The organism is Actinokineospora terrae (assembly GCF_900111175.1).
GTDB lineage: Bacteria > Actinomycetota > Actinomycetes > Mycobacteriales > Pseudonocardiaceae > Actinokineospora > Actinokineospora terrae.
Genome location: NZ_FOGI01000008.1, coordinates 343,963 through 400,580, shown reverse-complemented (window position 1 = coordinate 400,580; position 56,618 = coordinate 343,963). Strand labels below are relative to the sequence as shown.

62 protein-coding genes and 1 tRNA gene (1 of these 63 running past the window's edge) are annotated in these 56,618 nt (G+C 69.8%); 43 read left to right on the top strand and 20 right to left on the bottom strand.

Translation table 11 applies throughout. The features are described from left to right. Positions 1–506: the 5' portion of an Acg family FMN-binding oxidoreductase gene (locus BMY07_RS20640; RefSeq protein ID WP_092780912.1), read on the bottom strand. Its footprint begins 436 nt before the window's first position; the window shows 506 of its 942 coding nt (coding positions 1–506); its start codon is at positions 504–506; its stop codon lies beyond the left edge, outside the window. A gap of 194 nt (positions 507–700) precedes the next feature. Here BMY07_RS20640 and BMY07_RS20635 point away from each other — a divergent pair, with 194 nt between their 5' ends. Continuing rightward, a complete protein-coding gene (locus BMY07_RS20635; protein WP_092780909.1) occupies positions 701–1,300 on the top strand; it encodes a CBS domain-containing protein in 600 nt (199 codons plus the stop codon). Here BMY07_RS20635 and BMY07_RS35490 read toward each other — a convergent pair. The 3 genes from BMY07_RS35490 to BMY07_RS20620 form a co-directional block, all read right to left on the bottom strand. Then, complete coding sequence (locus BMY07_RS35490) at positions 1,290–1,763, bottom strand: flavin reductase family protein (RefSeq protein WP_281245079.1); 474 nt, start codon at positions 1,761–1,763, stop codon at positions 1,290–1,292. The genes BMY07_RS20635 and BMY07_RS35490 overlap by 11 nt on opposite strands. 295 nt (positions 1,764–2,058) lie before the next feature. Next, a complete protein-coding gene (locus BMY07_RS20625; protein WP_218150703.1) occupies positions 2,059–3,180 on the bottom strand; it encodes an ATP-binding protein in 1,122 nt (373 codons plus the stop codon). A 56-nt stretch (positions 3,181–3,236) separates the two neighbouring features. Further along, the gene (locus BMY07_RS20620; protein WP_092780903.1) at positions 3,237–3,890 is read right to left on the bottom strand and encodes a response regulator transcription factor; all 654 of its coding nucleotides are present in this window, start codon (positions 3,888–3,890) and stop codon (positions 3,237–3,239) included. Positions 3,891–4,045: 155 nt separating this feature from the next. On the opposite strand from BMY07_RS20620, the gene BMY07_RS20615 reads away from it, so the two are divergent. The 7 genes from BMY07_RS20615 to BMY07_RS20590 all read left to right on the top strand — a co-directional run bounded on the left by BMY07_RS20615 (position 4,046) and on the right by BMY07_RS20590 (position 9,598). Continuing rightward, entirely contained in the window at positions 4,046–4,534 is a 489-nt protein-coding gene (locus tag BMY07_RS20615) for a hypothetical protein (protein ID WP_143073566.1), read from the top strand. Between the two features lie 31 nt (positions 4,535–4,565). Further along, positions 4,566–5,624 carry an efflux RND transporter periplasmic adaptor subunit gene (locus BMY07_RS20610; RefSeq protein ID WP_143073565.1) on the top strand — a complete coding sequence of 353 codons (1,059 nt, stop codon included), beginning with the start codon at positions 4,566–4,568 and terminating at the stop codon, positions 5,622–5,624. Beyond that, the gene (locus BMY07_RS20605) at positions 5,621–6,313 is read left to right on the top strand and encodes an ABC transporter ATP-binding protein (RefSeq protein WP_218150702.1); all 693 of its coding nucleotides are present in this window, start codon (positions 5,621–5,623) and stop codon (positions 6,311–6,313) included. Before BMY07_RS20610 ends, BMY07_RS20605 begins: the two co-directional genes overlap by 4 nt. After that, positions 6,310–7,515, top strand: a complete 1,206-nt coding sequence (locus tag BMY07_RS20600) for an ABC transporter permease (RefSeq protein WP_245782517.1) — start codon at positions 6,310–6,312, stop codon at positions 7,513–7,515. The genes BMY07_RS20605 and BMY07_RS20600 overlap by 4 nt, the downstream gene beginning before the upstream one ends. 63 nt (positions 7,516–7,578) lie before the next feature. Continuing rightward, positions 7,579–8,043, top strand: coding sequence for a helix-turn-helix domain-containing protein (locus tag BMY07_RS20595; RefSeq protein WP_177215672.1), 465 nt, complete (start codon positions 7,579–7,581; stop codon positions 8,041–8,043). 191 nt (positions 8,044–8,234) lie between these two features. Beyond that, on the top strand, positions 8,235–8,381 hold the full coding sequence (locus BMY07_RS34445) for a hypothetical protein (protein ID WP_177215671.1): 147 nt from the start codon (positions 8,235–8,237) through the stop codon (positions 8,379–8,381). Further along, the gene (locus tag BMY07_RS20590) at positions 8,381–9,598 is read left to right on the top strand and encodes a cupin domain-containing protein (protein WP_092780887.1); all 1,218 of its coding nucleotides are present in this window, start codon (positions 8,381–8,383) and stop codon (positions 9,596–9,598) included. Before BMY07_RS34445 ends, BMY07_RS20590 begins: the two co-directional genes overlap by 1 nt. Here the strand turns inward: BMY07_RS20590 and BMY07_RS20585 are convergent. After that, entirely contained in the window at positions 9,585–11,324 is a 1,740-nt protein-coding gene (locus BMY07_RS20585) for a S9 family peptidase (RefSeq protein ID WP_218150701.1), read from the bottom strand. The two genes, BMY07_RS20590 and BMY07_RS20585, sit on opposite strands and share 14 nt — an antisense overlap. 197 nt (positions 11,325–11,521) lie before the next feature. On the opposite strand from BMY07_RS20585, the gene BMY07_RS20580 reads away from it, so the two are divergent. Next, on the top strand, positions 11,522–13,486 hold the full coding sequence (locus tag BMY07_RS20580) for an ABC transporter ATP-binding protein (protein WP_092780884.1): 1,965 nt from the start codon (positions 11,522–11,524) through the stop codon (positions 13,484–13,486). On the opposite strand, the gene BMY07_RS20575 is transcribed toward BMY07_RS20580, so the two are convergent. The 4 genes from BMY07_RS20575 to BMY07_RS20560 form a co-directional block, all read right to left on the bottom strand. After that, positions 13,483–14,175, bottom strand: a complete 693-nt coding sequence (locus tag BMY07_RS20575) for an ABC transporter ATP-binding protein (protein ID WP_092780881.1) — start codon at positions 14,173–14,175, stop codon at positions 13,483–13,485. The genes BMY07_RS20580 and BMY07_RS20575 overlap by 4 nt on opposite strands. Before the next feature lie 2 nt (positions 14,176–14,177). Next, positions 14,178–15,509 carry a hypothetical protein gene (locus tag BMY07_RS20570; RefSeq protein WP_092780878.1) on the bottom strand — a complete coding sequence of 444 codons (1,332 nt, stop codon included), beginning with the start codon at positions 15,507–15,509 and terminating at the stop codon, positions 14,178–14,180. Then, on the bottom strand, positions 15,506–16,477 hold the full coding sequence (locus BMY07_RS20565; protein WP_092780875.1) for a hypothetical protein: 972 nt from the start codon (positions 16,475–16,477) through the stop codon (positions 15,506–15,508). Before BMY07_RS20565 ends, BMY07_RS20570 begins: the two co-directional genes overlap by 4 nt. A 193-nt stretch (positions 16,478–16,670) precedes the next feature. Next, on the bottom strand, positions 16,671–17,027 hold the full coding sequence (locus tag BMY07_RS20560; RefSeq protein ID WP_092780872.1) for a lactococcin 972 family bacteriocin: 357 nt from the start codon (positions 17,025–17,027) through the stop codon (positions 16,671–16,673). A 585-nt stretch (positions 17,028–17,612) separates the two neighbouring features. Between BMY07_RS20560 and BMY07_RS20555 the strand changes: the two genes are divergently transcribed. Then, positions 17,613–18,959 carry an EcsC family protein gene (locus BMY07_RS20555; protein ID WP_177215670.1) on the top strand — a complete coding sequence of 449 codons (1,347 nt, stop codon included), beginning with the start codon at positions 17,613–17,615 and terminating at the stop codon, positions 18,957–18,959. A gap of 10 nt (positions 18,960–18,969) precedes the next feature. On the opposite strand, the gene BMY07_RS20550 is transcribed toward BMY07_RS20555, so the two are convergent. The 4 genes from BMY07_RS20550 to BMY07_RS20535 all read right to left on the bottom strand — a co-directional run bounded on the left by BMY07_RS20550 (position 18,970) and on the right by BMY07_RS20535 (position 21,912). Next, positions 18,970–19,359, bottom strand: coding sequence for a hypothetical protein (locus tag BMY07_RS20550; RefSeq protein WP_143073563.1), 390 nt, complete (start codon positions 19,357–19,359; stop codon positions 18,970–18,972). Between the two features lie 517 nt (positions 19,360–19,876). After that, positions 19,877–20,077 (bottom strand): hypothetical protein, encoded by a 201-nt coding sequence (locus tag BMY07_RS20545; protein ID WP_092780864.1) that lies wholly within the window; start codon positions 20,075–20,077, stop codon positions 19,877–19,879. A gap of 577 nt (positions 20,078–20,654) precedes the next feature. Beyond that, positions 20,655–21,104, bottom strand: a complete 450-nt coding sequence (locus BMY07_RS20540) for a GNAT family N-acetyltransferase (RefSeq protein WP_092781176.1) — start codon at positions 21,102–21,104, stop codon at positions 20,655–20,657. A 58-nt stretch (positions 21,105–21,162) separates the two neighbouring features. Beyond that, entirely contained in the window at positions 21,163–21,912 is a 750-nt protein-coding gene (locus BMY07_RS20535; protein ID WP_218150700.1) for a GntR family transcriptional regulator, read from the bottom strand. A 507-nt stretch (positions 21,913–22,419) separates the two neighbouring features. Here BMY07_RS20535 and BMY07_RS20530 point away from each other — a divergent pair. The 21 genes from BMY07_RS20530 to BMY07_RS20445 all read left to right on the top strand — a co-directional run bounded on the left by BMY07_RS20530 (position 22,420) and on the right by BMY07_RS20445 (position 36,312). Further along, positions 22,420–22,737 carry a hypothetical protein gene (locus BMY07_RS20530; RefSeq protein WP_092780861.1) on the top strand — a complete coding sequence of 106 codons (318 nt, stop codon included), beginning with the start codon at positions 22,420–22,422 and terminating at the stop codon, positions 22,735–22,737. Between the two features lie 28 nt (positions 22,738–22,765). Next, positions 22,766–23,002, top strand: coding sequence for a hypothetical protein (locus BMY07_RS20525; RefSeq protein ID WP_092780858.1), 237 nt, complete (start codon positions 22,766–22,768; stop codon positions 23,000–23,002). After that, positions 23,002–23,754: an NUDIX domain-containing protein gene (locus tag BMY07_RS36070; protein WP_092780855.1), complete on the top strand. Its 753-nt coding sequence runs from the start codon at positions 23,002–23,004 to the stop codon at positions 23,752–23,754. The genes BMY07_RS20525 and BMY07_RS36070 overlap by 1 nt, the downstream gene beginning before the upstream one ends. Continuing rightward, a complete protein-coding gene (locus BMY07_RS20515) occupies positions 23,751–24,203 on the top strand; it encodes a DUF3307 domain-containing protein (RefSeq protein WP_092780852.1) in 453 nt (150 codons plus the stop codon). The genes BMY07_RS36070 and BMY07_RS20515 overlap by 4 nt, the downstream gene beginning before the upstream one ends. Further along, positions 24,203–24,634, top strand: coding sequence for an RRQRL motif-containing zinc-binding protein (locus BMY07_RS20510; protein WP_218150699.1), 432 nt, complete (start codon positions 24,203–24,205; stop codon positions 24,632–24,634). The genes BMY07_RS20515 and BMY07_RS20510 overlap by 1 nt, the downstream gene beginning before the upstream one ends. An 81-nt stretch (positions 24,635–24,715) precedes the next feature. Further along, complete coding sequence (locus BMY07_RS34440) at positions 24,716–24,868, top strand: hypothetical protein (protein WP_177215669.1); 153 nt, start codon at positions 24,716–24,718, stop codon at positions 24,866–24,868. 208 nt (positions 24,869–25,076) lie between these two features. Further along, positions 25,077–25,607: a RapZ C-terminal domain-containing protein gene (locus tag BMY07_RS20505; RefSeq protein ID WP_218150698.1), complete on the top strand. Its 531-nt coding sequence runs from the start codon at positions 25,077–25,079 to the stop codon at positions 25,605–25,607. Then, positions 25,604–25,801 (top strand): hypothetical protein, encoded by a 198-nt coding sequence (locus BMY07_RS20500; protein WP_092780843.1) that lies wholly within the window; start codon positions 25,604–25,606, stop codon positions 25,799–25,801. Before BMY07_RS20505 ends, BMY07_RS20500 begins: the two co-directional genes overlap by 4 nt. Then, a complete protein-coding gene (locus BMY07_RS34435; protein WP_177215668.1) occupies positions 25,788–25,934 on the top strand; it encodes a hypothetical protein in 147 nt (48 codons plus the stop codon). Before BMY07_RS20500 ends, BMY07_RS34435 begins: the two co-directional genes overlap by 14 nt. A gap of 325 nt (positions 25,935–26,259) precedes the next feature. Next, positions 26,260–26,421, top strand: a complete 162-nt coding sequence (locus BMY07_RS34430) for a hypothetical protein (RefSeq protein WP_177215667.1) — start codon at positions 26,260–26,262, stop codon at positions 26,419–26,421. Positions 26,422–26,527: 106 nt separating this feature from the next. Then, on the top strand, positions 26,528–26,782 hold the full coding sequence (locus tag BMY07_RS20495) for a hypothetical protein (protein WP_092780838.1): 255 nt from the start codon (positions 26,528–26,530) through the stop codon (positions 26,780–26,782). Continuing rightward, entirely contained in the window at positions 26,779–27,600 is an 822-nt protein-coding gene (locus tag BMY07_RS20490) for a hypothetical protein (RefSeq protein ID WP_092780834.1), read from the top strand. The genes BMY07_RS20495 and BMY07_RS20490 overlap by 4 nt, the downstream gene beginning before the upstream one ends. Further along, positions 27,597–29,876: an FtsK/SpoIIIE domain-containing protein gene (locus tag BMY07_RS20485; RefSeq protein ID WP_092780831.1), complete on the top strand. Its 2,280-nt coding sequence runs from the start codon at positions 27,597–27,599 to the stop codon at positions 29,874–29,876. Before BMY07_RS20490 ends, BMY07_RS20485 begins: the two co-directional genes overlap by 4 nt. A 346-nt stretch (positions 29,877–30,222) precedes the next feature. Beyond that, on the top strand, positions 30,223–31,380 hold the full coding sequence (locus tag BMY07_RS33780; RefSeq protein ID WP_143073562.1) for a hypothetical protein: 1,158 nt from the start codon (positions 30,223–30,225) through the stop codon (positions 31,378–31,380). A 96-nt stretch (positions 31,381–31,476) separates the two neighbouring features. Continuing rightward, on the top strand, positions 31,477–32,307 hold the full coding sequence (locus tag BMY07_RS20470; protein WP_092780819.1) for a PP2C family serine/threonine-protein phosphatase: 831 nt from the start codon (positions 31,477–31,479) through the stop codon (positions 32,305–32,307). Between the two features lie 88 nt (positions 32,308–32,395). Beyond that, positions 32,396–32,950, top strand: coding sequence for a DUF2742 domain-containing protein (locus BMY07_RS20465; protein WP_143073561.1), 555 nt, complete (start codon positions 32,396–32,398; stop codon positions 32,948–32,950). Next, on the top strand, positions 32,947–33,291 hold the full coding sequence (locus BMY07_RS20460; protein WP_092780813.1) for a hypothetical protein: 345 nt from the start codon (positions 32,947–32,949) through the stop codon (positions 33,289–33,291). Before BMY07_RS20465 ends, BMY07_RS20460 begins: the two co-directional genes overlap by 4 nt. Then, a complete protein-coding gene (locus BMY07_RS33775; protein ID WP_218150697.1) occupies positions 33,288–33,446 on the top strand; it encodes a hypothetical protein in 159 nt (52 codons plus the stop codon). The genes BMY07_RS20460 and BMY07_RS33775 overlap by 4 nt, the downstream gene beginning before the upstream one ends. A 148-nt stretch (positions 33,447–33,594) precedes the next feature. After that, positions 33,595–34,701, top strand: coding sequence for a DUF3631 domain-containing protein (locus BMY07_RS20455; RefSeq protein ID WP_245782516.1), 1,107 nt, complete (start codon positions 33,595–33,597; stop codon positions 34,699–34,701). Position 34,702: 1 nt separating this feature from the next. Next, positions 34,703–34,891 (top strand): helix-turn-helix transcriptional regulator, encoded by a 189-nt coding sequence (locus tag BMY07_RS20450; RefSeq protein WP_092780807.1) that lies wholly within the window; start codon positions 34,703–34,705, stop codon positions 34,889–34,891. Continuing rightward, positions 34,891–36,312 carry a tyrosine-type recombinase/integrase gene (locus tag BMY07_RS20445; RefSeq protein ID WP_092780804.1) on the top strand — a complete coding sequence of 474 codons (1,422 nt, stop codon included), beginning with the start codon at positions 34,891–34,893 and terminating at the stop codon, positions 36,310–36,312. The genes BMY07_RS20450 and BMY07_RS20445 overlap by 1 nt, the downstream gene beginning before the upstream one ends. A 136-nt stretch (positions 36,313–36,448) precedes the next feature. On the opposite strand, the gene BMY07_RS20440 is transcribed toward BMY07_RS20445, so the two are convergent. Continuing rightward, a tRNA-Leu gene (locus tag BMY07_RS20440) sits at positions 36,449–36,522 on the bottom strand. 144 nt (positions 36,523–36,666) lie between these two features. Between BMY07_RS20440 and BMY07_RS20435 the strand changes: the two genes are divergently transcribed. Then, positions 36,667–37,266 (top strand): ANTAR domain-containing response regulator, encoded by a 600-nt coding sequence (locus BMY07_RS20435; protein WP_177215666.1) that lies wholly within the window; start codon positions 36,667–36,669, stop codon positions 37,264–37,266. A 1-nt stretch (position 37,267) separates the two neighbouring features. On the opposite strand, the gene BMY07_RS20430 is transcribed toward BMY07_RS20435, so the two are convergent. Continuing rightward, positions 37,268–39,139, bottom strand: coding sequence for a fibronectin type III domain-containing protein (locus tag BMY07_RS20430; RefSeq protein WP_143073560.1), 1,872 nt, complete (start codon positions 39,137–39,139; stop codon positions 37,268–37,270). 265 nt (positions 39,140–39,404) lie between these two features. Here BMY07_RS20430 and BMY07_RS20425 point away from each other — a divergent pair, with 265 nt between their 5' ends. The 5 genes from BMY07_RS20425 to BMY07_RS20405 all read left to right on the top strand — a co-directional run bounded on the left by BMY07_RS20425 (position 39,405) and on the right by BMY07_RS20405 (position 45,068). Next, complete coding sequence (locus BMY07_RS20425; RefSeq protein ID WP_092780795.1) at positions 39,405–40,637, top strand: branched-chain amino acid ABC transporter substrate-binding protein; 1,233 nt, start codon at positions 39,405–39,407, stop codon at positions 40,635–40,637. Between the two features lie 75 nt (positions 40,638–40,712). Next, positions 40,713–41,642, top strand: coding sequence for a branched-chain amino acid ABC transporter permease (locus BMY07_RS20420; RefSeq protein WP_092780791.1), 930 nt, complete (start codon positions 40,713–40,715; stop codon positions 41,640–41,642). Beyond that, positions 41,639–43,477, top strand: a complete 1,839-nt coding sequence (locus BMY07_RS20415) for a branched-chain amino acid ABC transporter permease (protein WP_092780787.1) — start codon at positions 41,639–41,641, stop codon at positions 43,475–43,477. Before BMY07_RS20420 ends, BMY07_RS20415 begins: the two co-directional genes overlap by 4 nt. Continuing rightward, the gene (locus tag BMY07_RS20410; RefSeq protein ID WP_092780784.1) at positions 43,474–44,358 is read left to right on the top strand and encodes an ABC transporter ATP-binding protein; all 885 of its coding nucleotides are present in this window, start codon (positions 43,474–43,476) and stop codon (positions 44,356–44,358) included. Before BMY07_RS20415 ends, BMY07_RS20410 begins: the two co-directional genes overlap by 4 nt. Then, positions 44,355–45,068, top strand: coding sequence for an ABC transporter ATP-binding protein (locus tag BMY07_RS20405; RefSeq protein ID WP_092780781.1), 714 nt, complete (start codon positions 44,355–44,357; stop codon positions 45,066–45,068). The genes BMY07_RS20410 and BMY07_RS20405 overlap by 4 nt, the downstream gene beginning before the upstream one ends. A 587-nt stretch (positions 45,069–45,655) precedes the next feature. Here BMY07_RS20405 and BMY07_RS20400 read toward each other — a convergent pair. After that, positions 45,656–46,096: a hotdog fold thioesterase gene (locus BMY07_RS20400; protein ID WP_092780778.1), complete on the bottom strand. Its 441-nt coding sequence runs from the start codon at positions 46,094–46,096 to the stop codon at positions 45,656–45,658. Positions 46,097–46,139: 43 nt separating this feature from the next. Here BMY07_RS20400 and polA point away from each other — a divergent pair, with 43 nt between their 5' ends. The 5 genes from polA to BMY07_RS20375 are packed head-to-tail and all read left to right on the top strand — an operon-like array spanning position 46,140 to position 51,302. Next, positions 46,140–48,854 (top strand): DNA polymerase I, encoded by a 2,715-nt coding sequence (gene polA / locus BMY07_RS20395; protein ID WP_177215664.1) that lies wholly within the window; start codon positions 46,140–46,142, stop codon positions 48,852–48,854. 33 nt (positions 48,855–48,887) lie between these two features. Further along, positions 48,888–49,589: a DUF3592 domain-containing protein gene (locus tag BMY07_RS20390; protein WP_092780775.1), complete on the top strand. Its 702-nt coding sequence runs from the start codon at positions 48,888–48,890 to the stop codon at positions 49,587–49,589. 34 nt (positions 49,590–49,623) lie between these two features. Continuing rightward, a complete protein-coding gene (locus tag BMY07_RS20385; protein WP_143073558.1) occupies positions 49,624–50,124 on the top strand; it encodes a hypothetical protein in 501 nt (166 codons plus the stop codon). Between the two features lie 43 nt (positions 50,125–50,167). Continuing rightward, positions 50,168–50,794, top strand: coding sequence for a 5,6-dimethylbenzimidazole synthase (bluB, locus tag BMY07_RS20380; RefSeq protein WP_092780769.1), 627 nt, complete (start codon positions 50,168–50,170; stop codon positions 50,792–50,794). Between the two features lie 16 nt (positions 50,795–50,810). Continuing rightward, complete coding sequence (locus BMY07_RS20375) at positions 50,811–51,302, top strand: hypothetical protein (RefSeq protein ID WP_092780766.1); 492 nt, start codon at positions 50,811–50,813, stop codon at positions 51,300–51,302. Positions 51,303–51,765: 463 nt separating this feature from the next. Here the strand turns inward: BMY07_RS20375 and BMY07_RS20370 are convergent, their stop codons facing one another. The 3 genes from BMY07_RS20370 to BMY07_RS20360 are packed head-to-tail and all read right to left on the bottom strand — an operon-like array spanning position 51,766 to position 54,952. Further along, positions 51,766–52,353, bottom strand: coding sequence for a TetR/AcrR family transcriptional regulator (locus BMY07_RS20370; protein ID WP_245782515.1), 588 nt, complete (start codon positions 52,351–52,353; stop codon positions 51,766–51,768). Beyond that, positions 52,350–54,329, bottom strand: coding sequence for a YhgE/Pip domain-containing protein (locus tag BMY07_RS20365; RefSeq protein WP_092780761.1), 1,980 nt, complete (start codon positions 54,327–54,329; stop codon positions 52,350–52,352). The genes BMY07_RS20370 and BMY07_RS20365 overlap by 4 nt, the downstream gene beginning before the upstream one ends. Further along, entirely contained in the window at positions 54,326–54,952 is a 627-nt protein-coding gene (locus BMY07_RS20360; protein WP_092780758.1) for an ATP-binding cassette domain-containing protein, read from the bottom strand. The genes BMY07_RS20365 and BMY07_RS20360 overlap by 4 nt, the downstream gene beginning before the upstream one ends. 135 nt (positions 54,953–55,087) lie before the next feature. On the opposite strand from BMY07_RS20360, the gene BMY07_RS20355 reads away from it, so the two are divergent. Continuing rightward, entirely contained in the window at positions 55,088–55,378 is a 291-nt protein-coding gene (locus tag BMY07_RS20355; protein ID WP_092780755.1) for a hypothetical protein, read from the top strand. Between the two features lie 270 nt (positions 55,379–55,648). Here BMY07_RS20355 and BMY07_RS20350 read toward each other — a convergent pair whose 3' ends face one another. Beyond that, positions 55,649–56,431 carry a maleylpyruvate isomerase N-terminal domain-containing protein gene (locus BMY07_RS20350; protein ID WP_092780752.1) on the bottom strand — a complete coding sequence of 261 codons (783 nt, stop codon included), beginning with the start codon at positions 56,429–56,431 and terminating at the stop codon, positions 55,649–55,651. Between the last annotated feature and the right edge of the window lie 187 nt (positions 56,432–56,618).

Genomic DNA, 56,618 nt, shown 5'->3' with positions numbered 1-56,618 from the left:
TGGTCGGCGCGCCGCACCAGGTCCGCGACGGCGCCGACCTCGGCGGGCTGGTCCATCAGGTGCAGCTGCGCGCCCTCGACCGTCGCCGCGCGCATGAGAGCTGTCTTGGCCGGGGACGGTACCGGTCGGTCCAGGAAAGGTCTACGGTTGGTGTGCCTACGCCACACGGCTTCCGAGAGTGCGCGTTCGTGCGGCGTCGGCCGGTACTTCCCGTCGAGCACCGCGGTGGCCAGCAGGTCCGGTCTGGCGCGGTCGGGCAGCATGTGGACTTCCGTGCGGTGACCGGACACGGCCAAGGCCAGCCGCAGCGTGTGGAGCGCGGCACCGCAACCGACCCGGGCCTCGTGCGCGTCGGGATCGGTCACGGTCATCACCCGGGACCGGTCGAGCCACAGGTCCACCCGGTCCGGGTGAGCGGCGAACAGCCAGGGCTGGGTGTTGAACGGCGACGGCGCCCGCACGGCGGCGGTGATGGCGGCGTGCACGGTCGAAACGGTGGTGGACATGAGTTCCCTCCCGTGTCACCACCCAGGCTGCCGCGCGCGACCACCGCGCGGTACCGGCGGCAGGCCCTGTGGCCACAGGACCTTGGTCCCCTATGACGGGTCTGATGTGGACGCCTGTCCCGGGACCAACGACGGTGCTGCCGGGCCGCTCCGGACGTCTAGCGTGGAGATCACGCCGAACGAGGAGGTCCGCCATGCGCGCCTGCGACGTCATGACCAGCCCGGTGGTCACGGTGACCCCGTCGACGACCGTGAAGCACGCCGCCGAACTGCTGGATTCCCGCGGTTTCACCACCCTGCCGGTGGTTTCCGACGACGGTAGGCTCCTCGGCGTCGTCACCGAGGCCGACATCGTCCGCGACCGCTTCCCCCGCGACCCCCGCTTCCGCCACCTGCACCCCGCCGAGGCGCCACCCCCGAACACCGTCGCCGGGATCATGACCACCCCCGCTCCCAGCGCCGACGCGGGCACCGACATCGCCGACCTGGTCGCCGCCATGCGCGACAACGCCCTCCGCGCCCTCCCCATCGTCGCGGGCGATCGCCTGGTGGGCATCACAACCCGCTCCGACCTGCTCCACCTGCTGACCCGCGACGACAAAGCCCTCGCCACGGCCCTGCGCCACCGCCTGACCCTCTACGGCGACCCCACCCGCTGGACGGTCGACGTGACCGACGGCACCGCCACGATCACGGACACGCACGACGACCCCACCGACCACCACGTCGCCGAGGTCCTGGCCACCTCGATCCCCGGCATCACCGCGGCCCGGGTCAACCGCGTCACCGGTTGAGGCCGAACCGACTCCGGTGGAACACCAACGGCAGCGGGTGCTCCACGTGCGCCACCGCGTGCAGTCGCAAGAGGACGATCGTGTGGTCCCCGGCCTCGATGTGCCGCTCGATCGTCGTGTCGAACCAGGCCACCCCCTCGGTGAGCGTCACCGCGCCTTCCGGCCCCGAGGTCGTCTCGATCCCCTCGAACCGCTTCTCCGCAGGCCCGGCCAACTGCCGCGCCACCAGGTCGTGGTGATCCGCCAACACCGTCACCCCCACGTGATCGGCCCGCTGCAACTCCGGCCAGGTCCGCGACGCCGTGCTGATCGAGAACGACACCAACGGCGGCTCCAGCGACACGGAGGTGAACGAGCTGGCCACCAACCCCACCACCCGCCTCTCGACCCGAGCCGCCACCGCCACGACCCCACTGGGAAACGCCCCGAACGCCGCCCGCAACCGCCCAGGCTCCAACCCCACCCCCACCCCCAAAGCCCCACGCGGCCCCGGCACCCAAACCCCCGGCGAGTCAGTCACCCACCCACCCTCACCCACCACCCACGGCCACGTCCAACAACGTTTCCCGATCACCACCCATGACAACTCGTGATGGGTCCCGGCAGACCTCACAGCGGCGGTGAGCCGCACGCCGTCGCGACGCCTCCGCTCGCGGTCCGGCCGTGCTCGTCGGCCGCCGGGCACCGGTGTTGGTCGGAGTGATCGATACGGACCACTCGGGCGTACCCGAGGTCGGCGGGTTCGGTGGTCCCGCCGGTCAGGGCGTCGACGCAGGTAGGGAGACCGTCACGTCCAGGCCGCCTCCTGGCCGAGCACTCGCCGCGACCGCGCCGTCGTGTGCCTCCACGATGGACTTGACGATCGCCAGGCCGAGCCCGGCCCCGGTGCGCGAGGCGAGTCGTTCCGCAGTGCCCCGGTTGAACGGTTCGAACAGGCTGTCCACGCTGTCCGCCTCGACCACCCGTCCGCTGTTGGAGACCACGACGGCCCCGTCGCCGACCTCGACGTGGAACCAACCCCCGGCAACGTTGTACAGCATCGCGTTGCGCACCAGGTTGTCCACGAGCTGGGTCAGCAGCACCTCGTCCCCTGGCACGACGAGCGCCGCGGTGGACACCGATCCGCGCACGCCGACCGGCGTGCCAGGCGGTGGAGCCGCCAGGGCCTGTTCCACGACCCGGGAAGCCACCTGGGCGGTGTCCACCGGGTGTCGCTCCGGCAGTCCGTTGTCGCTGCGCGCCAGCAGCAGCAGCCCTTCCAGCAGTCGGTCCAGGCGGCGGTTGGCCGCCAAGAGGTCCGCGCACACCGCCTCGATGTCGGCTGGACCGGCCGAGGACAGCCGGACCTGGATGATCGCCCGTTCGATCGCCAGCGGTGTGCGCAACTCGTGCGAGGCGTTGGCCACGAACCGCCGCTGGCTGGTGAATGCCCGGTCCAGCCGGTCGAGCATGCCGTCGAAGGTGTCGGCCAGGTCGCGCAGTTCGTCCGGTGGGCCGTCGAGGGCGATGCGCTCGTGGATGTTGCGGGCCGACATCCCGCGCGCCTGCGTGGTGATCGTGTGCAGCGGCCGCAGCACACGCCCGGCGGCCCACCAGCCGACCACGGAGGCGAACAGGACCATCACCCCCACGGCCACCGCCGACGCCGCGACCAGCTGGTCGAGCGCGTCGGCCTGGATCTCCTGCGCCAGGCTGGTGATCTGGGCCGGGGTCAGCGGTGCGCCCTGCGCGGTGTCGCGGACGGCCTGCTTCGGCACCACTGTCACGTTCGTGCGCCGCTCACCGGCGATCGCGTCGCGGATGACGACCTCGACGCTGCCCGCGAGGCTGTGCCCGGACAGCACGAACACCACGCCCAGCAGCACCACGCACGACGCCAAGCACAGGCCGCCGTAGAGCAGTGTCAGGCGCAGGCGGACACCACTGCGGGAGCGGGTCAGATCCGGTAGCCGACGCCGGGCACGGTCGCGATGAGCGGCGGGTCGCCCAGTTTCGCCCGCAGCCTGCTGATCGTGATCCGCACCGCGTTGGTGAACGGATCGGCGTTCTCGTCCCACACGCTCTCCAACAGGCTCTCCGCGCTGACCACGCCACCCCGGGCGCCGAGCAGCATCTCCAGGACCGCGAACTCCTTCCTGGACAGCGCGAGGAACCGTCCACTCCGGACCGCTTGGTGCCGGGGCACGTCCACCTCGAGGTCGCCGTGGCGCAGCACGGGGGAGACCACCCCGGCCGGGCGGCGGCCGAGCGCGCGCACCCTGGCGACCAGTTCGTCGAAGTCGAACGGCTTGGCCAGGTAGTCGTCCGCGCCGAGTGACAGTCCACCGATCAGGTCCCGCTTGCTCGCCGCGGCGGTCAACATCAGCACCCGGCTGGCGCCGTGGCCCGCCACGATCCGCCTGCACACCTCGTCGCCGTGCACGCCGGGCAGGTCGCGGTCGAGCACCACCACGGCGTACCGGTTCACCGCGAGCCGGTCGAGCGCCTCGGTGCCCGAGAGCGCCACGTCAACGGCGAGCGCGTGCTTGCGCAGCCCCTCGGCGATCACCTCGGCCAGCGCCGGTTCGTCCTCGACGACGAGCACCCGCACGTTCCCAGACCTCCCTCGCCCGACCCGGGTCACGGTAGCGAAGACGGTGTTTCACAAGTGTATCGGTCAACCGTGACGCCGGGGATAGGGCTACTTCGTTAGAGCTATGGACAGCGCACGGGATTCGCGCGCTCTCCCGCTGAAAGGTGCTCACCTTGACTCCGTTGTCCCTCCGCGTCGCGGGCCTGGTGCTCCTCGCGACCGCGGCGGCGTGTTCGCCGGACTCCGGCGGATCGCCGCCGACCACGACGACCGCCGTCGCCGCCGACGGCCCGGTCCGGTTCACCCAGTGCGTGCGCGACCAGGGTTTCGAGCTGCCCGACCCGCCACCGGGGGCGCAGACCGTCGAGCTGCCCGCCCGGGCCAAGACCGACCCGGCGATGGGCGCCGCGGTCGACAGGTGCAGGCACTTGCTCGGCCAGGGCAGCGGCAAGAACCCCGACGACCCCCAGCAGCAGGACCGCGCCCTCGCCACGGCGCGCTGCCTGCGCAGCAAGGGCGTGCAGGTGCAGGACCCTGCGCCAGGGCAGCCGCTGCAGCTGAACGTGGACGCCAAGGACCCCAAGGCCATGCAGGCGGTGCAGGACTGCCGCCGCGAGGTGTCCCGCCAGTTCGAGTCGGGCGGGCCGACCAGTGGCGGCTGAGGGTGGCCGAGGCCGGTGGTGGGTGCTGGTCGTGGCCGGGGTGCTGGTGGTCGGCGCCGTGGCGTTCGTGGTGCTCCGGCCGGACCGGCCCGCCGCCGTCGCGGGCGCCAGGCCCGTTCCGCCCACGGCCGAGGTCGTGCGCACCGACCTGGTGCAGAGCACGCGGGCCGAGGGCAGGCTGGGGTTCGACGGCAGCGTCCCGGTGCCCGCTGCTCCCGGTAGCGGGATCGCGACCTGGTTGCCCGCGCCAGGCGCCGTGGTGCGGCTGGGAGAGCGCGTCTACGCCGTGGACAACCGCCCGGTCCCGCTGCTGCACGGCGACACGCCGCTGTGGCGGGAGCTGGCTGAGGGCGTCGACGACGGACCGGACGTCCGGCTGTTGCGCGCGAACCTGCGTGCGCTGGGGGTGGCACGGAACCTGAACGCCGACAGCGACCACTTCTCCGCCGCCGTCGGTGACGCCGTCGCGCTCTGGCAGGAGCGGCTCGGGCTGGCCGAGACTCGCAAGATCCGCCCGGGGGAGGTCGTGGTGGCCCCATCGGACCTGCGGGTGGTCGAGGTGCGGGCAACCCTCGGTGGCGCGCTGCCCGCCGTGGTCGCCACCGCGTCCAGCACCGCTCGGGTGGTGACCGTCGACCTGGCCGTCGCCCAGCAAGGGCTCGCGGTGGTGGGTGCTGCCGTGCGGGTCCTGCTGCCCACGGGGGAGACGACCCCGGGCAAGGTCGCCTCGATCGGCACCGTCGCCACGTCCGCACCGCGCGAACCGGCAGCGGGCGACGGCGCCGTCGCCGCGACGCTGCCGGTGCGGATCACCCTCGACCGACCCGAGGCGGCGGGCACCCTCGACGGTGCCCCGGTGTCGGTGGAGTTCACCAGTGACACCCACCGCGACGTGCTCGCCGTGCCGCTGGTGGCCCTGCTGGCGATGCCCAGCGGCGACTACGCCGTCGACGTGGTCGAGACCCGACCGGACGGGGCGTGGGACTCGCGGCGGGTCGTGGTGCGGCTGGGGTTCTTCGCGACCGGGCAGGTCGAGGTCGAGGCACCTGGGCTGAGCGCGGGTACGAGGGTGCAGGTGCCCGCGCGGTGACCGAGATGATCACGGCAAGCCAGGTCGGCAAGGTCTACCGCGGTGGGGTCCCCGCGCTCACCGATGTCTCGCTGACGGTGCGCAAGGGCGAACTGGTGGCCATCGTCGGGCCGTCCGGCTCGGGCAAGAGCACGCTGCTGCACCTGATGGGCACGCTCGACACACCGACCAGCGGAACCGTGCGGGTGCTCGGGCTCGACCTGTCCGAGGTCAGCGACGGCACGCTCTCGGCGATGCGCGCGCACTGGATCGGCTTCGTCTTCCAGCAGTTCTTCCTCGGCGCGACGCTGTCCGCTGTGGACAACGTCGCACAGGGGCTGGTGTACCAGGGGGTACCGCGCGGCAGGCGGCGGCGGCGCGCGGCCGAGGTGCTCGACCGGGTCGGGCTCGGTCACCGGCTCGACCACCGGCCGGCACGGATGTCCGGCGGCGAGCGGCAGCGGGTCGCCATCGCGCGCGCACTGGTCGCCGATCCGGCGATCGTGCTGGCCGACGAGCCGACCGGCAACCTCGACTCCGCCTCCGGCGCCGTCGTGCTCGACCTGCTGCACCAGCTCAACCGGGAGGGAACCACGATCGTGGTCATCACGCACGACACCGATGTCGCGGACCGGCTGCCCCGGCGGGTGCGGATCCGGGACGGGGCCGTGGTCGCCGACTCCGCCGCGGTGTCCGGTGGTGCCGGGTGAGCGCGCCGACGCGGCAACCACCGCCCTCGGCCATGCGGGTGTCGGACCTGGGGCGGGAGAGCACCTCGGGCCTGCGGGGCAGGCCCGCGCGGGCCGTGCTCTCGCTGCTGGGCATCGCGGTCGGGGTGACCGCGATGGTCGCCGTCCTCGGCATCAGCGCCGCGAGCCAGGCGGGGCTCATCGCGCAGATCAGCAGCCTGGGCACCAACATGCTCACCGTCGCACCCGGCCGCGACCTCTTCGGCGGGCAGACCGAGCTGCCGGTCGAGTCCGTGGCCATGGTGAGCCGGATCGAGGGCGTGCGGTCGGTGAGCGCGGTCGGCGCCGTCGGCGGCCACTCGGTGCGGCGCACCGACAAGATCGATCCCGACGACACCAACGGCATCGCGGTGCTGGCCGCGCGGCTGGACCTGCTCGACACGCTCGGCGGCTCGGTCACCGCGGGCTCGTACCTGAGCCCGGCGACCGAACGCTACCCGGCGGTCGTGCTCGGCGCGGTGGCCGCGAGCAGGCTCGGCGTCGGCTCGGTCGGTGACCAGGTCTACCTCGGCGAGCGCTGGTTCACCGTGGTCGGGCTGCTGGCCCCGCTGCCGCTGGCACCCGAAGTCGACCGCGCCGCGCTGGTCGGCTGGCCGGTCGCCCAGACCGACCTCGGCTTCAGCGGGCATCCGACGACCATCTACGAGCGGTCAGCGGACGAGGCGGTCGCGGGTGTCCGTCAGGTGCTCGCGGCCACGGCCAACCCGGAGAACCCGCAGAACGTGGCGGTCAGCAGGCCATCGGACGCGCTGACCGCGCAGCTGGCCACCCGGTCCGCCTTCGACCAGCTGTTCCTCGGGCTGGGCGCGGTGGCGCTGCTCGTCGGCGGCATCGGGGTGGCCAACACGATGATCATCTCGGTGCTGGAGCGGCGCGGTGAGATCGGGATGCGCCGCTCGCTCGGCGCGACCCGGCGGCACATCCGCGCGCAGTTCCTCGCCGAGTCGGCGGTGCTCTCGGCTCTCGGCGGGGTGATCGGCGTCGTGGTGGGGATCGCGGTGTGCGTCGGCTACTCGCTCGCCCGCGGCCTGCCGGTGACCCTGCCGTGGACCGCGGTCGGCGCCGGGCTCGCCGCCGCGGTGGGCACCGGGATCGCCGCCGGGCTCTACCCGGCGGGCCGCGCCGCCCGGCTGAGCCCCACCGAGGCGCTCGCCGCGGTGTGAGCACGGTGTCGACCAACCACGTCATCGGTCCAGAAGTAGGGGCCGCGAGCCATGGGGGCCGCGATGGGGGTACGCAAGTTCGCCAGACCCGCCCGCGACGGTGAGGAGGAACGGTTGCTGCGCAAGCTGTCCGCCTCCCGCACGGTGCCGCGCTGGCTGGGCCAACGCGCCCAGATCATCACGCTGAGCTGGGCGGGTGCGTCCACAGACGACATCGCCGAGCAGGTCGGGCTCAGTCCGCGCACCGTGCGGGCCTGGCTGCGCCGGTTCGACACCGACGGCATCGACGGTTTGTCCGACCTGCCGAAGTCCGGTCGGCCACCGCAGCTGACCCAAGCGGACCGCTCCCGGCTGGTCCGGTTGGCCGCCGACGGAGGTGCGCAGGCGTGGACGCTCTCCCGGCTCACCACGGCGGCCCGCTCGCTGGGCATCGAGGTCAGCCGCAGCCAACTCCGGCGCATCCTCATCGACGCGGGCGTCGCCTGGACGGAGGTGCCGCGAAACAGGTGCCGAACAGGGTCGGAATAACGCCGACAGAATGGGTTCGGCTTCTTTTGGAACGGACGAGCATCTCCATTGAACCTGTTCTGCTCCAATCGCGTGATTTACCGTCGATCATGGTTGACGGAGCCCACGAGCGGTCAAGAGAATCGACCGGCATCCGATTTCCCGTGCGGATGTCCATCCCACCACACGGACTAAACGAAGTGGGGAAAACCATGCCCGAAGAGTTCTCGCTTGGTGCCGACGACGTCGAGGTCACCAGGACGCCGCCGACGTCGTCGGACTTCGTCATCGCCGACAACGACCCCTCCGACCCGGTCCTCGTGATCGCCGACAACGACCCGTCGGACCCCGTTCTCTGATGTCGGAGACGCTCGAACCGGGGAGGGCCGCGCTCGAGCCCTCCCCGGGTCTCTCCGCACTCGTGGCTCCCATCGAGGTCGACCGGTTCCGCGCCGAGTACCTCGAGCGGGCGCACGTCCACATCCCGGCGGGCGCGCCGGGCAAACCGGTGCCGCTCGACCTCGCCGACGTGGACACGATCCTGGCCCAGTCGAGCATCCGCTCAGCCGACCTGCGGGTGGTCGCCGACGGCAGGGAGACGCCGGTCGCCGAGCTGGCCGCGCCCGGTGACGCGACGGCGCTGGAGCTGCTCTACGACTGCTACCGCAAGGGTTCCACCGTCGTGATGAAGTTCCTCGACGAACGGTGGCCGCCGCTGCGGGAGCTCTGCTCGGCGCTGGCCGCCGACCTGGACGCGCGGATCCAGGTCAACGTCTACCTGACCCCGCCGGGCGCGCGGGGCCTGACTCCGCACTTCGACACCCACGACGTGTTCGTGGTCCAGGTGTCAGGTAGCAAGCACTGGCGGATCTACGACTCGCCGTACCCGCTGCCGATGCACGGCCAGTCCTACGCCCGCCACCGCACCGGCCCGGACCCCGGCGAACCGGTCGACCGCTTCGTCATGCGGCCGGGCGACGTGTTCTACATGCCGCGCGGCTGCGTGCACGACGCGACCTCGGGTGACGAGGCGTCGCTGCACCTGACCATCGGGGTGTTGCCGGTGCTTTGGGCCTCGGTCGTGCGCGACGCGGTGGCGACCGCGGTCGAGCGGGACGAGCGGCTGCGCCGGGCGGTGCCCGCTGGTGCCTTCACCGACCCCGATGCCAGGGCGGCCGCCACATCGGCCCTGGTCGAGCTGTTGGACCTGGTGCGATCGCTGGCCGACCCGGCCGAGCTGCTCGACCGGGCAGCGCGGGTCGCGGAAGTGGGCAGGCGCCCGGATCTGCGCGGGCACCTGCTCGACCTGGAGGCCGTCCGGTCGTTGGACGGGGAGACCACGGTCCGCAGGCGCGAACAGGTGCGGTGTGCGGTCGAGGCCGACACCGACCAGATCCACCTGCGCTTCCACGGCAAGCGGATCAGCCTCCCCGCGCGGGTGGGCGAGCAGGTGCGGTACATCTCGGCGGCGCGCGACCCGTTCACCCCGCGCGACCTGCCCGGCGGCTTGGACTCCCCCGGCCGCGTGGTGCTCGTGGAAACCCTCGTCCGCGAGGGCCTCCTCACGGTCGGGTGACCGCCGCCTCGCCCGGCTCCTCGGCTCGTCCGCCGAGGTGCCGGGCGAGGAACCGCTCGGCGGCGGCGTAGAACGCCAACCGGTTGCGCGGCCTGGTGAACGCGTGTCCTTCGTCCGGGAAGAGCAGATACTCGTGGTCGATCCCCTTGGCCCGCAGCACGGCCACCGCTTGTTCCGCTTCCGCGGCGGGAACCCGCGGGTCGTTGGCGCCGTGGGCGACCAGCAGCGGCACCCGCAGCCGGTCGATCCGCGAGAGCGGCGACCGCGCCCACAGCATGTCCGCGTCGTGCACCGGGTGCCCGACGCGGCGCCACAACCGCTGGGTGAGGCCGGAGAGCTCCTTGCCGGGGACCGCGGCCAGGAAGGTGCGCAGGTCGGTCGGGGCGGCGACGGCCACACCGCAGCGGAAGACCTCCGGGGTGGTGGTGACACCGACCAGGGCCGCGTAGCCGCCGTACGAGCCGCCGTAGATCGCCACCCGTCCCGGGTCGGCCCAACCCCGGCTGACAACGTGCGACACCGCGTCGAGCAGGTCGTCCTGCATCGCCGCGCCCCACTGGCGGTCACCCGCGTTCACGAAGTCCTTGCCGTAGCCGGTGGAACCGCGGAAGTTGACCTGCACCGCCAGGTAGCCGCGATTGGCGAACCACTGCGTCTCGCCGCGCAGGCCCCACACGTCGCGGGTCCACGGCCCGCCGTGGACCACCACGACCGTGGGCAGGCCCCGGCGCGGTACGCCCGACGGGAAGGTGAGGTAGCCGTTGATCTCCAGGCCATCGCGGGCGGTGAACGCGAACGGCGCCACGCGCACGAGCGGCAGTCCTTCGAGTGCGGTGGAGTGGGTGAACAGCGGGGTGGTCCGCCTGGTGGCGCGGTCGTACCAGCGGAACTCGGCGGGACCGTCGTCGACCAGGTAGCGCACCAGCCAGGTGCGGTCGGCGTCGTCACCGCCGAGGACGGTGACCTCGCCCGCGCGGGCGGCCAGCAGCGCCTCGACGTCGGGGCGGACATCCGCGCGCAGCGCCTCGACGTGGCTGCGCTCCCGGCGCACCACGGCCAGGCGCGCTTCGCCGTCCGGATCGGTACCCACCCCGACGACGTCGTGCTTGGCGTCCTCGGCGAGCACCTCCGCCGCGCCGGTCGCGACGGCGACGCGCAGCAGTCTCGTGGCTGGGGATCCCTTGCTGGACAACAGCAGCAGGTGCGTTCCCGACCTGGTGAACCCGATGACGCGCAGCAGCATGGTGTCCTCGTGGTCCACCTCGTGCAGCGTGCGCCAGGAACCGTCGGGGTCGCGCACGACCACCGCGAGGCCGTCGGCTGGCCTGGTCTCCACCGCGGCCAGGGGGCGCAGGTCGGCGTCGGCGGTCCATGCCGTCACCCCGGGGCGGGACGCCACCGGTTCGGCCTCGCCGCTGCCGATGTCGACCAGGTACGCGTCGTGCACCGCGCGGTCGCGCAGGTTCATCCCGACCAGCACGTGACCCGGCCTGCCGGGGCGCAGGGCGATGAGCCGCGCCTGCACGCGCGGGTAGGGGGTGAGGTCGCGCGGAACCGGTGTCGCGGCGGTGACGTCCACGGCGTACAGGTGGGTGTTCTCGTCGCCGTCGCGGTCCTGGGTGTAGAGCAGGTGCACGCCGTCGTGGGCCCAGGCGAACACGTGCACGCCCCGGCCGCGGTCGTCGGTGACCGCGGTGTACGGCCCGCCGAGCGGACCGCACCACACATTCTGGATTCCCTCGACAGGGGAGACAAAGCCGATTCTCGTACCGTCCGGCGACAATGCCGGGCTCAGCCGGTCCGGGTTTCCGAACAGAATCGCGCGGGGAATGATCCTCGGGCTCGCCACGACGGCAAGTATGCGTACGGTTGCGGATTCGGTCCAGCGACCGAACGGTGGACACCAGAAATCCTGGGAGAGCGATGTCGGTCCGGTTCGTGTTTTCCAAATCCAGCGGCGACGCTGCGGGCAGCGGTCTCACCGGCGACCCCGACCTCGGCGCGGCCGCACCGCCACCGCCCGGCGGCCGAGCACGCCCGTTCGCCGCGCTCGCGGGCACGGTCCGGGTGCTGCGGCTGGTCTGGGGAGTCGACGCGCGGCTGACCGGGTGGCTCGGTGCGGCGATCGTGGTGGCGGGCCTGGTCCCGGTCGTTACCGCGGCCACGGTCCGCGTGCTCGTCAACGCCGTGCTGGCCGCGGTGGCAGGCAAGGGCGGTGGCCCGTTGGACGTGCGGCTGCCCGGGTTCGCCTTCGACCTGCCCGCGATGCCGACCGGCACGGCGGTCGTGGTGCTGGTGGCCGTCCAGTTCACCGCCGCGCAGCTCGGTGGGATCGCCGCCGCGATGCGCTCGGGGACCCAGCAGCTGTTGCAGGAGCGGGTGACCCAGGACGTGCGGGCCCGGATCATGGACCACGCGGCGGGCCTCGAACTGGCGTTCTTCGAACGGGGCAAGTCCTACGACCTGCTGCGCCAAGCCCAGCAGGAGGCGGCGATCCGACCGGTCGGCATGGTCAGCAGCGCGTTCGGGCTCCTGCAGAACCTGATCATGTTCACCGGCCTGGCGGTGCTGCTGGTGACCGTGAGCCCGTGGCTGGCGCTGCTGGCCCTGCTCGCCCCGGTGCCCGCGTTCATCGCCGACGCCCGGCACGGCACCCAGGCGTTCCTGCTCTCCACCCTCGCCGCGCCCGCTCGGCGGCGGATGGACTACCTCTCGACGCTGCTCACCACCGACCAGTACGCCAAGGAGGTCCGGCTCCTCGGCCTCGGCGGCTACCTGACCAGCCGCTTCCGGCTCATCGGCGACCGGTACTACCAGCGGCTGCGCACCCAGGTGCGGCGGCGGCAGACAGCCGCGGCCCTGTGGGGCTCGCTGAGCACGGTGGTCGGCGCGGGCACCTACCTGTACATCGCCTTGGCCGCGGTGAACGGGCGGCTGACGCTCGGCGACCTGATGCTCTACACCGCGGCGGCGCTTACCCTGCAGGCCGCGATCCAGGCGATCTTCTCCGCACTGTCCACGATGCACGAGAGCACCCTGTACCTCGACCAGCTGTTCGCGCTGCTCGCGGTGCGGCCACAGGTGGCGGCTGGCGCCCTGCCGGTCGGGGGCTCTGCGCCCCGGATCACCTTCGACAACGTCTCGTTCCGCTACCCCGACGCCACCGAGTGGGCGCTGCGCGAGGTCAGCTTCGACCTCGCCGACGGGGCGACCACGGCCCTGGTTGGGACCAACGGCTCCGGGAAGTCCACAGTGGTCAAGCTGGTCTGCGGCCTCTACCAGCCGACTGAGGGCCGGATATTGATCGACGGCGTCGACCTGTGCTCCTACGACCCGGCGCTGCTGCGCTCGCGGACCGCGGCGATGTTCCAGGACTACGTCACCTACCAGGCCACCGTGCGGGAGAACGTCGGCCTCGGCGCTGTCGACCGGATCGAGGACACCAAGGCCGTCACCACCGCGATGGCCGGTGCCGACGCGCTGCGGATCCTCAAGGGCCTGCCCGGCGGCATGGAAACCATGCTGGGCCGCTGGTTCGGCCGCGGCACCGAACTCTCGGGCGGGCAGTGGCAGCGGGTCGCACTGGCCAGGGCGTTCATGCGGCCCGAGGCCACGCTGCTGCTGCTCGACGAGCCGTCCTCGGCACTGGACGCGCGGGCCGAGGCCGACCTGTTCACCCGGCTCGCCGACCTCTCCGACCGCCGCACCGTCGTCTACGTGTCGCACCGCTTCTCCACCGTCCGGCACGCCGACCAGATCCTGGTCCTCGACAGCGGACGGCTGGTGGAGACCGGTACGCACACGACCCTGGTCGACAAACCGGGCGGCACCTACGCCGACCTCTTCCGCTTGCAGGCCGCGCCGTTCCTGGACCCGCAGCCGGACTAGCCTGCCAGAGACTGCCCGCGCCCTTCCGGGCCACATCCAGGCGTGCGCTGCGCGGCCATGTCCACCACCCGCGAGCAGTTGTCGGCCACGGCCGTGTCGTGCGTGGCGATGACCACGGTCTTGCCCGCCTCGTGCAGTTGGTGGAGCAGGCCGAGCACGATGTCTCGGTTCACAGCGTCGAGAGAGCCCGTCGGTTCGTCCGCGAGGACGATGTCGCATGGCTTCAGCAGCAGCCGTGCCACGGCGATCCGTTGCTGCTCACCGCCGGACAGGGAGTAGACCTTGCGGCGCTCCACGCCCGGCAGTCCTACCTGCGCGAGCGCCCAGGCGATCCGCCGCCGCTTCGGGACACCCCGATCCGCGTAGGTCAGGGCGATTTCCAGGTTGTACGCGACCGACTCGCTGTCGATGAGCGCGAAGTTCTGGAACAGGTAACCCAAGCGGGTTCGGCGCAAGAGGTTCGCGGCGCGGCTGCGCGGCGCGGGCGCCCGGCCGCCGAGCACCGAGACCGCACCCGCGTCAGGGGCCTCCAGCAACCCGATCATGTTGAGCACGGTGGACTTCCCCGACCCGCTCGGGCCGGTGAGGGCGATGAACTCGCCCACGCCGATCCGGAGGTCGAAACCATCCAGGACCCGGCGGTCACCGTACTGCTTCCGGACTCCCCGGAGCTCGCCACAGAACTCCACGACTAGAACTCCTTCACTCGTCGGACCGCGTTCCGCCGTTCCACGAGACTCGCGGTCACCCCCAAGAGCAGTGCCTCGACCGCCACTGTCGTGGCGGCCACGGCCAGCAGTGCCGGTACCTGGCCGAAGGCGTTCTGCTCGATGCCGGGCACGGACACGGTCTCCGTCGTCAGCCACACGACCACACCTCCGGCGAGCAGGGTCTGCACCGGCCAGGTGCCCGCGAGGACGAGGAGCAGCTCGCGGTAGGACCGGGCGACCCCGATGCCGTGCAGCCTGCGCACGGCGAGCTTCCTGCGCAGGCGGTCGGAGCCGATGACGACGACGGTCGTGTTCACCGCGAACACGACCAGCAGCGCACCGCAGGCAACCGCCGTGATCTGCGCGAGCGCACCGCGCAGCGCGCTGATCTGCGTGCCCAGAGCCTCGTGGAAGGTCACCAGGTGTCTCAGGTTGTCCTCCAGCTCGAGCTGCTCGAGCAACGGTGTGATGCGGTCCAAGGCTCCCGCCGGGTCGCCGTCGACGCGGACCTTCAACCCGGTGTCGAGACCGCCGGTGATCGAGTTGAGCCGGTCGACGACCAGGCTGTTGGCGGGTGTCATGATCTGGACGACAGGATCGGTGATCATGTTCCCGCGGTCGGGGTTGACCACGGGGTTGAAGCTGAACACATCCTGTCCCGAAGCCGTCCAGATGATGCGGACCTCTTGGGTGGCGAACCGCTCGGGCGCGGGGGTGCCGGTGATCCGCTCTTCCGCCTGCACCGCACCGGTTGTCTCCGAATCACCCGTTCGAGTGGCTCGAAGCAGTTCCCTGAGTTCGCCCTCCCGGGCCTTGTACTGCTCGGGCACGGCGACCACCCATGCCTGTTCGTCATCCCGGACGGCGATGGTCGCCCCGGTGGCATCAGTGATCGGGTACTGCCGGAGGTAGTTGTTGTTCACCAGGATCGGCGCCGCGGGCCAGGGCGAGGACGGTGGTGGCAGCACACCGGGCTCGTAGTTGGCCGAGTCGATGAAGATGCCCCCCGCCGCCTCCAGCACGGGGTACAGGTCGCGTGCCTGCGCGACCGACGACGCATCGCCGCCGTTCTCCAGCTCCTGGAGGTCGTCCCCGACCAGCCGGGGGTAGAAGATCGCGTAGTCCTGCACCTTCGCCCAGGGGGCCATGAGGTCCAGCTGCTCCCCGAGGTCGCCGAGTTGCTGCCACCCGAGCACGACCGTGACGGTCAGCACCGCCCCGAGGACGGCTTTCACCCCGGCCGTCACCAAGATCGCCAGACCTGGGAACGCGTGGCCACGCTCGCGGTTCGCGCGCCGAAGTGGTTGGTTCACTGCAATCGTCCTTTGATGAGGTCCGACATTCGCACGCGGTTGACGAGGACCAGCCCGACGCCCGTCGTCGCCACGAAGCCGACCAGCACCACGCGGCCGAGGGCGACGACGAGGGTGCGCAGGAACACTGTGTCGACACCGGGGACGACGGCTGTGACGACCAGGCAGGTCGCCAGTCCGATCAGCAGCGACGCGATCAGCGGTCGTCCGACGACCCGGTACAAGATCCGCGCCGTCGGGTAGCCGACCGATCGGAACACGCCGATCCGCTTTCCTTCCCTGAGCAGGATGACGGCGAGGACGAACGTGGCCAACCCGGTGAGGATGTACGCGAGGACGTCCCCGTCCCCGGGTGTGGCAACAGGGGTCGGCCTGACATCGGAGGTCAGACTCGCGGGGGACGCGCCAGCGACACCCGCCACGACGAGCCCCCGTGCGACCAGGGTGAGGAACCGGTCCCGGTCCGGGGACTCGACCGTGTACCGACCCGCGGTGGGCAGGGATTCGAAGGCTCGCCCCAGCGGTGCGAACGTGAGCTCGTACCGGTCCCCGAAGACCACCGGTACGCCGACGTTGTCCACCTCGCCTGCGCGCACCGAGGAGACCGTCGCCGAACCGGCACGTGATTCAGCTGAGTTCAGCCAGCGCCCTGCGGCGAGGGTGAACCCGTCGAACAGGGCGGTCCGGTCGCCGCTGACGAAGATGTAGTGCCTGATGTGCTTGCGGCCTGAGATGTCCACTGTGGTGCGCAGCACGTTGGACCCGGTCGCGGTGGCCGCCTCCGCGAGGATCCGCAGCGCCACCTCGGGATCGGCGACCCGTGGGTGCTTCGGCCAGAGGAACTGGGTACCGAGGTCGTTGGCGACGGCATCGTCGCGTGCCTCTCGGTCGAGCACCGCGTCCGCCATCACGACGGCAGGGATCGCGAGCAGGATCCCCACGAGGAGAACGGACAGGATCAACCGCACGGTCGACCACTCCCGTCGTCGAGCGGTCCGATGTCGATCCGCCCACGTCCGCGCGACGGCCCGAACAGAGGGGTGGCCACCATGGTTCCTCTCTCACGGCGCGCTACTCGGCGCGCTCGACGGGTCATCGAGGTTGGCCGTGCCGGGCCTGACCTTCGCCAAGCCCGGCACGGGTACGCCACGAACGTCCGGGTCAGGGACTGGGGTCGTAGTACGTGTTGCAGGTGTATGCCCAGCCCGCGGTGATGTGCGCCTCCGACCAAGCACCCGCGCTGTTGTAGCGCTTGTCGGTGCCGCCCGCCATGACAGCGGTCGAGCTGTGGTAGTTGTTGGGGTGGACGTAGTTGGAGTAGCAACGCTTGAGGGCGCCGTCAGCGGCGGTGCCCTTGCACCAGGTTCCCCCGCTCGCGCCGCCGCACGCGTTCGCCGCGGCCGGGCGCTGGGTCTGCGCGGTGTCCGCTTGGGCGACCGAAGCGGCGCCCGCGATCATGAACAGCGCCAGCGAGGCGACCGACGCCGCCTTCGCGGCGCGGTTCTTCAGACTTGACACAACCTCTCCGCTCTCTCGATTTACCAGCGATTTCGTAGTTCGGGACGAGCCCAAATCGGTCCAGCGACGATAGGTGAAAGGCGCACCAACGCTTGGCTGAATCGAGTGTGCACATCTCGAAAAGAGCTGTTGACATTGTCGGTTTCCAGCCCACGCCCAGGCCGCCGGTTAGGACCCGTGCGGGTTTCGCCGAGGCGGTCGATCGCACACACCGGTCACAACACCGACCACCCCGGTGGATGGTCGCCCGCAGGCGCACCACCTGGCAGAAACGCTACCAACGCACAATGGGATCGGCAATTGACAATCCGCTAGGCTACCTGGTTGGTGGAGTCAAAAACTGGACGTTCGTCCGGTGTGCCGCCGCCAGGCGGAATGTTGGACATGGCTCGCATGACAATAACCGGTCACCGGGGCATTCTGCCGTATTCGTTGTTCTGCGGCACGTGGATGGCTTTGGCAGCGGCCTGCGGGGCGTGGACGAGGGTGCACCGGGTCACGGGTCGGGCGTCGGTGTGTCCAAATCAGCTCTGCCGATGCGCGGTGCGGGCAGTCCGCGGTCGTGCCGGTCGTGGGGATTTCCGGGTGTCAGCCGTTGAGCGTAGGCTTGCGCGCTCATTGCGACATCGGGTGCTGGGGAGCGGCGCGGTGGGTATCGAAGACCTGAGCAGTTATGAGCGAACGGCCTGGGACGAGCTTGCTGCGTGGCGGGTCGACCGGCTGCTGGCAACGGAGCGGCACGTGCTGCCCCGGAGGGCTCGTGATGGACTGGCCAGGGCGGGTGAGCTCGGCCGCGGGGGAGTCGACGGGATTCCCGGTGCGCAGCAGTTGGTCGGCACCCTCGGCAAAGCACTCGAGGGCATGCTGAGCGTGGTGAACAAGGCGGCGGAGAAGAGCATGCGGCGCAGCGCCGTCCTCGCAGCCTACGCCAGGCGCGGCCACGTCCTGACCGACGTCGAGGACATCCGCAAGCTCGACCTGAAGCTGGTTGACGAAGTCAAGCCGCACCTCGGCCTGCGCTATGCCTCCGGCACGGCGGTCACGGGCGCGGCAACCGGACTGGCGGTGTCCGGCGGCGAACTGCTGGCCACGGTCGGCACGGTGGCAAGCGCTGGAGCGGCCGCGGCACCCGGCGCAGGCACGGTTGTCGCAGCGCTGGCCACTGATGCGGCCGCGACGCTAGGCGCGATGACCCGTGCCGTCGCCCGCACGGCGGCCTTCTACGGCTACGACACCAGACGTCCCGAGGAGCAGGTCTTCGCCCTCGGTGTGCTGAACTTCGGCCTGGCTCATCAGGCAGGCAAGAGTGCCGCCTACCTCGAGCTCAACAAGATCGTGCAAGCGTTGGCCCGCAACGCGACTTGGGCGCGGTTGAACAAGAACAGCGTCACCCGCGTCCTGCGCGTCGTCTACCAGCGGCTCGGCTTGCGCCTGACCAAGCAGAAGCTCGGCCAGGCCGTACCCATCGCGGGCATCCTGATCGGTGCCGGACTCAATGCCCGGCTGCTCGCCAAGCTGGCAGACGACGCGGACAGGCTGTACCGCGAACGTTTCCTGCGCGACAAGTACGGGCTCCCCGGCGACGGTATCGGGAACACCCCCGCTGCGGACGACAACCGCGCCGACCGGATCCTCATCGCCGATATCGTCGACGGCGAACTCGACGCAGAAGACCGCGACGCCGACACCGACGAGCAGCGGCAGCGCAATACTCCAGTGGAGCCAGCCGGGTCCGGCCACCATTCGGGTGGTCGACCTGGCCGCACACCCGCCTGCGGTGGTGTCCCAGTCGACGAACGCCCGGTGCCCGTCTCCCATGATCAGGTTCCACAGCGCGAGGTCGTGGTGGGCGATGATGTCGGCACCGTCGGCTGGGACGAGCGTCTGCCACCTGGCTCAGGCGGCGCGACGAAGTCCGCGACAGCGCCGTGAGTGTCACGGGTCATCCGAGCGGCACGGCGAATGCGCTCGTCAGGGTCGAGCAGGTCGAAGCGGTCTGGCCAGGGCACGGTGCCGGGATGAAGCCGAGCGCTTCCCTGGTCTTCTCGTCTACGCCCAACGGCTTCGGGGCACCGGGAAAGCCGACTGCGTCGAGGTGCGCGAGCAGGGCGTGGACGACCAGGGGCCAGGGACCGGTTGGGCGGCGAACGGTTTGTCCGACGCGAACCTCGTCGGCACTTGCGTTGGAGGCGATCTCGTCGTCGGCCATGGCGATCAGCCTTGCATTCGCACGAAGAACTCCACCGACTGTGCCATTGCTCGCCGTACTTCCATCTCCGCCGACATCGAGAACCGCCTCGAACGCACCGGGGTCCGGCCGCTCGCCGCTCACGACCCGTTCCCCCTCGCCCAGGACGGCACCGGACACAAGGTCAGATCGCGGCCCAGTGGCAAGTCCGTCGGATCGGGCAGGCATCTCCGAGTTCCACCCGAGGAACTTGCCCGCGCCCTGTTAGAGCCCTCAGCCTCGAGATCCGTCTCAACGCGACACCCTCAGCGCCACCTGCCGCATCACCCTGACCGGCCCCACCATGACTACAGCCACCCGCACCGCCCACAGCGCGGCCATCCTGACGCTTGGTGACACTCGACAGTGCAGTGACCAGCTCAAACAAAGCGAAGGGAACAAGAGCCGCCCGAAACGGGTGACGATCCTGTTCCCATCCTTGTGGTGCCCCCGGTGCGATTCGAACGCACACTGGACGGATTTTGAGTGCACTGTCTACCCCGGACATGCACTGCCCTGACCTGCGCGAACAGACGCCAACACTCGATTACGGCCCGAGTTTCGGTACGCATTCGGCACAGCAGGACCCGGTGGGCTCTGCCAGCTGCGCCCGGACGGACCTCTACTCGGGGCGCTGGGCGCGCAGCAGGTCCAGGATGGCGTCCAGCTTCGCTGTCTGATCGGCCTGGTTCGTTGCGATCTCAGCGAGTCGGTTGCCCTGCCGCTTCTGCGTCGCCTCGATCGTGGCCAGCATCTCGTAGATTGACTGAACGTCGTTGTCGAGCTGCCGCACCTTGCGCTCAACCTCAGCCGGGGTCGTCATGACCCGGGAGCCTAGTCGCTCCGAGAACGCCCAGACACGCTGAAGCCGCCGTAGGGCGCTGGGGGTGGGGTCGGCCGCGGGGTGCGGTGGCGGGGGCTGGCTGTGTCCCTGGAAGCCGTAAAGCCCGTAACGCCCGTAAACGCGCAGGTCAGGCGGTTACGGGTCGGCCGTTGGGGTCGTAACCGGTTACGGCCCTGGGACCATCGGTTACGGCCTTGGACAGCAAGGCGTAACCGCCTGACCTGCACGGTTACGGGCTTTACGGGTGTTACGGACTCTGCGGGGCATTGAGCCGCCGTAGGGCGCTGGGGGTGGGGTCGGCCGCGGGGTGCGGTGGCGGGGGCTGGCTGTGTCCCCGGAAGCCGTAAAGCCCTAAAGGCTTACCCGGCGGCATCTGGTCCCGTTGCTGGCAGTGTCACCGGACGCAGGGGCGTAGGCAGGCACGAGTGTTGGCCAGGCCACTCACCGGGCCGTGTGGGGTCCGTAGGGCACCCGCCATAGGTCGGCACCCAGTGCGACAACATTCCTCAACTCTGCCCGTCATAGATGCACGACCCCGGAAAGCAAGCGCTAGTTTCTACAAAAGAAACTCAAATAGCGCCCCTGACGGCCGCCATGATCTGTAAACTGTGCGCACATGTTGCCACCCGAGACCTTGATAGTAGTCTTGTAGGTCTTTGTTGTCGCGATTAGCGTCTAGCCTAAGACGCTTTTTCCCTTGCTCTCTGGCGATCTTGGTGGCCCAATCGAGCATGATCGACCCTATGCCTCGACCTGACCAAGCTCTCCTGACGGCCATTCTGTGCACATAGAGTGCGCTCTCCAGATCGTCTCCTGATTCCCAGAAGTCTGGGTCGGCGAAGTCGTCTACAGTGATGGTGCCGACGACCTGGACGGTTCCGTCTGTATATGCCTCAGCAAACCATACTCGACCGCCGCTAATGCCGTCCGCTATGCGCTCAACGCGGAATGGTCCTTGCCACTGGTTGACGCCTTTTTCGCGAAGCCAGGCCGCAGCCTCAGTCATCAGGTCCAGGACCGTGGGAAGTTCTCCGGGAACGGCTGGCCGGAGTCGCAACTGAAGGTCATCGCCCACTGTCTACCGGCCTATCACGCTCAAACATGATGACGTGGCGCGTGCCCGGCAAGATGGTCACCACGGAGCGGACTGGCTGTCCATCCTTGGTGTAACCCGTGGAACGAAGTACCGCGACAGGAACACCTGGTCCTAGTTCGAGCCTGTCTGACTCGACTGGCGATGGCATCCGAACCTCGATCTCATCAATTGCGCGCACTTGCCTGGCGCCTAGCTCGGACAAGACCTCATTTGCGCCCCGTTGAATATCGTGCGGCGTGACAATCTCGGAGTTGTTTACTAGTCCTAGTGGAAAATAACTGTCATTCAGATTGAAGGGTTCTCCATCTAGGTAGCGCACCCGCCGACGTACCACGGCCAATTCGCCCTCTTGTAGCTTCAATCGGCTGGCCACCACCGGAGGGGGAGTCACGATTTCCACCGTGATGGTCTGGGATGGTACCCGCCCTTCCTGGGCTTGTTCCTCCATCCATTGGTCCATTTCCGGGGAGGACGGTCGCGGTCGAAACTCTGCCTGGGGTCGAAAGATCGAACGCTGAACCTTGCGCACGAAGTAGCCGCGCGGTCGGGACGGCACCACCAAGCCCTCGTTCTTGAGCAGTGTCAGCGCTTGGCGAACCGTTGTTCGGGTGACATCGAACTTGTCGCTGAGCGCCTGCTCTGTGGGCAGCTGCTCGCCGGGGGCCAAGCGGCCATCGTCGATCTGCGACCGGAGGTCGTCCGCGATCTGCGCGTACACCGCTTGGGCGCTGCTACGGGGAGGCATGCCGACCAGTCTGGCCTCTGACATGCGCTTTGTCTACTCAATGCGCCACCGGGGTTGACACCGGGCGCACGACGTGGGAGTGTCCTGTTGTCGCATTGAGTAGACAATGCGATCGGGGTAGACAAACCGCCCTGTCGACTCGATCTCGCTGTATGCGAGCGGCGCTCATGTGTCGTTAGGTGGTCGTCCTTAGCGGTAGGACCATTGCGCACGACGTCCCCGAGGTGGCCCTGAAAGTGGGGAGCTGACGGGTAATTCGTCCTGCATGCGCAATCACTTCATGAGATAAGGCCCTGGGAGCGGGGCTTCATATGGTGTATTTGGTGCGCCCTTTTTCAGTTGACATGGGCGTATCCAAAATCTTGACCTGGCTGTGTTTGTGCAGGTCAAGAGTCCTTTGCGGCCTGGTGGCGTTGTCGCGTTGTGCGACGCGTCACCAGGCCATCTTCCTTTTCCGCCTTACGTATGGAGGTGTTTGTCATGCCTGAGACGAGGGTCAACGGGCTGGTGCCGGTCGCGGACGTGGTCTGCGTTCTGCGTTTGTCGGAGGAACAGGTGTGCGCCGGTTACCTGGCCGCCCGTAAGGCGATGGTGGCGGCGGGTACGCGGGTGTTGTCGCTGGGCCGGCTGGTCGCTGAACACCCCGGGCGGACGGACTACAGACGGGCCTGGTTCACCGCGCAGGCCAACCACGCCGCGGCCTTGAACCGCACCGAGATCGCCTACAGCCGGTGGACGCGGGCCCAGCTGCGCACCGACGCGGCTTGGAGCGCCACGACCGGCCGCGCCGCGGCTTGATCCGCACTACAACCGAGAGGAAACAGCGGTGTACTACGACTTCTTTCCGGACGGGCTCACCGAGTCTCGGATCGACGCCCTGATCGCGGAGATGGCTGGTCAGGCTCAGCCTGTGCGGGTGCCGTCGCCGTTTGCGGACCGCGAGATGGACTTGCGCCGCGAGCGTCGCCGGTCGAACCGTTCGAGTGTTCAGGCGACTCGGGTGTTGGGTGCGCATCTGCGCAGCACGCCGATGACGGCCTCGTCCCTGGGCGAGGTGGCGTAATGGCGAGCGTTGGCTACGTCGCGTCGGAACACCCGGGGCACCCGGTTCCGGCGGGGCTCAGGTCCTGGTCGACGTTGTGGGCGGGGTACCGGCCGGTGGACATCACTCCGCCGGAGCTGCTGCCTCCGGGGTTGGCGGCGAGTGTGGCGCAGGGGTGGGCTGAGCCGTACGTGAGCCCCCAGGATGTGCCGGACTGGGAGCGCAGGCGGGCGGCGGCGTTGGTGCCGTTCACCTTCGCCGGTGGATGGCCGTTGAACCCGACCGGTCGCACCGGGTGGGCGGGACGGAACCTGGGGCGTTGGGGTGAGAACCAGGCCGCGGACCCGGTCGTGATCGCCGGATCGGGAGCTGAGCGGCGGGTCCTGTTGATCCGGCGTCGTGACGTCGGTCAGTGGGCGATCCCCGGCGGCATGGTCGATCCGGGCGAGACCGCTCCCGCGGCGTTGGTGCGGGAGTTGCGCGAGGAAACCGGCGTGGATCTCGCCGCGATGACACCGGTGATCCTGGCCCGTAGGTACGTCGACGACTGGCGCACCACGGACCACGCGTGGGTGACCACCACGGTCGCCCTGTTCCGGCTGCCTACCCGCGTTCTCGCCACCGCTGGCGACGACGCGGCTGACGCGGGGTGGTGGCCCTTCACGGGGGTCGACCACTTGGCGGGCTTGCTCGCGAGCGTCGGCGGGCTGTACCCCGCGCACCGCGCGCTGCTGCGGTTGGTGCCGGACGCAGACCTGGCGGTGGCGTCGTGAGCGCGGCGGAGGTGTTCGCGGCGGTGTTGCCGGGGTTGTTGGTGGCGCACAACGTGGCCGATCACTGGGTGCAGACCGATCACCAGGCCGCGCACAAGGGCCGCAGGGACACGACGGGCCGGTTGGCGTGTGTGTCGCACGTGGCGTCGTACACGGTGGTGACCGCGGTGACGGTCGGGGTGTTGTGGTGGCTGCTGGATCTGCGGATCGGCCTGGTGGGGTTCGTGGCCGGGCAGGTGGTGAGCGCGGTGACGCACTACTGGGCCGACCGGCGCTTCACCCTGGCGTGGCTGGCCAGGCTGACCGGGCACGCCCGGTTCGCCGCGCTCGGTGTGCCGCGTGCCGGGCGGGACGACAATCCGAGCCTGGGCACCGGCGCATACGCGTTGGACCAGTCGTGGCACTGGGCCTGGCTACTGGTCGCGGCCCTGGTCACGGCGGTGGCGTGATGGGACGGCGTCAGTTCCCGTGGGTGTTGGCCACGGTCGCCTGGTCGCAGTCCGAGGAGTTCACCCGGGGCACCCACCTGGGGCTGCCGTTGTTGTCATGGGGGCTCGCGCCCCGTGACAAGGTCGCCACCCGGCGCCAGCTGCGCGGGATGGGACTGCGCCCGAACGGCCAGGAAGCGGTGGCCTACCTGTACTTCCGGTGCCGCCGGGCGAACAAGCAGGTGTTCGCCGAGTTGTTCCTGATCAGCGGTGCCGCGCCGCACCGTCCGGCGACACCGGCACAGCACACCGCGATCGCCAAGGCCAACCTCGCCAAACGCATCTGCCGCACCTGCGGCCGCGACGCGGGCTACATCGTGCCCCGCGAGACCGGCCAGTGCACCGACTGTTGGCTGGCCGATCAGTCCACACAGGAACCGGTAGCCGCCTAGTCAGTCCACCGACCCGGTGGGCCGAACAGCTCGTGTTTCACCAGGCATCAACACCCCAACACGCAACGGAAGGCATCAGCCATGGGCAAGCGCAATAACGACAACTCCGACGACAAGGACCAGATGTTCCGGTTCGTCGACGCCGACGCGCGATACCACGAGGGTGTTGCCCGGTTCGAGGAGGACTTGCGCGAGCTGGGCGTGCACGTCGAAAACCCCGACGACCCGCGCTGACCCGATCGAAAACCGCCACCCACCGAGAGGAAACAACCATGGACACCTGTCTGGCCTGCTGGCACGCGGGCGAAGGCGACACCGTCCACTGCGAAAAATGCCCGTGCTGCAAGGTCTGCAAGGAACACCGCATGGCGGGGTGCCCGCTGTGCGAGGACTGACCCACCCCACGTCAACGCCCCTGCCGACGATCTCTCGCGTCGGCTCTGTGCCCGGACCGGCGGCCTACTCCGGCAAAGAAGACGCCGCCGGTCCGGTCCACCCCAACACCGCCCTCAGGGCGGGTCAGGAGAGCACCAGAATGGCCTACCAGCCCCATTTCGACAAACCGCCGGTCGTGCGGATCGTCTCGTTCGGGTATCTGCACAGCACCCCGCCCGCCGCTGACCTGGTGGTCGACGTGCGGCAGCTGCTGCGTGACCCGGCCCGTGCCCGCGACGGCGGTTTGCTGGACCTCGACGGGCTCAACCCGTTGGTCCGTGACGCGGTCATGACCACCCCGGGCGCGCTGCACCTGGCCGATGGTGTGTTCACCGCGGCGTTCCACCTGCACACCCTCGCCCGCAAGCCGGTCACCGTCGCGTTCGGCTGCGCCGGAGGCCGACACCGCTCGGTGGCGCTGGCCGAACACGTCGCCGCCCTGCTGCGCACCGACCCCACCAGCGACACCGCGATCCCGGTGTCGGTGCGGCACCTGCACGTCCACCTGCCCCGCGTGCTCGACGGGGATCAGCGATGACCCCCGACGAGCACTACCGATTGGCCGAGCGGTTGATGGAGTCGCGGGTGATCCGGCAAGGCCCGTGGGCCGATCTTCCGAGTGAGAAGGCACCCCCGCTCCCCGATGCCGTCGCTCGCGCACAAGTCCACGCCACGCTCGCGCTGATCGGCACGCTGCGTGTCCTGGAAGGGGAACCCGATGACCGGCAATGACATCGCACGAGGCGTCGAGGTCATCGTCGCCGCGCTGCTGGGCAACGACCCCACCGGCGACACAGCGGTCCCGGTGTCGGTGCGGCACCTGCACGTCCACCTGCCCCGCGTGCTCGACGGGGGGCAGCGATGACCGAGAACAACACCCAGGGCCGGGGGCAGGTCGGCGGGGCGTTCGCGACGGCCGACTGCCCTTCGTGTGGCGCGTTCGTGTCCCTGGCCGGAAGCGGTCGACGGGGAGAGCAGGTCCGAATGACCGGGACCTGCCCGAACGGGCACGCCGTGTTCTTCAACACCGTGATTCCCTGAAAGGGGTTGGCAATGCCATACCAGGAGCAGCGCCGCGGCGCTGGCGCGGTGACGTCGTGTCCCTTCTGTGAGTGGCCCGGTGGACACGCACCCGCCTGCCCGCGCGACACCGCGCTGGTCGGCGCGATCGCGTTGGTCGGGGGTGCGTGATGGGCGATGTCGTGCACATCGGCAAACGGTCGTGGTGGGACAGCACGGTCACCACGCTGTGCGGGCTGAAGTTCGCCAAGGACAACAACACCCGGCAGATGTTCGCCCGGGGGAACCTGTGCCCGGCCTGTGAGGCCGCGAAGAAGGGGGGCCGCAAGTGAGTGTGTTCGAGACCGACGAGGAGTACGACGACCTGTGCTCGTGCCGGTGCCCGCGGCTGCCCGGCACTCACGGGTCCGGCGAGTGCGCGAACGCGGAGGCAGGCAAATGAGCGCGGTGTTGATGTTGCTCACGGCGCTGGCGCTGGCGCTGCTGGCATTGGCGATGATCCGTCTGTGGAAGGTGTTGGCGGTGGCCGCCGCGATCGCCGGTGCACAGTGGACGATCATGCAGGCCGGTGACGCCGGGATCCAGTTCGCGGCGCTCGCGGTACCGGCGCTGATCGCGGCGTTTGTGATCCTGCGGTTGGTGGGCGACCGGCCTGCCGGTATCGGTGGTTGGGGTCAGGGGGTGCGGGCATGACCAGCGCCTACCCCGTCGCCATGGACACGCTCGTGGCACAGGTCAAGGCCCGTGCGATCGAGCTGGGAGAACTCCCGTCCCGCAACCGGATCAAGACCGAGTTCAAGGTGGGCGCCCCCAAGGCCACCGCCGTGCTGGCCGAGTTGGAGGGGTTCGACCCCACCCGGCGCCTGCACGCCGTCCCGCCAACCGACTTCGAGCGGGCTGCCGAACCCGTCCACGGCACCGAGTCCGACCAGCCCGCCCCGGTCGAACCCACGTCGCCCGCCGCCACCACGGAGCAGGGCGATGCCGAGCAGGTCGACAGTGCCGTGAGCCCGGGTCCGGCCCCTGCGCCGGTCGCGGTCACCACGGTGGGGACACGACGGCGGGAGCGGGTGTGGACGCATTCGCTGGCGCTGCTGATGATCGCTGTGAGTGCGTTCGTGGCGATCTGGGGTGGCTGGGTCGGGCTGGGCACGCTCACCGGGTTCGGCGAGGTGGCGCTGCTGCCCGGGATCGTCGACGGGTTCACGATCGACTCGGCGATCACCCTGCCGCTGGGCATGGAGGCCTACGCCGCGTTCGCGTTGCGGGTCTGGCTGACCGGAACCCGGACCCGCACAGCCCGCCGGTTCGCGAAGTGGTCCGCGATCGGCGCGTTGGCCCTGGGTGGGTTCGGGCAGGTCGCCTACCACCTGATGACCGCCGCCGGGATCACGGTCGCGCCGTGGGGGATCACGACGTTCGTGTCCTGCCTGCCGGTCGCCGTGCTCGGCTGTGCCGCCGCCCTGCTGCACCTGCTGCGTGAGCACCCTGACGAGGAGGTGACCCGATGACCGCCCCCAGCGCCATGCCGGACCCGGACGAGGAACCCACCGGGGGCACGCTCGTTCCGTTCCCCGGCACGGCCATCCCCTCCGGTAAGGAAACACCGCTGGTGACCGGTGTCGCGGACCCGGGCACGGTCGCGGGCGAGCTGGTCACGGCGGAGGAGTCCGCGGAGCTGGACCGGCGGCTGCCGCACGGCCCGGCCCGGGGGACAGGACCGGTGCGGCTGCTGCCGCGAACCCGGGCACTGGTGGTCACCGTGGCCACCCACCAGCGGACCCGCCGCGCCGGGCGGATGGTGGTCCGCAACGCCGGGTACGCGGTGGCCGGGTCCAGGATCCGGCTGGCGGAACGGCGGGCACGCCGCAAGCACCTGGACCTTGAGCAGGCGATCACCACCCTGCGGGTCAACGGCAAGTCGGCCGACGACTTCCGGGTCCTGCGGGAGCTGGAAGACACGTTGGAGCGTCGCCGGACCGGGCAGGCCCAGCGCGGTCGGGAGCACCGGATCGAGGTGCTGCGCTGGACCGGCGGCACCCTGGTGGTGCTCGCCTGCGGGCACGTGGTGCTGCTCGGGTACGGGGTGGCGCAGTCCATCGCCGGAACCGGGTCCGTGGCCGCACAGTGGCAAGGCATCACCGACTTCTGGACCACGGTGGCGTCGGTGTCGCCGCTGGGTGACTACTGGTGGGGATGGGCACTGGGTGGCGCTCTTGGGTGGGCCGCCCGGTGCATCCCGGTCGGCCGTGCCCGGGGCACCCTGCCCACCTGGGCCGGGGACACCGACCCGGTCCCCGCTGACGGGCGCAGCATCATCCCCGACGAGTCCGCAGTGCTCGGTGCCCTGCGCCACCTGGGCGGGCTGCCCGCGCTGCGCCAGGCGTTCAAGGAAGGGTGGGGCACCTCGGTCGTCCCGACCTGGGTCCAGCCCCCGCACATCGACGGCAAGGGCTGGCGCATGCAACTCGTGCTGCCCCGGGGCGTGCCGGTCGAGGAGATCGTCAAACGCAAGACCGTCCTAGCCCACAACCTCGTGCGACTGCCCATCGAGGTGTGGCCCACCGAACCCAAGAACCAGGCCGGAGTCCTGGACCTGTGGGTCGCGAACCCCGGTGTTCTCTCGGGGCCGGTGGAGCCGTGGCCGCTGCTGCACGAAGGCACCACCGACTACTTCGCCGGGGTGCCACTCGGGGTCAACATCCGCGGAGACCTGGTCACCGGCCGACTCTCCGAAGCCAACTACGCCATCGCCGGGATCATGGGCTCCGGCAAGTCCACCCTCATCATCACCCTGATCGCCGGGGCCATCCTGGACCCGCTCGTGGACGTCGACGTGTTCGTACTGGCCGAAAACGCCGACTACGACCCGTTCGAACCGCGTCTGCGGACCCTGCGCACCGGCGCCAACCCCGACACCGTCGCCGCCTGCGTGCAGACCCTGCGCGACCTCTACGCCGAGCTGGAGATACGCGGCAAGGCGCTGAAAGAACACGGCGAACGCGCCGTCACCCGCAAACTGGCCGAAAAGGACACCCGGCTACGACCCCGGGTCATGGTGATCGACGAGTGCCAGGCGCTGTTCATGGACGCCGAGTACGGAGAGGAAGCCGCCGACACCGCACAGCTGCTGGAAAACGCCGCCCGCAAGTACGCCATCACCGTCGTGTTCGCCACCCCCGAGGCGTCCACGGCATCACTGCCACGCAAGCTCATGGCCGTCACCTCGTGCAAGGCCTGCTTCGCCATCGGCGACCAGCAGTCCAACGACGCCGTCCTGGGCACCGGAAGCTACAAGGCAGGCATCTCGGCTGTCTCCCTGGAACCCAAGACCCCCGAAGGACCGGGCGACATCGGCACAGCCATGACACGCGGGATCATGGGCAAACCAGGCCTGATGCGCAGCTTCTACCTGCGCAAAGACGCCGAAGTGGACGAGGTCACCCCCATCGTCGAACGTGCCCTGACCCTGCGAGGGGGACACGACACCATGCCGGGCGAGGACACCGGACAGGCCGACGACGTGGACTTCCTCGCCGACCTGCGCCACGTCATCGGCACCGACAAGCGGGTCCGCACCATGGTCCTGCTCTCCCGCCTGGCCGACCACAACCCCAGCCTGTACGGAGACTGGACGTCCAAGACCCTCAAACCGGCCCTGGACGATGTGGAGATCCCCGTCCGCAAGAGCGACGGTGACAGCGTCGTCCGCGCCGACGACGTCATTCAGGCAATCACGGAGCGCGAGGTCGGTGCGGTGTCGGACGACGATAGTGACGTCGACTAGCGACGCGACCACGGCAGGGAACCGGTCAGGGAAGCACTGAATCCCAGGGATTTTCCCCTGACCGGTTCCCTGACCACCATCCCTGCACCTACCTGTGACAACACCGCGCAGGGAAGATCCATCACGACCCGGCTCCGACCTGCGAAACCGCCTCGCGCGGCCCATCACCATCCCTCCCGCGGTCATCCCTGACCGTCGAACCAGGCGCCCGACGACGGTCCGCGCGCTCCTCGACACGTCCACCGATGACCACTCAAAGTAGTCACAAGTTGTCCACTTCGGAGAGCCTGCGGCCATCCTCGCCGCGCCTCTGAATCGCATACAGGCAGGGGGACACGACGCCGTCATGTGCAGAGATCACCGACGCTGCCCCGGCAGCGGCACCGCCCGCGCCAGGGCACTCAACACCGCCAACCGCCGCGTCCAACGAGCACGCAACGCCCTGCGTACCGCCACCGCCGGCGGCGAACAGAACGCTATCGACACTGCGGCAACACGCCTGGAACGTGCCCATCAGGCCCTCGCGGCCGCGCACGCCGCGCACCCACACACCCCGCGCCGGCAGGAACAGCCATCCACCGGCCCCGAGGCCACCGCAAAGTCCACTTGCGACAAGGCCGACATCCCTGAGAGCGCTGCCGAAACAGGGGACGCGACACCCTCGCTATCGGATCGCCCGGCCGCGCCGCAACGTCGTCGTGGCCGCGACGCTGCGGATCCGGCGACGAAGACGGCAGGTCGCTCTGAAAGCGACGCCGCAAAGGCCAAGCGCCGACTCCAACAGACCCGCGACAAGTTCCGTGCGGCCGAAGCCGCGGAGCAGCTCGAACGCACGCACGCCGCCCATCCGCCCACCCAACGCGAAAAGCCGCAACCCCCCACCCGTACCGACGCCACCGGACAGTCCGCCCGCGACACCCCAACCCCGACAGGGGACACGACAGGTCCTGACAACGTCGAAAGTTTCCTGAGCAGCACGAACACCACGCCTCCCAGCGACGCGGCCAAGAAGGAAGCCGACCTGTCCGATGTCCACTCGCGACACCTGTACGACGACGAACCCGCCCCCGACGAGGCCCCTGCCCCTGCGTACACCTTCCGAGAGGGCAACAACACCAACAACTTCTTCGTGGGCAAGTCGCTCACCGTCACCCACGACGACCGCGTGGAGGTGTACTCCAACAACGACGGAGAGCTGCACCTCCGGTCCCACCCGACCAACGGCCGACCGGTGACCATCCACAACGCTGACGGCAGCATCACACGCGTAACCCCACCTGGCCACGGGGACACGACGCAAATCGACGACCACATCGAGTACATGACGCGCATGGCCGAACGAGCGGCACGACAGGCCGAACGAGCTGCCGAACAGTTCGCCCGCAGCGGAGACGTCACCGACCCGTACGTCACCACCCGCACTGACGCCAACGGCAACATCATCCGCACCACCGCGGCAGGCAACGTGGACATCGCCATCAAGGGCACACCGCGAAACCCCTGACCACCTCGGGGACACGACGACCGGACTCGGAGTCCTCGGACAGGTCGCCGCCCTCACCAGCCTCGCCAACCCCACGCCCGCACCGGGAGAGAACCTGTGAGCACGCCCCAGATCACCGTCGCCACCGCCACCCGCGTCGGTGACCGCACGGCCAACGCCGACGCCGCCACCGCGATCACCAACCAACTCGGGACCTGTGCCGCCGTGGTCGACGGCATCGGCTCCACCCCCCAGGTCTGCGCCGCCGCCCGCCTGGCCGCCGACGTCGCCGCCACAGTCGGATCCCACCGCGGCGCACAGGCCGCGATCATGGCCGCCGCCGACACCATGCCCGAGCACCCCGACGCGCCCAACGCCGTCGCCGCCGTGGCCAGCATCGAACCCGGCGGCCGCATCGAGATCGCCCACGTCGGCGACGCCGCCGTCTGGACCTGGGCCAGCCCCGGACACCTCACACGGTGGACCGCCGACCAGACCGCCGGTGCCCAGATCGACCACATGCGCACCAACCCCGCCCTCACCGACGACGACCGCCGCAAGCTCGACGACATCGTCGACGTCCTCGGTGACTACGTCCTCAACGGACTCAAGTACGCCACCGTCTCCACCGTCGCCTGGACCACCGTCCGCGACACCACCCCGCGGCTGATCCTGCTCACCACCGACGGCATCCACAAAGTCCTCGGACCAGGCCACATGAACGGCCTGATCAACCGCCACCACGACGACCCCCAAGCCCTCGCCGACGCCCTCGTCACCAAAGCCGTGGAACCCGGTGACCGCCTCGCCCACGACCAGTACGAGGAAGCCATGTGGATCGCCGTGACCACAGGCGCCAGCCACATCCGGCCGATCGTCCCGCTCCCCCTCGGTGACCGCGACAACGCCACCGCCGCCGTCATCCACATCGCCCACCACACCGACTGACCACCCACAACCCCCGTGCCGCGTGGTGCCGCCCACCGCGCGGCACGGGACCCCACCCGTCTCGCTCTCCCGCCCACAGGAGACACCCATGTCCCGAATGCCGTGGCTCAGCCCGTCCGATCCCGCTGCCATCCGCGCCTACCTGGCCACTCACCGCCCCAGCCCGGCAGCGGTGCGCTCCTGGGCTGGTCGCGTTCTTGCCAACCGCGCACCCCGTGGTCCCGTCCCGCTGGCGGGCACGCCGGAGTGGGGCGCGTTGGACGACCACGACCCGCGAAAGCTGCACGGGGCACTGATCGCGGCGGTGGCCTACATAGATGAGTCCACTCCCGCGGCGATCAGCGCCCGGCTGCGCCGAGAGATGGAACTAGTTGATCAGGCCGCCGCGCAACGTCTGCGGGACAGCGTGTCCGAGTTGCACGGCAGCCGCGGATTCGGCGGTTGGTGGCACCCCGACCACGCCACTCTCGTCCGGCTTCGCGCCACCCACCCCTGCGAACAATGCCGGACTGCCACCGTTGTCCACCCCCAGCGGGTCTGCGAACGGTGCACCCAGCCCGCCACACCCCAGACCATCCGCGCCCGAGCCACCGCGTCCTGGGCACGCCACGACCACCGCGACACCCGGCGCGACGCGGCATGAGCGTCTACGCCAACCCTCGCAGCGACCTAGTCGCCCTCCGTGACGGCCCCCGTCACGGCCGCTGGTTCTTCTACCGCGACTGGCTCACCACCCGCAGCGCAAGCCGCCGCATGCGCTACCCCCTCGATCACCACTGCGCCGCGACCCGCTGCTACCTGCCCACCACCGACACCGCCACCAACACCGACCCCAACGCCATCGCCCACGGCCACACCCACGCCCGCATCTGGACCTGGGTCACCCCAGCCCAATGGCAACGGTGGGGTCGCGAGTACCTCACCCCCGAAGAGTCCGCAGGCGCCAGCTGGCCCGACATCGAGCAGACGGGAGAGGCAGCGTGAACGTCCTGTCGCTGACTGACCGAGTGGCAGATGGGCTTCCCCCAGGACTGGACGCTGCCCGCGTCACCGCACTCGGCAACGCCGTCATCCCCGCCATCGCCGAACACATCGGACGACTCGTCCTCGGAGTCAACAACCAACGGGACGTCGCATGAGCACCCTGAACAAGCCGGAGACAGTGTCATGACCGCAGCGCTTCGCGTCGTGCCCACGACACCACCGGTACCCGGACATGTTGTCCTGGACCAGGTGCGTGACTTCGTAGCGCGGTTCTCCGCGTTCCCGAACGAGCACTGCGCGCCGATGCTGGCGTTGTGGTACGCCCACACCTGGGTGATCGACGCCTTCTACATCACCCCGCGGCTCATCCTTTCCTCTCCCGAGCCGGGTTCGGGTAAGACGCGTGTCCTGGAGATCGCCCAACACCTCACCAGGCAACCGGAGATGACCGCGGGTGGGTCGGCCGCCGCCCTCGTTCGGATGGTCGCGGCCGGGCCTATCACGATTCTGATGGACGAGGTCGACACCGTGTTCGGGGCCAACGGCGCTGGCAACGAAGAGGTGCGGCAGATGCTCAACCTCGGATACAAGCGGACTGCCACCATCCCCAAGACCAAAGGCGACCCAGCCAGCGGGTTCACTGTGGAGCGCCTACCGATCTTCGCCCCGACCGCCCTGGCCGGGCTCGCCGGACGAATGCCCGACACCATCACCACCCGCGCCATCACGATCCACCTGCGCCGCCGTCGCCACGACGAAAAGGTCGAGGCCTACCGCGAAGCAAAGATCATCCGCCAAGCCGAACCCCTCCGGGAAGCGCTGAGCACCTGGGCCATCAGCGCCGGGGAACGACTGGTAGGCACCGAACCCGAGATGCCACCCGGTGTCGACGACCGACCCGCCGAGATCTGGGAACCGCTCCTGGCTATCGCGGACGAAGCAGGCGGGCACTGGCCCATGACCGCGCGGGCGGCGTGCACGCACTTCGTGTTCGACAAAAACACAACCCCATCACTCGGTGTCCGCCTGCTCGGAGACCTCCGCGCACTGTTCACCGAAGCAGGCACCGACCGGATGCATAGCGCCGAAATCGTGGCACGCCTTCGCGCGATCGAGGACGGGCCGTGGTCAGACGTGGGCGGCAAGCCCATCGACGCACAGCGGCTTGCCAGGGAACTCAGCCTGTACCACGTCGCCCCCATGACGTTCAAACACAACAGCACCAACGCAAAAGGCTACGTCACCTTCCCCACCGGCACCCAGGTAACCCAAGTCGGATTGGCCGACGCCTGGGCACGCTACCTAGGCGTCATGGAGCAGCTTGATTCGGCTGCTGGATCGAGTTCTGACGTCCACGAGACTCCAGGGCTGATCGACAACCACGCTGGCCACTTCACCGGAGGTGTCTGACATGGCTTCACCCAGGCGACGTCTGACCATCGCTCAGGTCTGCGATGACCTCGACATCTCCCGGTCGACCTTCTACGAGTGGCGCGCGAAGGGGCGCGCGCCGCGTTGCCTGAAGCTCCCCAATGGGGAGATCCGAATTCGTGCGGCCGACTACGACGCCTGGCTGGACTCCCTGGAAGAAGCCGCCTGATGACCGACACCACTTTCAAAGTTCGGATATGGACGACAGAAGTGTGGAAGGGAAAGACCACGACCACCTACACCGTCCGATGGAAGGTGGCCACGAAGCGGTGCAAGGAGTCGTTCAAGACTTCCACCCTCGCAGAGAGCTTCCGGTCTCAGTTGGTGACCGCCGCGAAGCAGGGTGAGGCGTTCAACGTCATTACCGGCCTGCCCGTGTCGATGACGCGCAAGGAAGTCGTCAGCATGAGTTGGTATGCGTTCGCGTGTCGGTACGTCGACATGAAGTGGGACGAGTCCGCCGGTAACTCGCGAAAAGGTGTCGCCGAGACACTCGCCAACGCCACCGTCGCGATGATCGAAGACGCTCGATCCAGACCGGACGACAAGACGATCCGGCGAGCACTCAATGGGTGGGCGTTCAACTGCGGCCGTCGTGACAGTCAAGCCCCTGACGACGTTACCTCCGCCTTGGAGTGGATCGCAGCCAACACGCGACCGGTCGCGTCACTGGGAGACGCGGCTCACCTGCGGGCGATGATGGCCCAGATTTCGAAGAAGCTGGACGGCAAGCGGGCGGCGCCAGCCACAATCAGGCGTAAGCGTGCTGTGCTGTACAACGCCATGGAATACGCGGTCGAGAAGGAGCTTCTTCCGGCCAACCCGATCCCAGGACTCAAGCTGAAAGTCCCGAAGCCAGCAAAAGCGATCGACAAGCGGGTCGTTGCCAACCCAAGCCAGGCCGCCAAGCTCCTTGAAGCTGTACGTCGGCAGAAGCCCAGCGGCGGGCGGTTGGTGGCGTTCTTCGCCACGATGTACTTCGCCGCCGCACGGCCCGGGGAAGCGGTCAACCTCAACATCGCGGACGTGTCGATCCCCAAGGCCACATGGGATGAGGCCCGCCAGGTATGGCAGCTCCCGGAAGGAGTGAAGGAGGATGGCGGGGAACTGGTGTTGTCGGAGTCCGCGCCCGAAACCGGTGCGGCGTGGAGTGAGACCGGCACCCGCCGCGACCGGCGGCAGCTCAAGCACAGGGAGAAGGGCGATAGCCGCAGCGCCCCCTGCCCGCCGCAGCTGGCGGTGCTGCTACGCGACCACATCCGCCTGTTCGGTCTAGACCCCGACGGGTACTTCTTCCGAGGCCATCGCGGCACAGGGCTGATGTCGGAGTCCACCTACAGCCGGGTTTGGCGCAAGGTCCGCAAGGAAGTCCTCTCGGACGAGGAATACGCGTCACCTCTTGCTCGTCGGGCCTACGACCTGCGCCATGCCGCGGTTTCCACCTACCTCGCTGCCGGTATCCCGCCCCAGCAGGTCGCCGAGTGGGCAGGGCACTCCCTTGAGGTGCTGTTCAAGATCTACGCCAAGTGCCTGGCCGGACAGGAGGACGTCGCCCGCAAGCGGTTGACCAATGCGTTCAAGGTCGACTGACCCGTGCCGATCTCGGCACGCATTCGGCACAGACACCCGTGAACGACCCTTCACGGCCGGACACGGTCGGACAGGCATGCAACAGGCCCTGCCAGCGTTCGCGCTGGTCAGGGCCTGTTGCGTGAGCTCATGGGAGTGCCCCCGGTGCGATTCGAACGCACACTGGACGGATTTTGAGTCCGCTGCCTCTGCCGGTTGGGCTACGGGGGCGTCGGGGGGTGACTCTACGGGATGGGGGTGTGGGGGGTGGGGGGTGGGTGTCAGCGCGATCACGCGTGGTGGGGAGGGGGTGGGGGGCTACCTGGCGGTATGGTTCAGGCTCTGTCTTTCCTGGTTAAGTGGAGGAGGACCACGGTGAGCGATCTGGCTGCCGAGGCCCGGCCTGCCCCGCGGCGGGTGTTGGTGGCTGAGGACGAGGCGTTGATTCGGCTTGACCTGGTCGAGATGTTGCGGGAAGAGGGGTACGAGGTCGCCGGGGAGGCGGGGGATGGGGAAGAGGCTGTCCGGTTGGCGGGGGAGCTTCGGCCCGATCTGGTGATCCTCGACGTCAAGATGCCGCGGATGGATGGGATCGAGGCGGCGACGATGATCGCGGGGGAGCGGATCGCGCCGGTGGTGATGTTGACCGCGTTCTCGCAGCGGGAGCTGGTGGAGCGGGCGCGCGACGCGGGGGCGATGGCGTACCTGGTGAAGCCGTTCGCCAAGCACGACCTGGTGCCCGCGATCGAGCTGGCGGTGAGCCGGTTCGCCGAGGTGCAGGCGCTGGAGAACGAGGTCGCGGGGCTGACCGAGCGGCTGGAGACCCGGAAGGTCATCGAGCGGGCCAAGGGGCTGCTGATGAACAAGCAGGGCCTGTCCGAGCCCGAGGCGTTCCGCTGGATCCAGCGCACCGCCATGGACCGGCGGACCACCATGAAGGCCGTCGCCGAGGCCGTGGTCGACAACATCACGTAGCTCACGTGGTGGTGAATTGGGTCAGGGTCGAGCCGCGGGTGCCGTTGGTGCCGATGACTCTTACTTCTACTGTGTGCTCGCCCACCGCGCGGCCTGTTAGGGCTACCGGGATCGCGTAGCGGCCTGCGGGTGCTCCGGTGTGGGATGACGTAGGCAGGCTGGCTGTCATTCGGCCGTCTACCCATAGCTGGAAGCCTTGGACGCCCTCCAAGCTGCCGGTGTCCCATTGGGCGGCGGTGCCGGTGAGGGCCACTGTGATGACCAGCCTTCCCTGTGCGGGTATGGAAGGCGTTGTCAGCGGACGGCCGGTGGAGTCGCCCAGGGTAAGAGTCGCCGTTGGTAGCGCGTCGACGGTCGGGCGTTGGCGGTTTGTGCGGGCGGGTTGAGTCGTTGTTCGGACTGACGCGATGGGGCCGGGGACCAGTTCGAGGTAGCTCTCTTGCACTAGCGCGCCCTGACCGGCTCCAGGTGCGCGTACGACTAGAGGCGACAACGAGTCGGAGCCGTTGCCTCCCAATAGAGACTGCGGCACGTCGGCGATCACGGTCACCACTGACCCAGGCTCAGGCGGCGGTGGCGCTACCGGACGCGCAGGCAGTATCGCCGTGCCCAGTTGGATCCAGCTAGCGCCGACGTCCATCCCCGGCGACACCACCATGGTCACCACAAGACGGGCAGACAGTGCTGTAGCCAATGGACGGCGCAAGATGCCCGCTGAGGGAGCCGTTGCTGACGGGTCCAACACCTGCCGGGTAGCCAGGTTGACCGGCGTCTCCACTACCTGCGGAACCGGCGACGCCACCCCCGTGAACCCCGCCGACGCCACATGTACCCGCGCCCGCCGCCCCTCCGGCCCCCGCACACCCACCAACAACCATGCCGAACGCCACGACGGCACCACCGGCGACGACGCGATAACCCTGCCGTCCTGCGACAGCGTCACCCCGGTCGTAGTCACCCTGACCTCGTACAAGTGCAACGCCCCGGCCCCGCGCGGCCCAGGAGCCGCTACGAACTCCCCACGCGAACCGACCCGCGCGCCCGTGTCGTCCACAACGGCCCGCACCGTCCCCAGCGGCAACGACCCCGCGCCGTCCACGGATCCCACCCGGTCCGCGGGCCCTGGCACGAGGTCCAGCGTCAGCCGCCCACCGGGGCCCGCCGCGTCGGTCACCACCGCGACCCGGCCGAGGTCGCCGTCCGGTGTGGACTCGTCGAGGACCATCGGCGCACGCGCGCGCAAGACCGCCTCATCCGCGCCACAACCGAGGTCGATCGGTAGCCCTACCTCGCCAACGGCACGTGCGCCCAGGTCGACGCACCCGCGGTAACCGGACAGGTGCCAGAGTGACCCGACCGTGTCCGCGCGCAGGCTCGAATCGTCCGGGAAATCGTCGACGAGGCCGGTCAGGCCGTCGCGCCAGGAAGTGTCACCCGGTCCGGGATTCCCCTTTGCCAGCACGGGCCCCGAAACCTGGCCGAACGCGTCGACGGCGCGTACCTCGATCCGGTATTCCCGGCCGTCGACGAGCCCGTCCAGCTGCGTGTCCGCGGTCGCCACCAGTCGGGTACCGGGTGACTGGTCCGCGCCGCTCCACCGGACCTCGTATCCCGTGGCCCTGGCCGCTTCCGCCCACGACACCAGCAGTCGCCCCGGCGCCGCGCGGACCCGGACGTCACGCGGAGTGTCCGGTACTGCCCCGGCTTCCGGTAGCACCACGTCATCGGCGGCGAAGCGGCTAACTCGTTCCGGCGACGGCATCGGCGCTGGTCCAGGCTTCGGAGGCTCGACCGGTGCCCGCAGCAGCACCACGGCCGCACCGATCGCGAGCACGGCGGAACCCCAGGCCAGGACCCGGTTTCGCAGTCGCACGCCCCGCACCCTAGGTCCGCCGGTGACAGCGTGTGACGCGTTGTTGTGAAGTTGAGACCGGGTCATGGTCGCGCTGTTCATGCCCGGATGTCCGGAGTGCGGACACGGCCCCATACTTTCGTTGCAGTCTGGTCACGAGGAGCCCAGGTGCGTGACTACGTCGCATTCGGTCACTACTTTCCGGCGCAACCCTCCAACAGGTATGAGGGCGAGGTTCGGCATGCTTACACGCATTGTCCGGACGAAAGCGGAGAAGGGACATCACGTGCGAAACCAGACGGTGAAGGCCGCGGTGCTGGTCGCTGGCGCGTTGTTGCTCGCAGCCTGTGGCACGAACAAGACCGAGTCGGGCTCCGGCGGGGGTAACAACCAGAGTTGCGACCAGAGCAAGGGCACCCTGGTCATCGGCGTCATCGCGCCGCAGTCAGGTGGCCTGTCCGCGCTCGGTCTCGGCATCCGGAACTCCGCGCAGCTCGCGGCCGCACAGGCCAACGAGAAGTGCGCTACGCCGGGCTACAAGCTCGAGGTGCAGACCGAGGACGACCAGGCGACCGCCCAGGTCGGCGCCCAGGCGGCGACCCGCCTGTCCTCCAACGCGAACGTCGTCGGCGTCGTCGGCACGCTGAACTCGTCGGTCGCGCAGAGCGTGCAGCCGATCCTCAAGGGCAAGAACATCGTCCAGGTGTCGCCCGCCAACACGAACCCCTCGCTGACCCGCGGCGCCGAGTACGGCACCGCGCCCAAGCGCCAGTTCGAGAACTACTTCCGCGTCTGCGCCACCGACGACCTGCAGGGCCCGTTCGCGGCCAAGTACCTGGTCGGCAAGGCGGGCAAGAAGTCCATCGCCATCATCACCGACGGCAAGACCTACGGCGAGGGTCTGGCCGCGGAGTTCAAGAAGCAGGCCGAGAAGGACGGCGCCACCATCGTGGCCACCGCCAAGGTCGGCGAGAAGGACACCGACTTCAGCGGTGTCATCGGCACCATCAGCGGCTCGAAGCCGGACGCGGTCTACTACGGCGGTGAGTACCCGCAGGCCGGTCCGCTGTCCAAGCAGCTCAAGGACGCGGGCCTCAACATCCCCGTGATGGGCGGCGACGGCATCTACGACGGCAAGTACATCGAGCTCGGCGGCAAGGAGGGTGACCTGGCGACCTCGGTCGGCGCCCCCACCGACACCCTCGACACCGCCAAGGCGTTCGTGTCCGCGTACAAGGCCAAGGCCTACAAGGACGACTTCAGCGCGTACGGCGCGTTCTCCTACGACGCCACCAACGCCATCATCGGCGCGCTGTCGAAGACGCTGACCGGCGGCGGCGAGTGGTCCGAGGCCAAGCGGGCCGACGTGATCAAGAACGTCCAGTCGTACTCCGCGGAGGGCGCGACCGGCGAGGTCAAGTTCGACGAGTACGGCGACAGCACCAACAAGCTGCTGACCGTCTACAAGGTCTCCGGCGGCAAGTGGGTGGCTGACGAGACCGGCACCTTCGGCGGCTGAGCCGGAACTTCTTGTCCAACCGCACGTGGCGGGGGCGGGCCCACCAGCCCGCCCCCGCCGCTCTTGGAGGTAGACGTGGCCACGCTGCTACAGCAGCTCATTAACGGCCTGGTGCTGGGTGGCTTGATCGCGCTCATCGCACTCGGCTACACGATGGTGTACGGCATCATCCAGTTGATCAACTTCGCGCACGGCGAGGTCTTCATGGTTGGCGGGTTCGCCTCGCTCGCCACGTACCGGTACTTCCTCCCGCCGAGCTGGCGCAGCGACTGGTGGCTGGCACTGCCGTTGATGGCCATCGGGGGTGCCGTGGTCGCCGTGGTCCTCGCGGTGGTCATGGAGCGCTTCGCCTACCGGCCCCTGCGCAACGCACCCCGCCTGGCACCGTTGATCACGGCGCTCGGCGTCTCGGTCATCCTCAAGGAGGTCGTCCGCCTCGGCTACCCCGGCGCGACCGCCCCCGTCCCCTTCCCCCGCGCCTTCGTCGACCACCAGTTCCGGTTCGAGTTCTTCGACGGCACGGTGAACATCGGCTCGACGGCGATCCTGATGATCGTGGTCTCCATCGTCGGCGCCATCATCCTGCAGACCTACATCACCCGTTCCCGGATGGGCCGCGCGATGCGCGCGACCGCCCAGGACCCGGACACCGCCCGGCTGATGGGGGTCAACCCCAACCGCACGATCGTGCTCACCTTCACCATCGGTGGCGCGCTGGCGGGCATCGCGGGTGTGCTCTACGGCATCCACATCACCAACGTCGACACCGAGGTCGGCTTCCTCTACGGCATCTTCGCCTTCACCGCGGCCGTGCTCGGCGGTGTCGGCAGCATCAAGGGCGCCGTCATCGGCGGTTTCGCCATCGGCCTGATCAAGACCCTCTCCGGGCAGTACTTCCCCGGTGGGACGCAGTACGACCTGGTGTGGATCTTCGTCCTGCTGATCGTGGTGCTCGTCTTCCGGCCGCAGGGCCTGTTCGGTGAGCCGGAAAGGGTGCGCGCGTGAAAGAGTGGATCGAGTACCCGGACGGCTGGATCTGGCTCGGCCAGGTCCTGCTCGCCATCGCGGTCGTCATCGGCGTGGTGTACGTGCTGCGCCTCGGCTGGCGCGCGGCGTCCGCCTTCCTGGCCACGCGCCCGGCGCTGGACCGCCCACTGGGCCTGACCGGTGGTGTCATCGCCGTCGTCGGCGCCCTGCTGCCGTGGGTGACCTTCCGCCTCAACGACGGTCCCTACCCGGACAAGGCGACCCTGCAGTTCTTCGACGCCCCCTTCGCGCTGAGCGGGTTCCGCCTGCACACGCTGGTGCTGGGCGTCCTCGCCATCGTCGTGCTGTTCCTCCCGCTGCCGCGGCGCAGGGTGCTGCGCGCCCTCGGCCTCGGCGCGATCGGCATCGCGCTGGTGAACATCCTCTTCCCGGTGATCGACGGCGGCGGTCTCGGCGCGATCACCTCCGACGGCGAGAACTTCGCCTTCGGCGGCATCGCGACCCTCGTCGCGGGCCTGCTGCTGCTGTTCGCCGCCAAGACCGGTGGCGTGCTGGAACCGGTGCCGCACTGGAAGTCCGCGGTCCCCAGGCTCGTCGCCTACGCGGTGCTGGTCATCTCCTTCGTCGTGCTCCTGCTCGTCGTCGCGATGATGCTCAACGCCGGCGGTCAGGGCGGTGTCGGCAACCCGTACGCGGGCCCGATCTTCCTGTCCCTGCTCGCCTTCCTGGCCGGTGTCCTCGGTGCGCTGCAGGCGATCGGCCTCACCACCTGGATCTCCGCGCTCTCGGACCAGCACAAGTGGTTCAGCGTCGTGGTGCTGCTGCTGGTGGCGCTCGGGTTGCCGTTCACCGAGGCGGGCACCGACTACTGGATGACCACGGCGGCCAACATCGGCGTGTACGCCGCGACCGCCATCGGCCTCAACATCGTCGTCGGCCTCGCCGGTCTGCTCGACCTGGGGTACGTGGCGTTCCTGGGCATCGGCGCGTTCGTCGCGGCGAACTTCTCCGGTGCCGCTGCCGCCGCGTTCGACATCGAGCTGCCGTTCGTGGTGGCGGCGATCATCGCCGCGGTCGTGGCAGGCATCTTCGGCGCGGTCGTCGGTTCACCGACGCTGCGGGTGCGCGGTGACTACCTGGCCATCGTTACCCTCGCCTTCGGTGAGATCTTCAAGAAGGCCGCGCAGAACAACATCGGCGACCTCACCGGTGGCGCCAACGCCATCCCCAACGTTCCGCCGATCAACTGGTTCGGCCAGTCCTTCGACAAGCCGCTGACCATCGGCTCCGTAGAGCTGCCTTCCGGCGTTCTCTACTACGTGCTGATCATCGTGCTGGTGGCCCTGGTCATGGTGGTGTTCGCGAACCTCAAGAACTCGCGCATCGGCCGTGCCTGGATCGCCATCCGCGAGGACGAGGACGCGGCGCGGGCCATGGGCATCAAGACCGGGCAGGCGAAGATCCTCGCCTTCCTGATCGGCGCGACGCTGGCGGGCCTGGCGGGCGCGGTGTTCGCGCACAAGACGTCCACAGTGGCCTACGACAGCTTCCAGTTCATCGAGTCGGTGACGCTGCTCGCCGCGGTCATCCTCGGCGGCATGGGCTCCATCCCGGGCGCCGTGCTCGGTGCCGCGCTGCTGCTGGTGCTGCCGGAGAAGCTGCGCGAGTTCTCCGACTACCGGCTCATGCTGTTCGGCCTGGCGCTGGTGCTGATCATGCGCTTCCGGCCGCAGGGCCTGGTGCCCGACCGGCACCGCAGGGCCGAACTCGCCGACGAGGGCGCCGACGGGGTGCCGATCGAGGAGCTCAACGTGCACGACACCCCCGGTGACGAGAAGGCGGTGACCCGATGAGCGCGCCCCCGGTGCTCGCCGCCAACAGCGTGTCGATGGTCTTCGGTGGCCTCACCGCGCTGTCCAACGTCAGCCTGCGCCTGCAGGAGGGCCAGATCCTCGGGCTCATCGGGCCCAACGGCGCGGGCAAGACGACCTTCTTCAACTGCCTCACCGGCCTGTACTCGCCCACCACGGGCAACGTGCAGCTGCGCGGCAAGGTCCTGCCGACCGACCCGGCCGCGGTGACCGTGGCCGGTGTCGCCCGCACCTTCCAGAACATCCGGCTCTTCCCCAGCATGACCTCGCTGGAGAACGTCCTGGTCGGGCGGCACGCGCGGATGAAGCAGGGCCCGCTGGCCTCGCTGTTCCACGGCCCGGCCTACCAGCGGGGTGAGCGGGACGCGCGCGACCGCGCACTGGAGCTGCTGGAGTTCGTCGGGCTCGGCAAGGCGCACGACGAACTGGCCCGCAACCTGCCCTACGGCGACCAGCGCAGGCTCGAGATCGCCCGCGCGCTGGCCACCGACCCGAAGGTGCTGCTGCTCGACGAGCCCACCGCGGGCATGAACCCGCAGGAGACCGAGGCGACCCGGCAGCTGATCTTCGCGATCCGCGAGACCGGCGTCGCGGTGGTCGTCATCGAGCACGACACGAAGTTCATCTTCTCGCTGTGCGACCACGTCTCCGTGCTCGTGCAGGGCCAGCTGCTGGTCGAGGGCACGCCGGAGGTGGTGCGCGCCGACCCCAGGGTCATCGAGGCGTACCTGGGCAAGCCACCGGACGAGGTCGAGGCCGAGGTCCGCCAGTACGCCGAGGAGGTCGCGCACGGCGGCCCGGAGGCGACCCAGGTCATCCAGCCGGTCCGCGACCAGGACGGCCACGAGGGAGGCAAGCGGTGACCGCACTGCTGGAGGTGCAGAACCTCAGCGTCGCCTACGGCGCCATCGAGGCCGTCCGGGACGTGTCGTTCGCCGTCGGCGAGGGCCAGATCGTCAGCCTCATCGGCAGCAACGGCGCGGGCAAGACCACGACGCTGCGCACCATCTCGGGTCTGCTGCGGCCCAAGTCCGGCACCATCCTGCTGGAGGGCAAGCCGATCGCCGACCTGGCCGCGCACACCATCCTGGAACGCGGCGTCGCGCACTGCCCCGAGGGCCGCAGGCTCTTCGGCCGGATGACGGTCGAGGAGAACCTGCAACTCGGCGCCTACGTCCGCAAGGACTCCGGTGTCGCGGCGGACATGCAGCGGGTGTACGACCTGTTCCCGGTGCTCGGCCAGCGCCGCACCCTCAAAGCGGGCCTGTTCTCCGGCGGCGAGCAGCAGATGCTCGCCATCGGCCGCGCCATGATGTCGCGCCCCCGCCTGCTCATGCTCGACGAGCCCTCCATGGGCCTCTCGCCGATCATGACCCAGCGGATCTTCGACACCATCAAGGAACTGCAGGCCGCGGGCACCACCATCCTGCTGGTCGAGCAGAACGCCCTGGCGGCGTTGGCGCTGTCCGACCGCGGGTATGTGGTCGACCTGGGCCGCACGACGCTGGAGGGTCCGGGGCATGAGCTCCTGGCCGACGAGCGCGTGCGGGCGGCTTATCTGGGTGAGGACTGAGGGATTCCTGAGGTTGGGGCCGCATCCGGGTGTTCCCGGGTGCGGCCCTTTCCTTTGTGGACAGTTGTGGTGACGGGGCTGGTTGCCGGGTTTTGGGCGGCTTTGTCTTCTGGTCGCCGATGTGGGTTACCTGCTGGGGCCCGACGTGGCGATTCCTGGCGCGACATTCACTCGGCTCAGCGACAGAAGTTGTCCACATGTGGATCTTCGACGGCCCGTTCCAAGATCGCCTGTCGGTGGCCGCCGGTAGACTGGCACTGGGACGCCCCCCGGAGTGGGTGGGGGCTGGGCGAGGGTCCTCGCGGGCGCGCGAGACGGCGGTTGTGGGCAGCCGTGGACGTGCTGGGGGCAGGTCGTTCGACGGGGGATCGGGGCAGGCCGGGGGCGGGGATCGCCTGCGGCAGGCTGGGGCAGGGGAGCGCTGTGCTGTCGGGCGAACGCGGGGCTGTCGGGCGGGAGTGGCACAGCCGTGCGGGAGTGGTGATCTGGGGCTGGAGCGGCGCAATCGGGCGAGATTGAGGCTGTCCGGCCAGGAGGAGCGGTGATCTAGGGCCAAAGCGTCCCAGGAGCACGGCCGGGCGCCAGGCCTACGCGGGTGGGGTCTCGCCGGGGGCCTTGGTGATGGTCACGCAGGTCAGGCGGGCGGTGCAGGTGCGGCGGTCGTGGTCGTCGGTGATGGTGATCTCGAAGGTCGAGGTGGTGCGGCCGACGTGCAGTGGGACGCAGACCGCGGTGACCAGGCCGGAGCGGACGGCTCGGTGGTGTGTGCAGGACAGTTCCAGGCCGACCGCGAGCTTGCCCTCGGGGGCGTTGAGGACCGCGGCGATCGAGCCGAGGGTCTCGGCGAGGACGGCGTTCGCGCCGCCGTGCAGCAGGCCGTAGGGCTGGAGGTTGCCCGCCACCGGCATGGTGCCCACCAGCCGGGTGGGGGTCCAGTCGGTGATGTCGATGCCGAGCTTGTCCGGCAGGAACTGGTCGGCCACCTCCGGGCGCGCCCCGGGCAGCTTGTCGCGGTCGATCCCGCTCATGGGTCCTCCGAAGGGTGTCGGTGCCCCACCCTAGACTCGGACCGTGCCTGCGAAGACTGAGACCCGTACCACCCCCCGGCTGCTGCTCATCGACGGCCACTCGATGGCGTACCGGGCGTTCTTCGCGCTGCCCAAGGAGAACTTCCAGACCGGCACCGGCCAGCACACCAACGCCGTCTACGGCTTCACCTCGATGCTGATCAACCTGCTGCGCGATGAGGCGCCCACCCACCTCGCGGTGTGCTTCGACGTCTCGCGCAAGACCTTCCGCACCGACCACTTCGCCGAGTACAAGGCCAACCGCAGTGCCAGCCCGGACGAGTTCAAGGGCCAGGTCAGCCTGATCGAGGACGTCCTGGGCACGCTGAACATCCCGAAGCTGGCCAAGGACAACTACGAGGCAGACGACCTCATCGCCACGCTGACCACGCAGGCCACCGCCGCCGGGTTCCAGGTAGCGATCTGCACCGGCGACCGCGACGCGCTGCAGCTGGTCACCGACGAGGTCACCGTGCTCTACCCGGTCAAGGGCGTCTCCGAGCTGGCCCGCTACACCCCGGAGCTGGTGCAGCAGAAGTACGGCCTGACCCCGGCGCAGTACCCGGACTTCGCGGCGCTGCGCGGCGACCCCAGCGACAACCTGCCCAACATCAAGGGCGTCGGCGAGAAGACCATCACCAAGTGGATCCAGCAGTTCGGCTCGCTCGGCGAGCTGGTCGACCGGGTCGACGAGGTCAAGGGCAAGGCGGGTGAGGCGCTGCGCGCGAACCTGGCCGCGGTGCTGCTCAACCGCCAGCTGACCGAGCTGGTCCGCGACGTCGATCTCGAGGTCGGGCCGGACGACCTCGAGGTGCGCGACTGGGACCGCGACGCGGTGCACCGGCTCTTCGACGAGCTCGAGTTCCGGGTGCTGCGCGACCGGCTCTTCGCCACCCTGTCCACCGCCGAACCCGAGGCCGAGGAGGGCTTCGAGGTCAGCGGCGGCGCCGTCGCGGCGGGGGAGCTGCCCGGCTGGCTGGCCGCGCACGCCCCCAGGGGCACCCGGATCGGACTGTCCTTCCGCGACGTCGCGACCGGCGTGTCCGGGCAGGCCGTGGAGCTCAAGTCGGTCGCGCTGGCCACCGCCGGGGGAGAGGGCGTCTACGTCGACGTCACCACCCTCACCGAGGACGACGAGAAGGCGTTCAGCGACTGGCTGGCCGACCCGGACGCGCCCAAGCTCGCCCACGACGTCAAGCGCTCCCTGCACGCCGTCCGCCACCGCGGCTGGGAGCTCGCGGGCCTGGCCACCGACACCGCGCTCGCCGCGTACCTGGTGCGTCCCGGCCAGCGCACCTTCAACCTCGACGACCTCGTCCTGCGGTACCTGCAGCGCGAGCTGCGGGTCGAGGACGGCGACGGCGAGCAGCAGCTGTCCCTGCTCGACGACGAGGGCGACGACGACCGCAAGCTGGCCGCGGGGGAGATCCTGCGCGCCCGCGCGATCGCCGAGCTGGCCGACGCGCTCGACACCGCGCTCGCCGAGACCGGGCAGGCGCCGCTGCTGGCCGACATGGAGCTGCCGCTGCTGCGGGTGCTGGCCGAGCTGGAGGCGGTCGGCATCGCCGTCGACGGCGAGCGGCTGTCCATCCTGGAGTCGGAGTTCGCCGCCAGGGTGCGCGACGCCGAGCGGGCCGCGTTCGACGTGATCGGCAAGGAGATCAACCTCGGCTCGCCCAAGCAGCTGCAGGTCGTGCTGTTCGACGAGCTGCAGATGCCCAAGACCAAGCGCACCAAGACCGGCTACACCACCGACGCCGAGGCGCTGACCACGCTCTACGAGCAGACCGAGCACCCGTTCCTGGCGCACATGCTCGAGCACCGCGACGCCACCAGGCTGCGGGTCACCGTCGAGGGCCTGATCAAGTCGGTGTCCGAGGACGGCCGCATCCACACCACGTTCAACCAGACCATCGCCGCCACCGGCCGGTTGTCCTCCACCGAGCCCAACCTGCAGAACATCCCGATCCGCACCGAGGCCGGGCGCACCATCCGCGAGGCGTTCGTGGTCGGCGCGGGCTCCGCGGAGCTGCTCACCGCCGACTACAGCCAGATCGAGATGCGGATCATGGCGCACCTGTCGGAGGACGCGGCGCTGATCGAGGCGTTCAACTCCGGGTTCGACTTCCACGCCGCCACCGCCGCGCGCGTGTTCACCGTCGAGCCGACCGCGGTGTCGCAGGAGCAGCGCGCCAAGATCAAGGCGATGAACTACGGCCTGGCCTACGGCCTGTCCGCCTACGGCCTGTCCCAGCAGCTGCGGATCTCCACCGAGGAGGCCCGCGGCCTGATGGACGACTACTTCCAGGGCTTCGGCGGGGTCCGCGACTACCTGCACGAGGTGGTGGCGCGGGCGCGCAAGGAGGGCTACACCGAGACCCTGTTCGGCCGCCGCCGCTACCTGCCCGACCTCACCAGCGACAACCGGCAGCGCCGCGAGATGGCCGAGCGGATGGCGCTCAACGCCCCCATCCAGGGCAGCGCGGCCGACATCATCAAGGTCGCCATGCTCAACGTGCACCGCGAGCTGGCCGCCGCCGGGCTGCGCACCAGGATGCTGCTGCAGGTCCACGACGAACTGGTGCTGGAGGTGGCCGACGGCGAGCGCGAGCAGGCCGAGGCGCTGGTCCGCGCGCAGATGGCGGCCGCGTTCACGATGCGCGTCCCGCTCGACGTGTCGGTCGGGTTCGGCCAGTCCTGGAACGAGGCAGCGCACTAGTCGAAGATCCTCCCCGGAGCAGGGGAGGGGATCGTGCAGAGCCAACCGCTCGGTGGGTCGGCGGCGACGGCGGCCGTGCGCCGCGCGCTGCTGCGGTCGGTGGCGGGGCTGCTGGTCGGGGCGGCGCTGTTCGTCGCCGGTGGGCTGCTGGGCTCGGCGATCGACGGCAGGCGGGCCGACCTGCTCGCCGACGGGGTGCGCGTGTCCGGTGTGGTCGTCGGCGTGGTGGAACGCAGCCGCCTGGCGTCCGGGTCGGTCGAGGTCCGGTTCGCGGTGGACGGTCAGGAGCGGGTGCGTTCGCTGGTTCTTGTCGTGCCGGACGCGCTGCCGCGTGTCGGCGAGCTGATCACCCTGTTCTACGACCCGGCGGATCCGGAGCAGGTGGCGTCAGCGCAGGCGGGTACTGAACCGCCGTTGGAACTAACGGCCGCCCACCTCGGTGCTTTCGTCGCTGCGGTAGGCCTAACGGCTGCGGGTGCCGTCCTCACTGGCAGGTGGTCCCGCCGGTTGTTCGCGGTCCGCCGTCACGGTTGGCGCTCCGGCACCGCTACCGCCGAAGCAGGCGCACTCCGGGTCAACCTGGACGTCGCGGGCGTGGTCGTCGTCGAGACGCACCGCGCTCCCGCCCGCACTGGCCGCGTCCTGCTCGGCGGTACAACCGGGGCCGCGGTCCTCGTCTTCGCCGATGGCCGGGTGGTCTCGGGACGAGAGCTTCCGGGGCGGGTGCCGGACTGAGATCATGGGGTCCACCAGGGTAGGGGGCGGTCCCGTGCGGTGGATCAGGGGATTCCGCGGCGCGCTCGTGTCGCTGCTCGCGGGCATCCTGCTGTTCCTGGGCGCGGCCGCTCTGATCTCGGTCTTCGAGGACCAGGGCGCCGCGCTGGTGGCGAACGGGGTCGAGGTGCCCGCCGTCGTGACCGACGTCAACCAGGGCGCGCGGACCGAGGACTGGATGAAGGTCCGCTTCTTCATCGCGGGCGACGAACGCGAGCACACGCTGCCCCTGAACGGGGACCACGCGGTCGGCGACCGGATCACCGTCGTGTACGACCGCTTCCACCACGAGAACGTCACCGTCGCCGGGGTCCCGTACGAGTCCCCGTACGCGTTCTTCGCGATCATCCCGATGCTCGGCAGCCTTGCCCTGGTCGTGCTGGCTGGCCTGCTCGCGGTCGGCGCCATCCGGGACGCGGTGACCGCGCGACGGGTGGGCCGGCCCGGTCGGCACCGCGCGCGGGCCCCGGGCGGTGACGGCGGGCACAGCCGCTGACTGTCCCCCTTGGGGCCGCGCGGGGGCGAACTACGCTGCCCGGGTGGACGTCTACGAGGTCATCGGTCGTCGCCGGGATGTGCGCGCCGAGTTCACCGGAGCCGCGGTCGACGACGACGTCCTGCGCCGGGTGCTCGGGGCCGCGCACGCCGCGCCGAGCGTGGGGATGAGCCAGCCGTGGGACTTCGTCGTGGTCCGCGACCCCGACACCCGGGCCCGGTTCCACCGGCACGTGCACGACGAACGCGCCAGGTTCGCCGCGTCCCTGACCGGCGAGCGGGCCGAGACCTTCGACCGGATCAAGATCGACGGGATCCTGGAGTCGACGCTGTCGGTGGTCGTCACCTACGACCCGGACCGGGGTGGACCGTCCGTGCTGGGGCGGCACGCGATCGCCGACGCCGGGCTGTACTCGGTGTGCCTGGCGATCCAGAACCTCTGGCTGGCGGCGACGGCCGAGAATCTGGGCGTCGGGTGGGTTAGCTTCTACCAGGAGGACCACCTCCGGTCCCTGCTGGACATCCCCGCGTCGGTACGCCCGGTCGCCTGGCTCTGCCTCGGCCCGGTCGAGCGGCTCCAGGAGGTCCCGGACCTGGAACGACACGGCTGGCGGAGCCGCGTCCCGGTCGAGCGCGTCACCCACTTCGAGCGCTGGGACGGCACCGCCTGAGACTTCAGGAGGCGACGTGGCGATCAGAAGAGCGTTGGTACTCGGCGGCAGCGGCATGCTCAACGGCTGCGCCTTGCGGCTAGTGGTCAACGGCTGGCGCGTAGTGCTGCCGTCCCGCCACTACGCCCCACTACCTGCCGACCACCACACAGGCACAGGTAGGGCTATCTGGGTAGAAGCCGACTGGTCGAAACCCCACACCCTCGCCACCAAAGCCGCCCACAGCCTCGGCGCCCCCGCCGACCTCCTCATAACCTGGCTCCCCGACGACGCCCTCCCCCCAACCCTGCGCGCCATAGAACCCCTCCTGGCCCCCGGCGCCCCGGTAGTCGAAACCCACGCCGCCCGCGACCGCTGGCCAAGCCCTCTCCCCAACCACCCCACCCACCACGTGGTCCTGACCCCCATCGGCTACGCGGGCCGCACCCGCCGCCCCACCCAAACCGAGATCACCGAAGCCCTCCTCCGCACCACCCGCCGAGCCCTGGTCACCGCGGCCCACTCCTAGCCCTCTAGCGCCCGCTAGACGAAGTACGCGGACTCCACCAGCGCAACCAGGAGCCGCTGGCCATGGCCCACTGCGCGCTAGCTCAGACCTGTCCACATCCCCGCCAACCATCCACAGCCCACTCCGCACCCCTATTGACAAACCGCCCGGCTCGATAGGTTCAGAGATGGGCTCCCGGCCCCCGGGAGGGAGGGCCCCGGCCGCGGAGTGGATCTTGGTCGGCGGCGGCTTCGCGGGGCCGGGCGGGGCGGTTTCGGGGCCAGGTGGGGACGATTTCAGGGCAGGCGGGGCGGTCTCGCGGTCGGGCGGGGCGGCTTCGGGGTTGGGTTCGGGGTTGAGTTCGCGGTAGGCGAAATGCACGGACCGGGTCGAGCAGCGTGACGTGCGATGGGGTGGGCAGATCAGCGAAGGGCTGGTCGGGACCGCAGGGGACCCAGGCCGGGTGGGAGCCGCGGCGGGGTGCTCAGGGGGTTCGCAGGCCTCGTACCAGGCCGATCACCGAGTCGCGGACCTCGGCCAGGCTCTGCTCGGGGCTGAACACCAGCCAGTCCAGCGACACCACCAGCACCGTCCCGAACAGCGCCGACGCGGCCGTCGAGACCCGGACCCCGCCGGGCAGGTCCCCCGCGTCCGCGAGCGCCTGCAGCTTCCCCCGGATGATCGACGTCACCTCCTCCCGCAGCAGCGACAGCGTCTGCTGCCACTGCCCCGGAGTCCGCCACAACTCGCTCACCAGCAGCTGCGCGAACGTCGGGTACTCCGCGAAGAACCCCAGCATCCCCTCGACCAACGCCGTCACCGTGTCCGCCGCCGACCCCTCCGCGCCCCGGAGCCTGGCGGCCAGCAGATCGACCCCGTACCGCAGCAGCGCGTCGACGAGGCCGTCCTTGCTGCCGAAGTTGTAGTAGACCGTCCCCTTGGCCACGCCCGCCTCGGCGGCGATGTCGTCCACCGTCAGGCCGACCACGCCCTTGGTGCCCGCGAGCCGCAGGGTGGCGTCGAACAGCTTGCGTTTGGTGGCGTTGGTCCTACCGGGGCGCGACGTCGTCACAGCACCAGTTCCGGCTTGAGGCGGGCTGGGGTCCACACGCGCTGGCGGCGGGCGGCCAGGGTCGACACGGTGAGTCCTCCGATCAGGTAGGCCAGCAGCACACCGACGTCGGTGCCGATGCCGCCGGAGGCGCCACCGTAGAGCAGGTGGCGCAGGCCGTCGACCACGTAGCCCATCGGCAGCACCCGGTGCAGCGGGATCAGCGCGTCCGGGAGGGTCTGCCAGGGGAACGTGCCGCCCGCGCTGATCAGCTGCAGGATCAGCACCACCAGCGCCACGAACTTGCCGACCGGGCCGAGGAACGCGTTGAGCGCGTGCACCACCGACACGAACGTCAGCGAGGTCAGCACCAGGAACCCGAGGGTGGCCAGCGGGCGGGCCGGGTGGATGCCGATCAGCGTGGTGACCGCGGCGAACATGATCACGACCTGGGCGACGCCGAGCGCGGCCGGGGTGAGCCAGCCCGCCAGGGCGGTGCGGGCCGCGGAGTGCCCGGCGGCCAGGGCGCGCGCCGAGAGCGGGCGGATGAGCAGGAACAGCACGAACGCGCCGATCCACAGGGCCAGGCCCAGGAAGAACGGGGCCAGCCCGGCGCCGTAGCTGCCAGCGCTGTTCTCGCCGACCGTGTGCACCGACACCGGGTCGCCGATGGTCTGCGCGGTGGCGTCGCGGGTCGCGTCGTCCGGGTGCGGGATCTGGCCGAGACCGGCGGTGAGGCCGTCGCGCAGCTGGACGGAGCCGTCCGACAGGGACTTGGTGCCCGCGGCGAGCTCGTCGGCGCCGGTGACCGCCTTGGTCTCGCCGTCGCGCAGCTGCAACGCCCCGGTGCGCAGCTGGGACGTGCCGGTCGCCAGGTCGCGCGCGCCACCGGCCGCCTCGGAGATGCCGCCCGAGAGCGCGGGAGCGGCCGCGGCGAGCGTCTCCGCGCCGTTCGCGACCTGGTCGGCGCCGGTGGCCAGCGCCCGCAGCTGACCGCTGGCGGAGTGCACCTGCGTGTTCGCCTGCTCGACCGGCGTGCGCAGGGTCCGCAGCCGCGCCAGCACCCGCTCGACGTCGGCGTCCGGCAGCCCCGCGTCGCGCAGGCTCTGCTCGATTCCCTTGTCCAGCTCGTCGAGGTGGTTCACCGCGGCCTGCGCGGCGGCCGACAGGTTCTCCGCCGTGCGCGCGGCCTGGTCGTTGCCGTTCGCGACCTTCCGCGCGCCGGTCGCCAGCTGCGTCGTCTGCGCGGGCAGGTCCTTCGTCCTGGACTCCAGCGTGTCCAGCCCGGTCGACAGCTTCTTGGTGCCCGCCGCCGCGGTGGTGGTGCCGTCGGCGAGCTTGGTGGCCCCGTCCGCCAGGTCGCGCTGACCCGCCGCGAGCTGGTTCGCGCCCGTGTTGGCCCGCGACGCGCCATCGGCCAGCTGCGACGCGCCGTCCGCGGCCTGCCGGGTCCGCTCGTAGACGGTGCCGAAACCGACCAGGAACTTCTCCGCCGCCTCCGTGCCCACCGACGCCGCGACCGACTCGCGCACCGCGCTGACCACCCGGTCCGCGATCGTGCCGACCAGGTAGTTGTTGGCGTCGTTGGTGGTCACCGTGATCATGCCCTGGCGCGGCGCGAAGTCCGACGACGACGCCAGCGACGCGGAGAAGTCGTTCGGCAGCGTGATCGAGAAGGTGTACTTGCCAGTGCGCACGCCCTCCTCGGCGGTCGGGGCGTCCACCTCCTGCCAGTCGAACTTCCCGGACGCGGCCAGCTGGTCGGCCACCTTGCGCCCCGCGTCCAGCCGGGAGCCGTCCGCGCGCGTGACGCCCTTGTCGGTCACCACGAGCGCGGCCGGGATCTTGTCCAGCCGGTTGTACGGGTCGGCGTTGGCGTACAGGTAGAGCGAGCCGTAGAGCAGCGGCACCAGCACGAGCGCCAGGACGGCGAGCCTGGGCAGGGTGCCGGAGCTGATCCGGCGCAGCTCGTTGCGGGCGAGGCGGAAGACGCTCACAGGGTCGACTCCAGGGGGGCGGGCTGGTCCGACTCGCCGAGCCGGGCCGGGATCATGGGCAGGCGCAGCGCGGTGGACGTCCCGCACAGCACGACGACCGCGCGGCCGTCGCGGGCGTGCGCCATCGCCGTGGGCAGCCAGTCGGCCGGGTTGCTGGAGTGCCGGTCGGGGGTGTCGATCACCAGCAGCTCGGCACCGGGGCGGCGCGCGGCCAGCTCGGTCAGCAGCGCGACCCTGGCCGCGCCGGGCACGTCCTCGAAGCGGGTCCCCGGCTCCAGGCCGTGCTCGTCGAGCAGCGCGGTGGTCGCCGTCTTGCGCTTGCGCGCCCCGGCCAGCGCCAGCTCCTCGGCGATCACGTCGGCCACCCGCAGGTTCGGCTCCGGCGCGGTCACCTCCGGGGCATCCACCAGCACGGCGTGCGCCCGCAGTTCACCACCCGAGGGGGTGACAGAACCCGCCGACGGGGTGATGCGACCGGTCAGGGCGAGGCCGAACGCGGTATGCCCGGCGTTGGGCTCACCGGCGACCACCACCAGCTCGCCCGCGCGCACCCGCAACGACGTCGGCTCCAGCAGCCGCCCGTGCGCGCCGGTGACCACGACCTGGTCCGCGTGGACCTCCATAGCGTCTCCCCGTATTTGAACTGACTGGTCAGTTTGAATAGTGCGCCGGGTGGGGCGGGTTCGCAACCGGGCGCGGGGTGATCCCGGTGACTCGATCGGGGGAACCCGGGGACGAACCGGACCATCAGAACCCGCGTGACAAGACAGCTGAAACTGCTCATCGGCGGCCTGGTGTGCGCCATCGCGCCGTACGTGTTCTTCGTCGGCATCACCGAGACCAAGCGCGTCAACGGCCAGGTCGTCGTCCACGAGTCACTCAACATCGGCGGCGTCATCGCCGCCTTCGGCGCCATCGCGATCGCCTGGACCATGGCGATGAAGTGGGAAACCCCCGCCGACAAGGCCCCGCACTGGCGAATCGCCGCGGCCGCGATCGCCCCACTAGGCGCCTTGCAGCTCGCGATCAGCCTCGACCTGGTCGGCTAGCTCGCCTCGTTTCACCCGGTTCAGCGACAGAAGTTATCCACATCTGGATCTCGAGTGGGGTGCTTTCAAGATCGACTGTCGGGGGGTGCCGGTAGGCTGGGACCTGGGACGCCCCCCGGAGAGGGTGGGGGCTGGGGCCGGACTGGCGCGAGCGCGCGAAGCGGGTTCGGTGGGGGCTAGAGGGCTTGTGGGGATTAGAGGGTTTGTGGGGTGTGGGGGCTGGGTCGGGGTGCTCTGACTGCATCGGCGACCTGTGACCCGGGGGTGGGGTCAGTTGCTGGCGTGGGCGGTGTGGTCGAGCCAGTGGTGGGCGAGGGTGGCGTCGCCGCCGATGGTGGTGTTGTCGGCTAGGGGGAGTCGGCGGGTCAGGGCGAGCAGTAGGGATTGGGCTGGGCCTGTCACTGTCACGTCGGCTTCGTGGGTGCCGGGCTGCCAGATGGCCGCGCCAGGGCGGCGTTCGACGAACCAGGCGCCGGTGGTGTCGGTGGCCCGCCATTGCAGGGTCTGGCCGGTGCCGCGGAGGGCGTGGGCGGACTCGGGTCGCTGCATCGCCCATGTGGGGGAGGTCAGCATCGTGAAGTGGTTGCTGATGAGCGCGGCCGCGATATCGGCGTCGACGTCGGCCGGTCGATCTGCCGCGGCGGCCGCGTCGAAGCCGTGGACGACGGCCTCGTTGAGCATGCTGGACAGCCAGAACCGCGTCCCCGACCGCCCGTCACCCGCCGCGTTGAACACGGGCGCGTCGAGTGCGTCATCGGAGCACGCGCTCGCGACCCGCTGAGCGGACTCCGACAGCCATCCCGGCCACTGACGGGGATCGGCCGGAGGTACGGCCAGTTCCGTGGGCAGCTGTGTGGGGTCGGTGACGCGCCGCTCGATGATCTCCGCGACCCAGTGCTGGGTCTGGCCCACGTGCCCGACCAGATCGGCGACGGTCCACTTCGGGGCCGTGGGCACAGCGGCATCGGGTCCGGCCGCCGTCGCCGACTCCGCCAGCCGCCGGGTGTGGTCGACGACCGCTCGCCGGGCGTGGTCCACGTTCAACTCGGTCATGGTTGATCCTCCGTCATCGTCCTGCCTCAACCACACGTCGAACGGCGGCAGCCCGGATCGACAAACCCGCCGTGCCACTTTCCCGGTTCCCTGCTTTGTCCACTATGGACGACCCAACCGCTCGCCCGCCCGTGATTGATCTCCCGCCGACCGACTTGGCCCGCGACGCCCTTGTCGTCGGGGTGCC

Bases quoted from the DNA above. Each gene is read 5' to 3' on its own strand.
- BMY07_RS20460 (WP_092780813.1), top strand. From the start codon at position 32,947: ATGAGCGTCTACGCCAACCCTCGCAGCGACCTAGTCGCCCTCCGTGAC.
- BMY07_RS20530 (WP_092780861.1), top strand. From the start codon at position 22,420: ATGCCTGAGACGAGGGTCAACGGGCTGGTGCCGGTCGCGGACGTGGTC.
- BMY07_RS20455 (WP_245782516.1), top strand. From the start codon at position 33,595: ATGCTGGCGTTGTGGTACGCCCACACCTGGGTGATCGACGCCTTCTAC.
- BMY07_RS20540 (WP_092781176.1), bottom strand. From the start codon at position 21,104: ATGACTGAGGCTGCGGCCTGGCTTCGCGAAAAAGGCGTCAACCAGTGG.
- BMY07_RS20485 (WP_092780831.1), top strand. From the start codon at position 27,597: ATGACCGCCCCCAGCGCCATGCCGGACCCGGACGAGGAACCCACCGGG.
- BMY07_RS20580 (WP_092780884.1), top strand. From the start codon at position 11,522: ATGTCGGTCCGGTTCGTGTTTTCCAAATCCAGCGGCGACGCTGCGGGC.
- BMY07_RS20545 (WP_092780864.1), bottom strand. From the start codon at position 20,077: ATGACGACCCCGGCTGAGGTTGAGCGCAAGGTGCGGCAGCTCGACAAC.
- BMY07_RS20590 (WP_092780887.1), top strand. From the start codon at position 8,381: ATGTCGGAGACGCTCGAACCGGGGAGGGCCGCGCTCGAGCCCTCCCCG.
- BMY07_RS20500 (WP_092780843.1), top strand. From the start codon at position 25,604: ATGACCCCCGACGAGCACTACCGATTGGCCGAGCGGTTGATGGAGTCG.
- BMY07_RS20595 (WP_177215672.1), top strand. From the start codon at position 7,579: ATGGGGGTACGCAAGTTCGCCAGACCCGCCCGCGACGGTGAGGAGGAA.
- BMY07_RS20635 (WP_092780909.1), top strand. From the start codon at position 701: ATGCGCGCCTGCGACGTCATGACCAGCCCGGTGGTCACGGTGACCCCG.
- BMY07_RS20360 (WP_092780758.1), bottom strand. From the start codon at position 54,952: ATGGAGGTCCACGCGGACCAGGTCGTGGTCACCGGCGCGCACGGGCGG.
- BMY07_RS20495 (WP_092780838.1), top strand. From the start codon at position 26,528: ATGAGCGCGGTGTTGATGTTGCTCACGGCGCTGGCGCTGGCGCTGCTG.
- BMY07_RS20450 (WP_092780807.1), top strand. From the start codon at position 34,703: ATGGCTTCACCCAGGCGACGTCTGACCATCGCTCAGGTCTGCGATGAC.
- BMY07_RS33780 (WP_143073562.1), top strand. From the start codon at position 30,223: ATGTGCAGAGATCACCGACGCTGCCCCGGCAGCGGCACCGCCCGCGCC.
- BMY07_RS20465 (WP_143073561.1), top strand. From the start codon at position 32,396: ATGTCCCGAATGCCGTGGCTCAGCCCGTCCGATCCCGCTGCCATCCGC.
- BMY07_RS20410 (WP_092780784.1), top strand. From the start codon at position 43,474: ATGAGCGCGCCCCCGGTGCTCGCCGCCAACAGCGTGTCGATGGTCTTC.
- BMY07_RS20400 (WP_092780778.1), bottom strand. From the start codon at position 46,096: ATGAGCGGGATCGACCGCGACAAGCTGCCCGGGGCGCGCCCGGAGGTG.
- BMY07_RS20445 (WP_092780804.1), top strand. From the start codon at position 34,891: ATGACCGACACCACTTTCAAAGTTCGGATATGGACGACAGAAGTGTGG.
- BMY07_RS34435 (WP_177215668.1), top strand. From the start codon at position 25,788: ATGACCGGCAATGACATCGCACGAGGCGTCGAGGTCATCGTCGCCGCG.
- BMY07_RS20350 (WP_092780752.1), bottom strand. From the start codon at position 56,431: ATGACCGAGTTGAACGTGGACCACGCCCGGCGAGCGGTCGTCGACCAC.
- BMY07_RS20490 (WP_092780834.1), top strand. From the start codon at position 26,779: ATGACCAGCGCCTACCCCGTCGCCATGGACACGCTCGTGGCACAGGTC.
- BMY07_RS36070 (WP_092780855.1), top strand. From the start codon at position 23,002: ATGGCGAGCGTTGGCTACGTCGCGTCGGAACACCCGGGGCACCCGGTT.
- BMY07_RS34445 (WP_177215671.1), top strand. From the start codon at position 8,235: ATGCCCGAAGAGTTCTCGCTTGGTGCCGACGACGTCGAGGTCACCAGG.
- BMY07_RS20510 (WP_218150699.1), top strand. From the start codon at position 24,203: ATGGGACGGCGTCAGTTCCCGTGGGTGTTGGCCACGGTCGCCTGGTCG.
- BMY07_RS34440 (WP_177215669.1), top strand. From the start codon at position 24,716: ATGGGCAAGCGCAATAACGACAACTCCGACGACAAGGACCAGATGTTC.
- BMY07_RS34430 (WP_177215667.1), top strand. From the start codon at position 26,260: ATGGGCGATGTCGTGCACATCGGCAAACGGTCGTGGTGGGACAGCACG.